The following is a 57,671-nucleotide window of genomic DNA, read 5'->3' on the forward strand; positions in this document are numbered from 1 at the left end:
AAAAAACAATGGGTGGTAAAAGGACTATTATTTTCTACAATTTTAGAAGGAAATCTACTTTTATCAAATATTAAAACCTTTGTTCAAAAAACATAAAAATAACGGATTTCACGCACATCTGAACAAATCAAAGCAGAAATCAAGGGTAACAAATATGTTATCCAATGGGGAAGATATTTTATCTACCATTGAGGTGTATGCCCTACAACTTGTTTGGGATAATCAAAATTAGGAAAGTTAGTTAATTCTTCAAAATCTACCCATAATAGACTTCTAAAAATATACTGTCCTTCACATAAAATACCAATATGATTACTAATCCACACTACATTTTCGTCAGAAATTTTTTTTAAATGCCATGCCTCTAGTTTAGAGTCCTCAGTGTAGCCCGTAAGTTTAGCTTCATTAATTCCTCTCTTATTGTCATGAAATATTTAGGATTTTTCAAAGAGTAAATTTTAGGACTAAAAATCAAATAATCCGAATCATGATTTCCTAACAACATGATTACCTCAATACCATTATTTTCTAGTCTTTTCTTGAAATCTAATAAGTAATTTAATTCATCCATATACAGTTTTATATTTTCTGTTTGATTATATGCATCCATATAATCCCCTAATAAAATTAATTGTTTACAATTGAATTCTTTCAGTTTTTTTCGACCATAAGCAAAATAATTTGTACAGTTAAGTGTAAATCACCCACTAAGATAGTCCTCATATCTATACTCCCATTTTCATACCAACTTATTATAAAAAACGAATAAGCAATTTATATGTAAACATAGATTACTCTAGATTTTTCTATGTCATTAAAAAATATTAATCTCAACATTGTTTTAGTACTACTTTTTTTGATTATGTGATGAGTTTCCTGCATAAGTAAATATTGGATTTTCTAAATCAAACTCAAACGTTTCAAAATTAACTATACCAACTACTTTATTACTATCATATAAATCTAATAAAAAACCTGCCATTTGGTCACTTGTATGATAGTTTCCGAAACTTTCATCATAATCATAATTGTCTATATCATTGGCCTGATTGCCAAATTCTGTTTTCGTTGCAGCTGGTGCTAATACTTTTGCTTGCATTTTTGCTCCAGTTTCTTTTAATTCATGAGCCAAACCTTCAGTAAATGCACTCACATAATATTTTGTGGCACAATAAGTGACAGCATTTGGGACAATCACATACCCTCCACGCGAAGATAAATTGATAATTTGAGTGCCTTCAACATCTTTGTAGTCATGAACAAATAGTGTTGATAAAATGGTTAAAGCTGTAATATTCAAATTCAGCATATCTTCTATTTTTTGTAAATTTTGTTCCGCCACACTACTATAATCTCCAAACCCAGCATTATTAATCCACGTCTCTAACTGATAAGACTTTAAATCGTTATAAAGCGAGTGAGCATTAGAGACAACAGATAAATCACAGCTTTTAACTACCACTTCTACAGATGGAAAAGTTGTTTCTATTTCCCGTTTAATGTCCTCTAATTTTTTAATTCGTCGAGCGACTAATATCAAGTTTTTTCCTCTACTTGCAAAAGCTTTGGATGTAGCATATCCTATTCCTGAACTTGCACCAGTAATGACAATATATTTTTTCATAAAATAGCCTCCTTAGGTTTATGTCTTACTAAGAATACAACCTTGAGTTAACTCCATGTCAAATACTTATAAAAAATATTTATGCTTCTGTTTGTTTATCAGACATCATTTTTTTGTATACATTAATTTTGTGATTCAAAAAATTAATGTGCTCTTCTGTTTCTCTTTTTTTATCTTCAAGAACTTCTTGTTGTTTATATAATAAAGCCATCCTCTCTTCGATTGTTGTATCTCCTTGATTCCTCAAACTAGCATAAACCTTTATATCTTTTATAGACATTCCAGTTTGCTTCAATTTTTTAATAAAATCAATCCAAATAATATCTGATTCAGTATAAATTCGCTGATTTTGTCTATTCCTTTTAGATACAATCAAGTGTTCTTTTTCATAATAGCGTAACGTATCAATTAGTATATTGACCTCTTTAGAAAATTCTCCGATACTAAAAACCATTCTTTTCCTCTTTTCTATCAATTTCTTCAGCCTGTATTTATTAGATTTAATATACCTTATTCTTAGTCGAAATAATAGAAAATAACATATTAAAACGACCTCTTAAGGTTAGATAGAACTCTAACCATTAAAGGTCGTTACATTTATTATTTTATTAACCCAAATCTTCCCCATTTGTCGCAATGACTTGTTTATACCAATCAAATGATTTTTTCTTAGAACGATTTAAGGTTCCATTGCCTTCGTCATCTAAATCAACATAGATAAATCCATAACGTTTACTCATTTCACCTGTTGAAGCGGATACTAAATCTATACATCCCCAAGGAGTGTAGCCCATCACATCAACACCATCTTCAATTGAACGAGCGATAGCTTCAATATGATCTCTTAAATAAGAAATACGATAATCATCTTCTACATAACCATTTTCATCTACTTCATCATATGCACCTAGCCCATTTTCCACAATAAATAATGGCACATTGTAGCGATTATATAACTCATTACATGCAATACGTAAACCTTCAGGGTCAATTTGCCATCCCCAGTCACTTTGTTTTAAGAATGGATTTCTCACGCCACCCATTAAGTTTCCACCAACTGTTTCCACTGTTTCTTGTGTCACATCGACAACTGCTGACATATAGTAACTAAATCCAATATAGTCCACTGTATTTGTGGCAAGTAAAGCTAAATCAGCCTCCGTAATATCCAAATCAGACCATTTTACCCCTTTATTTTTTAAGAATCTTTCAGTATAAGCTGGATATTTCCCTCTTACTTGAACATCTGGACAAAAATAATTAAATTCTTGGTTTTCAATAATTGTTGCCATGACATTAGCTGGATTAGAGTCCATACTATAAGTTGTACCATAAATAATCATACATCCTATTTCTAAATCAGGACTTAGTGAGTGAGCATATTGAACAGCTTTAGCACTGGCAACAAATTGATTGTGCCAAGCCTGTGCGATATTTTTGTAATCATTTGCTCCATTTGATTTTACTAAACCTTGACTTAGAGCTGGAACATGACTTGCTGAATTGATTTCATTAAATGTCATCCAATATTTTACTTTATGATGATATCTTGATAACACCGTTTCAGCATAACGTTCATAGAAATTAATCAACTGGCGGTTCTTCCATCCACCATATTTTTTAGCTAAATTCAGTGGCATTTCATAATGCGAAATCGTAATAACTGGTTCAATACCATGTTTCACACATTCGTCAATTACTTGGTCATAAAATTTTAATCCTGCTTCATTTGGCTCAAGTTCATCTCCTTGAGGGAAGATACGTGCCCAGGCAATTGAAAAACGGTAACATTTGAATCCCATTTCAGCAAATAAAGCAATATCTTCTTTAAAGCGGTCATAATGATCAATCCCTCGATGGTTTGGATAAATATATTTATCATCTAACTCCCAATTAAAATCGTCACTTGTTAAAATATTAAATCGTTCTTTTCCACCTGGCATTGTATCTGCGACAGTTAACCCTTTACCATCTCTGTCATATGCCCCTTCTAATTGATTAGCAGCTGTTGCGCCACCCCATAAAAAATTCTTTGGAAATTTACTCATGTTAACCTCTCCTATCTAGTTATTTTTTAAAATTAATAATAATTCATCACCAAACTTGATGTTTCCATCCGTTTTAGTGTCAATCACATCAGCATAATCATTGGTATTCGTCACTATAACCATTGTCACAGTTTCAAATCCACTTTCTTTAATTTTGTCTATATCAAAAGTCACAAGTTTATCTCCTACTTCAATTTTATCACCTGTTTTAACATGTGACCCAAAATACTTACCATTTAATGATACTGTATCAATCCCAATATGAATCAAAATCTCTTCTCCAGTGTCTGCTTTAATACCAATCGCATGTTTAGAGTCAGGCAAAACCATTACTTCTCCTGACACAGGAGATATCACTTCACCCACAGTTGGATCAATGGCTATTCCTTTTCCCATGACACCAGTAGAAAACACTTGATCATTTACTTTTGATAATTCAACTAAAGCTCCCTCTGCTGGAGATACCACAACGTAGTCTTCTCCATTATCGACTGGTTTAGTTACTTCTTGTGGTGAAGAAACATCTTCTTCCACATCATCAAATCCAATCACTAACGTTAATATAAACGGCACAACGATTGAGCCAACATAACAAAGAGCTGCAATAATGATACTACTTGAAGCATCAGGATTAACAAATAGAGGTAAGGCGAATAATCCCAACATGCCAGCTAGCCCAAAAGATTTCACTGAAAAGAACGTTGCAATACCACCTAAAATAGCACTGGATCCCATAGCGATGTAAAATGGTTTTTTAACCTTCATGTTTATCCCATACATTGCTGGTTCGGTAATACCAAATATTGCTGAAAGTCCAGCTGAAAAAGCAAGCTGTTTTAATGCTTTGTTTTTTGTTCGAATACCTACTGCAAATGCTGCCCCACCTTGAGCGGCATTACTAACAAGCATAGATGTTGAGACCATACTGTCATACCCTAATGTCGAAATATTTTGCATAGCAATAGGAACAAACGCATAATGCATACCTGTCATAATGATTAATGGCATCAATCCAGCGAGCAATGCCCCTGCTAATGGTCCAGCTACACTATAAAGCCACGTAAAGAAGCTAGCAATGACTTCACCAATATTTGTTCCTAATGGTGCTAATATCCACAAAGTAATAGGAATAGTTACTATTAATGTTAATAATGGCGTAAACATAAATGTCAGTGTTTCAGGGACATACTTCCTAAAAAACTTATGAACATATTTTAGTAAAATAACCGCAAATATAATTGGAATAACGCTAGAAGAATAATTAATTGCCGGTATTTTTATCATAAAAAAGTCAAAACTTGTTTTATCTGTCAAACCTCTTGCCGCATCCAATATTGTTGGGTACATCATAGTTCCAGCAACAGCTAACGCCAAATATTCACTTGTTTTTAATTTTCTAGCAGTTGAAACAGCTAGGAAAAATGGTAGGAAGAAAAATACACTATCACCAATAGCATTTAAAATCGCATACGTATCTGTTTTGTCAGACAACCACCCCATAACAACCGCAAGTGAAGTAAAACCTTTCAATAACCCCACTCCAGCTAAAGCCGGAATGATAGGTGTGAAAATCCCAGATAATGTGTCCATCACTAAGGATACAACACCTTCTTTTTCAGTTGATTTTCCTCCACCACTACCTCCACCAACTATTTTTTCAACTTCCTCAAAAGCCTCGCCTACTCTATTTCCAATAACAACTTGAAATTGGTCTCCCGAAAATTGAGCGCCCATCACGCCAGGAATTTTTTTAATTGTCTCAATATTTACGAGATTTTTATCTTTCAGATTAAACCTAAGACGCGTCACACAATTCCAAGCATTAATCACATTGTCTTTTCCACCAATATTTTCTACTACACCTTTTGCCAATTCTTCATAATTTGTTGCCATGTGTTTATCTCCTTTTCTAATATATTTTTATGTAAAAGGTGGCCACCTTTGTAAAAATCAAAATAAAAAGACCAAATAGATAGATACAAGGAATCCATTCTTCCTGTAATCTTCTACTTGGTCATGCCTGATCGAATCAGTAACAGTCCATTTTAATTATTTATATTTTTAATTCGTTCAATGTGTATGGTTAGATATAATTCCTCATCATAACTTAGCTTCCAATGTTTCTCTTCATATAAAAATCGACTAATTTTTTCCACACATTCATACGATTCTGGGTATTTTGATTTCACCATAGAAAACATCTCTATAGGTAGGATATCTTTCGTTTTTTCTCCAGTTATATGCCTTAAGATAAAATACCGAAGATGTGTAATAAAACGAGAGTAACTAATTGTTTTTGGATCAATATCTGATTGAAAGTGATACCGCACAATGGTTAGTACTCGCTGAATCAAATGAGTTACACCTGCGACTTGATCCATTCTTTCTAAACTACTATTTGCATAAAAAAAGTGATAAGTTAAATATATTTCTTCTGATGATGGTAACAATATACCTAATTCATCTTCAATTAACTGAACAGCTTCTTTAGCTACAGCATATTCTTCTGAATAAAATTGCTCAATTTCCAAACTTAAAAAATCATCATACGTGTCATTATTTTTGGCTCGTGTCATCGCATAGTTCAAATGATCTGCTAAACCAATAAAATTATTAGTAGAAAACGTAATAGACAACTTTTCCTCAGCTAATCCTATAATATGATTAGTGACATTGATAATTTTTGGATCGATATCTGTAAATACATCAATTAATCTTGAGTCCTTTTCAATATCTTGAGAGATAAATTTCTTTTCAATAATAGACTCATCGATTTTATCACCTTTTTTGTAGCCAAATCCTATTCCTTTACCGAATATGATGTATTCGATTCCACTGTCATCTTTAGACAAGGCAACATTGTTGTTAATTTTCTTTATATAAGTCATTGTTCATCCTCAAACACATGTTTTCTAACAACACATAAATCATACCTTTATTTGAAAACGATGTCAACTTTTTTATATAAATAACATACTTTAATTTTATTATTTATAGGCTAACTCGTATAACGTAGCTATTAGCGCTTTTACTCCCTGTGTTAAATCACATATGTCTGTTGCTTCGGCTGGACTATGGCTAATTCCTTTGATACTCGGTACAAAAATCATAGCAGTTGGTACAAAAGAAGCAAATATCTGTGAATCATGTCCTGCCCCACTATGCATAACTTGATAATCTAAATCCGATTCATCACACGCTGATTTTATGATGTTTACTAAAGTCTCATTCATAGGCACTGGTTTTTCTGTCATCCAAAGCGATATATTAATGTTTAAGTTATTCTCCTGTGCTATTTTTTTCATCATTGAGGTCATATCGTTTGTAAATAATTCTAACAATTGTTCATCAGTGTGACGGCAGTCTATCGTAAACATGACTTTCCCTGGTACGACATTTACTGTGTTAGATACTAGTTCAACTTCACCAAATGTAACAACTAACGGATCACCAAGTGTTTTAGCATAGTCTATTGTTTGACTGACTATCTGACTATACCCATACATAGCATCTTTTCTATAACCCATGGGTGTTGTACCTGCATGATTTGCTTCACCTTCTAACGTTACCGTATAACGTTTTTGCCCAACAATGCTTGTTACAACCCCTAATGGTTTTTTTAACGTTTCTAAAACATTTCCTTGCTCGATATGTAGCTCAATAAACGATTTAATATCTGTCCGTAGATCTTTAGATTTCTTGAAACCAAATCCGGCTCGCTGCATAGCTTCAAAAAAAGACATACCATCAGCATCTTTTACATCCAATACATCCTTACTATCAGCTAACCCCCATAAATTTTTACTTCCCCAAAAAGCATATGGAAATCGGCTTCCCTCTTCTTCTGCAAGCGATACCACTTCTAAGCTACGTAAAGGCTGTCCATATTTATTTTTTAAGTAATCTATTGCTAAGTACGCAGCAACCACACCAAACTGACCATCTAGTTTACCACCTTCGATAACAGTATCTATGTGTGAACCAGACATAATCGTTTCATTTGGGTACTTACTTCCCTCAAGCCTTCCAAATAAATTTCCTATCTCGTCATAAGAAGTTATAAGTCCCATCTGTTCAAATTGTCCTTTTAGCTCTTTTTGTGCTCTGCACCACTGATTATCATATAAAAGACGAGTAATTCCACCTGAGTTAGTTCCACCGATGTTAGACAACCACAATACATTTTCTTCTACTCGTTGTTGTAGATTATCCATAATTTTACCCCTTATAATTATTAATCTTCATGAACAATCAAGTCCATTGGATGCGGCCCGGCTACTCCTACAAAAATAAATCGGTCATCTCCTGTATTTTCCATGCCATGTTGCTCCCCTGGTCTTGAAATAATCATATCCCCTTGCTCAATAGTTACAGCTTCCCCATATCCTGGATAAAAGGTTCCATGACCTTGCACACAAATCCATAAATCATCTGATGTCGTATGAGAATGTTTAAAAACGGACTGCCCCGGCTCTAAACACCATAATGCCCCTGCTGTTTTTTCTGTTTCATAAAAAAAAGTTTTTTTTCCTTCAAAAGCATCAAAACTTGCTAGTTCGTCTATTTTAAACAATCTTTCTTCAATGTTTGACTTTGACATAAACCGTTCTCCTTACTTATTTTTTATTGCTTGATAAAATCTTCCTAATTGTTCAGCTGTTTGTTCTAAACTAATCAATGTATTTGACTTACTTAATATTGTTTTTTCATCTGCAATTTGTCGAATAATAGGAAAGAACGCATCGATTCCATATTTGTTGCATTCTTCTACATCATCAGAAACGCTTCCACATATAGCAAGCAATATCTTCCCTGTTTCTTGAGTTAATTCAGCTAATGCAGATGGTACTTTCCCCATAACCGATTGGGCATCTAGTCTTCCTTCTCCCGTGATAACAATATCTGCTTTTTTTACTTTATTAATGATATTTTTTTCTTTAACTAATAAATCGAATCCTGAAAATAATGTCGCGTTTAAATAAGCCATAAAAGCAAACCCTAAGCCACCTGCTGCCCCAGCTCCTGGAGTCATAATAAAATCATTATTGAGATAATCGCTACTTTTTAACCCAAACGTATGAATGAATCGATCCATTTTTTCTACATCTTGATTTTTTAATCCTTTTTGTGGACCGAAAATTGCGGTTGCTCCATTTTTCCCGATTAATGGATTTTTAACGTCACTTGCTATAATAAATTCACACTCTTTTAATTTATTTGATACTTTAGAATCATCAATTTTCGACAAGTTGCCTAATTCACAAATGTTTTCGTCTATTAGGAAACCATCTTTAGTAAAAAAACGATACCCTAACGCTCGTAACATGCCTAATCCAGCATCATTCGTTGCACTACCGCCTAAACCTACTATAAACCGTCTATAACCACTATTAATTAAACTTTCTATCAACTCACCTAGTCCAAATGTAGTTGCACGAAAAGGATCCAATTCCTCTTTTTTGACCAGTGTAATACCAGATGTTTCTGCCACTTCGATATAGGCTGTATTTTTATATATGCCGTGTTTAGCATAGACATCACTGCCTAAAGGGCCTGTTACCTTTTTGACCATTGTTTTTCCATCCGTCTGATACAAAAAAGCCTCAACTGTCCCTTCTCCACCATCAGCCACAGGAACTATCTCTATATGAGAAGATAGTCCTGATTTTTTTATTCCTTTGCTGACAGCTTTTCCAGCTTCTAACGAACTCACACTACCTTTGAACGAATCCATGGCTATTAGTATTTTCATTGAATTCCCTCATTTCAATTTTAAGGATTAACTACGTTTTCTGGTGTTCCTTTTTTAAATTGCTTAACATTTTCTACAGCAATATCCATCAATCTCCCACGAGCTTCTTTAGATGCCCATGCAATATGTGGTGTAATTAATATATTATCAGTCTCTAAAAGAGGGTTATCTTTTTTAATTGGCTCTGTAGAAACGACATCTACCGCAGCTCCACCAACTTTCCCTGAATTTAGAGCATCCCTTAAATCACTTTCGTTAATCAATGGCCCACGAGACGTGTTGACTAAGAAAACTCCGTCTTTCATTTTAGAAATTGTTTCTTTATTAATCAAGTTTTCTGTGTCAGGGAATAATGGGCAATGTAGTGAAATAACATCTGCTTCAGCATATAACTCATCTAAAGGTACCATACGTGCACCCGCAACAATATCTACTTTACTACCTCGATCATTGGCTATGACTTTCATGCCTAAAGCTTGGCAAATTTGACCAACTTTTTGACCAATACGCCCAAAACCAATAATTCCAATAGTTTTGTTAGCTAATTCTACTTGTGGGAAGTTCCAGTAACACCAATCGATGCTATTTGTCCAATCACCACGTTTTACAGAATCAGAGTGAGCACCAATATGATGACACAACTCTAATAACATAGCTACAGTATACTGAGCAACCGTATCTGTTCCATATGTTGGAATATTCGTTACGACAATGCCTTTCTCTTTTGCTGCATCAGTGTCAATTACATTGAACCCTGTAGCTAGTACACCAATATATTTTAAATTAGGTATTTTTTCTAGTATTTCTTTACGTATAGGAACTTTATTAACCAATACTATCTCAGCGTCCCCAATACGTTCGACAATATCTTTTTCATCTGTTCTATCATAAACAGTTAACTCTCCTAATTGTGCTAAACTATCCCATGTCAAATCACCAGGATTTTCTGTATAACCGTCTAGTACGACTATTTTAGTCATCTTTATTCACCTATCCTTTTAATTTTATAATTGTGCCCAAGCTCGTTCAATGACACGCTTTGTGTTAGCTACTATAATGTCAGCATCTTCATCTGGACGAGGTAGTACTTCAAATGATAAGACCATTGGATTATTACGATCTAAAAGGTTTTCTTGTTTTAATACTTGGAAAAAGTCTAATAGTTCTGTTGTGTCGTTAGCACTATTTGGGTACCCAAATCTAGGATGTAAATCTCCATAAGCATCGCATCCTTCTTTTACAACAGCATTTCCAATGTGTAAATGTGTAATATAAGGTTTTGTACATTGAATAGCAAATTTACTTGTTTCGTATGTTGTTGGAAAATGTGATAAATCCATAATTAACCCAAAGTTAGCATGTGTTAGTCTTACATCTCCAGCAAATTGGGCCGCTAATGGTGCAGGTCCAATCAACGCACATTTATCCATATCATAATCAAATACTTCTAACTCTACCATCATATCTTTTTTTGCAGCATATGAACAAACATTTCTCGTCGTTTTTAACAATTGTTGATACGCTTTATCTTTTGTTGCTTCTTCCCATTCTCCAGCTAAAAATGCAATGCCTTTTGCCCCAAGATACTCCGCTTCATCTACTGCTTCAATCAATGTTTTTTCAGCTAGTAATCGTTTGTCTTCATCTAAATCATTTGGATTTAACCCTGGGCCAAGTAACCTAGGTTGTGCCCCATAACAAACCTTCATGTGACTTTGAGCTAACAAATCTCTTGCTGCCTCTCTTTCTTTGTCATCATGAATTTGTGTCATTTCAATTGCGTTGAAAAACGGATCTCTTGATACTTTAGTTACCGTATCTAACAAACCATAGCGTTGTGGTGGGTAACTCATCCATTGAATTAAACCTAAATCAAAATAATTGTGAATACTCTCTTGCATCTTTCTTCCTCCTAGTAATAATTATTTTTTATGCAAAGCTTTTAATTTTATCTAATGATGGACCCATATCACAAAGTTGTTCTTGCACACAGATAGCATCAATCACATATGTTTTTCCAGAGTCTTTTGCTCGTTTTAATGCTGCTTCTAATTCGACTGGTGTAAAGGCTCGTTCAGATTGGCAACCAAACCCTTCAGCCACTTTGATGTAATCCATGGTGCCATCTTGGTTATAAGGCATGTCTACACCATACTCAAAGTCGTACGCCCCAATTTGATTTTGACGAATTAATCCTAAATAAGCATTATTGACAATAACCACGATAATAGGTTTATTCAAAGCGGCTGCAACAGCAATTTCTTCTACCATAAAGGTAAACCCAAAATCTCCTAATACAGTAACTGAATGAACAGATGGATCCGCAACTTTTGCCCCAAATGCAGCTGGAATTTCATATCCTAGTGTTCCTGCTCCACCTGAAGGCAAGTAACGACGAGGTTTATTAATCTCTTGTAATTGTCCACTCCAAATTTGAGTTATCCCACATCCAGCTGTAAACATAGTGTTATCATCAAATGCTTTGTTCATTTCATAAAATACTCGGTGTGGCATCATTGGTGTGCTATCATAATCTGTTTTTCTTGCTAGTTCTTTACGTAATGTTGGAAGTTCTGCTGCTCTTTTAGTGTTAACTGGTTGACTATTGCGTTTTTTAGCTTCTTCTGTTAAAGCAATAATTCCTTTTTTAGCGTCAGATACAATGCCCAAATCAGGTTCAAACACTTTTCCAATTTGCCCTTTTTCAATATCCATATGAATAAATTTTCTACCTTCACGATAGACGTCTAAACTTCCTGTATGTCTATCTGTAAATCGATTTCCAATACCAATAACAAGGTCGGACTCTAAAAAGTATTTATTACCAATTGGTTGCCCAACTTGGATACCTGCATGACCTGCGTTTAATGGGTGATCAACAGGAATACCACCTTTAGCCATATAAGTTGTAATAACCGGTATATCTAATAATTCGGCAAACTCAATCAATTCTTTTTCAGCATGGGATAAGATAACTCCACCACCCATGATAATAACTGGGGCACTTGATTCTTCGATTAAATCCATTGCTTCTTTAATTTTTGGCAAATCAGGTGTCACTTCTTCAATTCTTTGAGGTTCATAATCCGCTATATCAAACTCAATTTCTTGTTGTTGAATATCTAATGGTAAATCTATTAAAACTGGTCCTGGTTTCCCAGAACGCATGAGATAAAAAGCTTCTTTCATGACATCAACTATTTCGCTGCCATCTAAAACACAAAAGACTTTTTTACACACAGTTTCTGCAATACTAACCATGTCAACACATTGGAAAGCATCTTGTTCCATTTGCCAACTATTTGCTTGGCCTGTAATCGCTAAAACTGGAATCGAATCAATATTTGCAGTATATAAACCTGTGACAAAATTTGTTGCGCCAGGTCCTGATGTACAAAGGGCTGCTGCCATTTTATGTGACGCTCTGTAATATCCATCTGCTGCATGCATACACGCTTCTTCATGACGCATACAAAAATGTTCGATTGGAGCATTTTCTAAATATTTGTATACAGGATTAATCCCCGCTCCAGGAATTCCAAATGCATCTGTAATACCTTCTTTGACCATAATTTGAACAATTGCTTCAGCGACTTTCATGTTATCAACCTCTTTCCGTTTCTCTTAGTGATATTGTGTTTCACTTGAATTCATGTTAACTTATTCACATAAAGCTATAAATGTAAGCGCTTTGTTTTTGTTTATCGCAATGTTTGTTTTGTCCACTGTAGACAAAATAAATTTAAAAAAAGATTTTTAAAACAGCTAAGAATGAAAACGTTTTATAAAAATCAACTAGAGTAGATAAAAAAGTTCCTTTAATAAACTTTTGTAATTGTGTATTAATGACACTGGAAATATAATATGACAAACATGCTAATAACATGGATAACTTTTTATATTAACAGCATTTTAAGGGAGGGATTTATATGACAACACTAAATGACATATTATCAATGGATTTTTTTTCAGAATTGACGGTATTAAATCAACATGGCGATTTAGATAGACTATTGGATACTGTTGAAATAACAGAAACACCAGATGTTAGTAACTTCATTCCAAAAAACACATTTATTTTAACTACGGCAATGGCTTTTCAACATAATAATAGCGGGCTATGTGACTTCATTCGCTCTCTAGCTAGTACTTCAGCTACTGGTCTTGGTATTAAGGTTGGACGCTTTTTACCACACATTGATCAATGTGTGTTGGATACAGCCAATGAACTACACTTTCCTCTTGTTCAAATACCTACGGAAAGAACTTTAGGGGATGTTGCTCACAAAATTTTGGGCTATCTATGGAATAATCAAAATGAACAGTTTTTCTTTTCTCAAGAAACACAACAAGAATTAGTTAACTTAATGTTGAATGGTGCTTCAGTGGATGAATTGATTACACAACTTGGATTGATGACTAAACAACCTATCTTTTTAGTTAATCCATATGGTGATATTTCTTCATCTTTCTATTTAAAATCAGATAAAACAATGCCTAAAAAGCAAAAAAAGTTATTAGAAAAAATTAGACCTTATCAAAAAGAACAGATGCTTGGTCAATTTTCCTTTAACTTAGAGGATATAGATCAAACGACAATAAATGCCTATCCGATTCAATCGACTGTATATTTTCCATATATACTTGTCATTTTTGATGTTGAAAAAATGCCTTATCCTTTATCTCAATTAGTCATTCAACAAGGCATCACTGTTTTAACGTTAACGTTGTATAATAACCATAAATCTCGGTTGAAACAAAAAAAAGAAAGAAAAGAGTTGCTCAACTACTTGCTTCATAAAGATTCCAGTAAAACTGATTCGGAATGGTTAGATTATAAAAAACATTTTCCCATACTTAATGCTAGTTATTATCAAGTCATTACCATACAAAATAATGTTACCAATAGTCAATTAGCAAACTATTCAGCTATAGATTCATTTATCTATGATTATCTACTCGATTACTCTCAAAATCATCCATATGATATTGCCTTATTTCCAACAGATAATCTTGATGAATTTATTTTTATTTTGTACGAAAGAGTCAGACTCACTGAAATTTTAGTTGAGTTACATAATGACCTGTATTCAAAATTTAAACTATGGTTACGTTTTGGCATTGGTCATTCTGTGACGACTATTGAACTCCTGCCCTACTCATATGACGAAAGCAAGAAATGTCTGGATAACTCAAATGAAACAAAAAAAATTGTACTTGAAAGTACAATCAATTCATTTAAATCCTTATTAAAAGACATACCTAGTAAAAATATCGAATATTTTTGTCTCTCTGTTTTAAAAAGTCTTGCATTTCCAAAAAATCAAGGTGAACAGGACTTACGGCATACACTTGATGTTTATTTATCTAGGCAATGTGAAATTACAAAAACATCCGAAGTACTATTTATTCATAGAAATACAGTAAAATATCGGCTAAAAAAATGTGAAGAATTATTTAACCAATCAATACATGATCCTGATTTTTCACTGCAACTTCGTATTGCATTATATCTATCAGAAGGTATTTAAAATAAAAAAATCGAAGCCCTTAAATATAAGGCTTCGATTTTTTATGTCATCAAAAGGGGTACGTTTATGCATCTTCTCTTAGTTTAATTAGAAATGAATTCAACGGAATATTTTTATAGTTATTTCACCTCATAGAGTTAACTAATTTTTATATAATGGATAAAATAAAGACTTTTTATCTAATTATTTTAAAATAAACTTTCCTATAGGTTCACTAATAGAAACTTCTTCTGACGTGTTTACTGACATTGATTTAATTTTTTCGGCATAATTTGGAAAAACAACAATGATATCAGTCTGTTTATTTTTGGATTTTAGTTGATCTAAATCAATAGTTGCAAGTTGTGTCCCTAAAGAGACTTTATCTCCCTCTTTAACATGAACAGTGAACGGTTCACCGTTTAGTTCAACAGTGTCTACACCCATGTGAATTAAGCACTCAAGCCCCTCACTGGTTTGCAACGTAATAGCATGCTTTGTTGGAAATACAGACATCACAACACCTTCTATAGGTGACGAAATATTACCACTTTTTGGTAAAATAGCAAATCCATCTCCCATCAACTTTTGAGAGAACATCTCATCAGACACTTCAGCTAATTCAATTAATTTACCTGTTGCTACAGCATAAATCGGCATTGTTTTTTCTTTCTTTTGAAACATCTTAAACATTTATATCACCTCAATTATTCTCGCTATTCACTCATTTATTCGGCTAAAAATAAATTTATTCATCTAATCCTAAAATTTGATTAATTTCTTGACTTAACAAATCTGCTTTACCACCATAAACAGCTTGTATTCCACCTTGAACTTCAAATACAGCTGTAGCTCCTAGCGTTTTGAACACATCTACTTGGACTTTTTGGCTATCCTTTACAGAAACTCTCAAGCGTGTCGCACAAGCAGTAACAGATTCGATATTTTCTTCAGTTCCTAAAATTTCAATAATTTTTATTGCTTCTTCATGTAGAGTACTCTTTTTATCGGATGTTTCAACATCATTTAATGCACTCGTTTCATCTTCCATCCCTGGAATAGCCACATGGAATTTTTTGATACATACGGTAAACACAATATAGTAAATCACTGCCCAAACTAGTCCTAATGGGATAACTTTCATCCAATTGGTCTTGTCTTCACCTTGAAGTAAACCAAATAATAAGAAGTCAATGAATCCTCCAGAGAAGGAATTACCAATACGAATATTTAAAATATCTGCAAAGTAAAATGCTAACCCATCTAAAAAGGCGTGAATTACATATAGCCATGGTGCCACAAATAAAAACATGTATTCAACTGGTTCTGTAATACCTGTTAAAAATGATGTTAATGCACCACTAAAATATAATCCACCATTTTTTTCTCTATTTGCTTTTGGAATCGCTCGATACATCGCATAACAAGCAGCTGGTAACCCAAACATCATAGTAATAAAACGACCAGCGAAGAATCGAGTACCATAAGTAAATAATCCTGTATGTTGTGGATCTGCTAATTGGGCAAAGAATATATTTTGAGCACCTGATATAGTTTGACCTGCAACTACTTCACTTCCACCAAGTGATGTATACCAAAACATTGGATAAATTGTATGATGTAGTCCAACAGCTCCAGTTAAACGTAGTAAGAACCCATAGAAGAACGTTCCAATACTTCCCATCTCAGCAATATGATTTCCTGCAACAACTAACGCATCCTGAATTGGTGGCCAAATAATATAAAAGAAACTACCGATTATGATTGCAGCAAATGATGACACGATTGGAATAAACCTTGATCCACCAAAAAATCCTAAAAATTGCGGTAACTGTATTTTGCGGTATTTATTATGTAGAGTAGCAACCGTCACACCAATCACGATTGACCCAACGACACCTGTATCAATGGTCGCTCCTTCTGCAGAAAATAATTGCAATAATCCACTAATCGTTGCTGTATAGACTAAGAAAGCAACGCCGCCAGCTAACCCGGCTGTTCCTTTATCTCCTTTAGCTAACCCAACAGAAATACCAATAGCAAATATCAACGCCAAGTTTGCAAAAACTGCATTTCCGGCTGAACTCATAATACTTAAAATGGTTTGTAACCACCCTTGATCTAAAAACGGATAAGCAGCAACAGCACTTTCGTTAGTCAATGCACCACCTAAACCAAGTAATAAACCTGCTACCGGTAAAATTGAAATTGGTAGCATAAAAGCCCTACCTAACTGAGAGAATTTTTTAAACATCTTATTTTTCCTCCTTAGTTAATTCATTTATAAACCGTGTAGCGATTTCTTTTGGTCGAGTAATCGCCCCACCAACAACCAGTCCGCTAACGCCTAAATCCATAATACGTTTTGCTACTTCTGGCGTATGAATTTGGCCCTCTGCTATTACGTTAGCACCATATTCGATTAATGATCGAATTAAATCATCATTAGGTACAACCATATCTTTACTTTCTTCTGTGTACCCACAAAGTGTTGTACCAATAAAATCAATTCCCATATCATGCGCGTTTTTACCTTCTTCTAAAGTTGCAATATCCGCCATAAATAATTGATTTGGGTATTTTTCTTTCACCTGTTTAATGAATTCGTTAATTGTCAATCCATCATAACGTTTTCGTAAAGTACAATCTAGTGCGATAACTTCAACACCTGTTTCTACTAATTCATCTACTTCTTTCATCGTTGCTGTGATAAAAGGTTTCTCAGGTAAATAATCTCGCTTAATAATACCAATAATAGGTAAGTCTACTTTCTCTTTAATTTGTTGAATATCTCTTACAGAATTTGCTCTTATCCCAACTGCCCCAGCTTCTTTTGCAGCTAAAGCAAGTAGAGGCATAATACCACCCTCGTCAGTATAAAGAGGTTCTCCTGGCAACGCTTGGCAAGAAACGATTAAACCTTTATTAATTTTAGATAAAAAGTCTTCCTTCTTCATTCTCCATTTACGCTCCGTTTTTATTTTATTTTGGATTTATTCTCCAGAAATAAATTTAGCATACGTTTTCATCATTGTAAATACATTAGTCAAATTATTTTTTTTATCGTATACTTATGAAAGTAATTATACATACGGAGGTTTACCATGGGCTTCAAAAAGCTGTTACAAGAACATTATGATACATTAACTAAATCAGAAAAAAAAATTGCTGATTACATCCTCAGTACAAACGAAAAAATTATTCATTCTACCATGAGTGAAGTCAAACAAGAAACAGGTGTAGGAGATGCCACGATTATCCGTTTTTGCCAAAAACTTGGTTTTTCTGGTTTTACTGATTTGAAAATAGATATAGCAAAAGAAGACTTTACTAATAAAAAGAAATATAATCACTCAACCTATTTTTATAGCGACACTGCAAAAAATTTAGCTAATACCTTGAAAATGACTGAAGATAGTCTTGATAATCAAGCATTAAATCATGCGATAAAGTTAATACGTGACTCTAAAAGAATTCATATTTTTGGGATGGGGTCTAGCGGAAATACTGCCAATGATCTTGAAACCATGTTTTTAAGAGTCGGTATACAATCTAACGCCAGTATTGATCCTCATTTACAAGCGCAAATTGCTTCTTTGCTTACCAGCGATGATTTAGTTATTGGCTTGTCATTGTCTGGTAAAACAAAAGATACATATGATTCATTAAACATAGCAAAACAAAACCACGCCAAAATAATTGCTATTACTAACTATCTATTTTCACCTATTGCCCAGTTAGCAGATGCTGTATTACAAACAACTGTCGATGAATTTTTAGATGGAGGATCCATTGCAGGTAAAATGTCTCAATTATATATTTGCGACTTACTCATCAAAGGATATGAAATCAAACACAATGTCTCATCCCTCGACTTACGGGAAAAAGTATTACGCTCAATTATTGATAAACGTTTAGAATAAAAAAGAGGCTGACCCAAAAGTATTAGAATATAAAAGATCCCATGAAATCCGTTAATTACAACGTTGATTTCATGGGATTTCTATTTTGATAGTTAAGTGATTTTGATTGAAAAAGTTACTTTTGGGTCAGCCTCTTCATTTTTTTATTGGACAATCTGTGGAGGAACAATCACATGCTTTTTCTTTTTTTATACCATACTTATATACAACCCTAGCTACTCCTAAAAAAATAATTCCAGCTAAAATAATTGTACCCATACTATCACTCCTATAATATACTGATACCTTCTACGCCAACCAATTTTTCTTTTTTTGGCTTCCTTACCATCAATACTATAACTCCCATGATTAGAAGACTAGCCAATGCTTGACCAATACCAAATGTACCACCTTCAAAAAAGAAATGACCAAATTGGTAAACAATTAAACTAACTATATATGCTAACATACACTGATAACCAATCGCCATCGCTGTCCATCGCCAATCATTCATTTCACGTCGAATAGCCCCAATGGCAGCAAAACAGGGAGCACATAACAAATTAAATAATAAAAATGAATAACCTGCTACAGGGGTTAAACTAGCACCTAGTACTGGCCAATATTCTTGTCCTGTCTCAGAAACTTCTTTCATATGACTATAGAGAATACCAAACGTTCCTACGACGTTTTCTTTTGCGACAAGCCCTGTTACTGTTGCTACTGTCGTTTTCCAATTTCCCCATCCAAGTGGAGCAAAAATAAATGCGACGGATTGACCTAAAAAAGCTAAAATACTTTGATCTGTTTCTACCATTTGTCCTCTAAAATTAAATGAAGATAAAAACCAGATTATAACAGAACTTGCAAAAATAATAGTCCCTGCTTTTTTTACAAAAGATTTTGAGCGTTCAATCATTTGTCTAACACTATTTTTAAATCTTGGCATGTGATAATCAGGCAACTCCATAATAAATGGTGCTGTGTCTCCACTGAATAATGCTGTTTTCTTTAATATAATACCTGATAAAACAATGGATCCTATCCCCACAAAATAAGCTGATGGTGCAACCCAAGAACTGTGTGGGAAAAAAGCTCCCGCAATAAGACCAATAATAGGTAATTTAGCTGAACACGGCATAAACGTTGTTGTCATAATCGTCATACGTCGATCTTTTTCATTCTCTATTGTTCGACAAGCCATCACTCCTGGAACACCACAACCTGTTGAAATCAACATTGGAATGAATGATTTGCCAGATAAACCAAAACGTCTAAAAAATCGGTCCATGACAAACGCAATACGTGACATATACCCACAATCTTCTAATAACGATAAGCATAGAAATAGGACCATTAACTGTGGTAAAAATCCTAGTACTGCGCCGACTCCCGCAATAATCCCATCAAGGACAAGTGCTTGTAACCAAGGTGCGATAGCCATCATATCCATTAGTTTTGTGACATTATCTGGTACAATTTCTCCAAATAACACATCATTTACCCAGTCAGTCCCAATAGTACCGATAGTTTGAATGGATAGGTAATAAACTAACCACATCACAAACGCAAAGATAGGTAAGGCTAACCACCTATTCGTTACTATTTTGTCGATTCGATCGCTCATACTTAATTTATAATTCGTCTCTTTTACACAACACAAACCAACAATTTGGCTGATATAATTATATCGCTCATTAATAATAATACTTTCACTATCATCCCCGATAATTTCTTCTGTCATACTGATAATGTCTTCAATTTCTTTTTTCACTTTATCAGACATGACGTTTCGTGAACAAACTGTTTCATCTCTTTCAAATAATTTGATACTGTACCATCTCTTTTGATTAATAGGTATATTATCTGGTAATAACTCACTTATTTCAAACAAAGCCACTTCTAAGCGATTATCATATAAAGGAAAATTTGGAATTTTTTTGTGTACAAGCAATTTATCTATTTCTACTAAAGTATTAGTTAAGCCTTCTTTTTTCGTCACACTCATTTTTACTACAGGAATCCCTAAAGAATAAGCTAGTTTTTCTTCGTTTAACCGAATGCCTTTTTTCTCAACGACATCCATCATATTTAATGATAAAACCATAGGAACCCCTAATTCTAATAATTGTGTTGTTAAATAAAGGTTTCTTTCTAAATTACTTGCATCAAGGATATTTAAAACAACAGATGGATTATCCTCTAATAAATAATCTCGTGCAACCATTTCTTCAGGGGTATAAGGTGATAAGGAGTAAATTCCTGGTAAATCTTGTAATAAAACATCTGTATACTTTTTTAGCTTCCCTTCTTTTTTTTCTACTGTCACACCTGGCCAGTTACCTACTGATTGATTCGCCCCTGTTAATTCATTAAATAAACTTGTTTTTCCACTATTTGGATTTCCAACTAATGCGACCTGTTTTTTCACTATAATTACACCTCCTTAATCAAAATTAACGATGCTTCTTGTTTCCTTAAGCTGAGTTCATATCCTCTCACTGTAATTTGGATTGGATCCCCTAAAGGAGCATATTGTTTCACTTGAACTAATACACCTTTTGTTAACCCCATATCCATCAATCGACGCTTCAATGCCCCTTTTACAGTAAAATCTATCACCTGTGCGTAATGACCAATTTCAACTTCATCAAGTGTTTTGAGTTCTTCAATTTGTTCCTCACTATGCTCACTAACGTGTATAAATCCTGCAATATCATCATCTATCCCTACCTTTGTTCCCTTAAACAATAAAATAAATGGCTGATTTTTTTGATTAGATAGGACCACCAACTCTGTTCCTGGTAATAAGCCTAAATTTTTTAAATGTCTATCATGAGATTCCTTACCAGTAAATGATACAAACTTATATATTTTATTCATTTGACATTTTTTTAAACTCATCATTTTCTCACCCACTATTGGTTTCATTATTCAATCAATAATGAAAACCATTCTCATTTAATAAACTAATCATACACTTGCCATTTCGTATCGTCAATCGTTATTGTGAAAAAAATAATTTATTTTCTGTAAATAATAATAGACAAAAAAACCTATGAAATCACTGCCTAATAGCAATCATTTCATAGGATAATTTTTATTTAATCAAACAGGCTTGTTCCATTTGTTTCAATCACTTTTTTATACCAATAGTAGCTATCTTTTTTGTATCGGTTTAGACTACCGCCTTTTTCATCACGATCAACATACACAAAACCGTAACGTTTTTGATAGCCATTTAACCAACTCAATAAATCTGTAAATGACCAGGTGCAATAAGCAATAACATCACAACCTTCATCAATTGCTTTCACTACTTCTTTTACATGTTCCTCTAAAAATGATATACGATATGGGTCATGAATGCTTCCATCGCTTTCTAATGTATCAAAAGCACCTAATCCATTTTCCGAAATAATGATTGGTAAATTATATCGACTCGTAATCTCTTTGCATGCATAACGCAACCCTTCTGGATCAATCGTCCAATCCCAGTCAGTAGTTTTTAAATATGGATTGTTAGCTGTTTTATAAACACTAGGAATACCTGTTTGCTCATTTGTTCCTTTTACTCCTGTTGTATTCATTTTCGCATACGGTGTGACACCATCTAACTCATTGTACTCACAAACTGTTGTTTGATAATAATTCACACCCAGAAAGTCTATTAAGGAAGCTGCTTGTTTAAATAAACTCTCATCTTCTTTAGTCACAACTGGTGCAACCTCTTGTTTTTCGAGGTATCTAAAAGCATTTTTAGGGTATCTACCATAAGCGTAAACATCCATCCACCAAAAGTTTTTCAAGTTATCAAAATCAACTTTTGACATGGCGTTATCAGGATTACAATCTAGTGCATAACTTGGACTATACGCAAAACTTGCACCAATTTGTCCATCTGAGATAATCTTTTTAAAAGCAATCACAGTTTTAGCATGTGCTAGAAAAGCATGATGGTTGACCTGATAAAATGTTTTTTGATCATCAAATTTTCCTGGTGGATGCATCGCTGTTAACCATCCTAAAGAAGTAAAGATATTTTGTTCATTCATTGTAATCCAATATTTAACTTTTCCTTTAAATTGTTCAAATAAAAATGTCGAATAATCAACATAATCATCTATAACTTTTGGACTTTCCCATCCGCCATACTCTTCAACTAAAGCTTGTGGAATATCCCAATGATACAGTGTTACCATTGGTTCAATTTTATATTTTAAGCATTCATCTATAATATTTTGATAAAACTCTAATCCTTTTTCATTTACTTCTCCTCGTCCTGTTGGAAAAATTCGTGTCCAAGCAATTGAGAAACGATAGGTTTTCAATCCCATATCAGCCATTAATTTAATATCTTCTTTATAACGATGGTAATGATCAACGGCTGTTTCACCAGTTGATCCTTCAAAAGTTTTCCCTGGAATTTTAACAAATTCATCCCAGTTTGACACACCTTTTCCGTCTTCTAAATGTGCGCCTTCAATTTGGTAAGCTGCTGATGCACTTCCCCATAAAAAATTTTTTGGAACTTGATAGTTTGTCATGTTTTCACCTCATTAGATTATTGTTAATATTTTATCTGATTCATTCACTGAACCAGTTTTATCTACGTTCACTTCTTTAAAGTCATTTGAATTAGTAATCACAATAGGTGTCGTCACATCATAGCCTTTCTCTTTGATCTTCTCTAAATCAAATTTCAGTAATACATCACCTTTTGTCACTTTGTCACCTACAACTGCTTGTGGTGTAAAGTACTCACCATTTAGATTAACTGTTTCAAGACCGACATGAATTAAAATATCTAATCCTGTTATTGATTTTATTCCTATGGCATGTCCTGTTTCAAAAAAGACGTCAACCGTTCCATCACATGGTGCGACTACTTCACCTTTTAAAGGAATGATTGCTAATCCTTGGCCCAATAAATTATCTGCAAATGTTTTGTCGTTTACTTTTGCTAACTCAATTGCTTCACCTTCTAAAGGACTAAATACGTTTTTAATTTGATTCAATGGTTCAATAGTGGCTTCTTCAACTTCTTCTTCATAAGAATCATCTTTAATGTCTTCAAACCCTAATAAATAAGTAGCGATAAATGAAACAGCGATAGTCACACCCATCGTAATCAGAGCATAAATGATTGAAGCGCTATTTCCTTTCTCAATATATTGAGGGAATGTGATAATGGCTGGTGTTGCAATACCATAAGCTTTTAATTGGAATAATCCTCCAATAATCCCACCAGTTGCTGCCCCAATACAGGCTCCCATCATTGGACGTTTTAATCGAACAGTTACTCCATATAATGCTGGTTCAGTAATCCCTGCTAATAGTGCTGAAAAAGCGGATGAACCGGCAACTTGTTTTAAATCTTTATTTTTAGATTTAATCGCAACGGCTAGTGATGCCCCACCTTGTGCTAAATTTGAACATAGCTCTGCAATACACATAAATGCTTCATAACCTGTTGTGGCAATCATACTTAATTTTATTGGTGTAAACACATGGTGCATGCCCACCATAACAATAAATGGGTATACCCCTGCAACTAAACCTATTGCAATAAACCCTAATTTATCATGAATAAAGTATATCACGTCTGATAACGCATTCCCTATAATAGATCCAATAGGACCTACTATGACTAAAGCAATCGGTGCTGCAATCAGTAATACTAGCATTGGTTTTAAGAAATTTTTTGTAATAGCTGGTGTAATTTTATCAACAAGTGGTTCGATATAAGATAAAATCCATACGCTTAGAATAATGGGAATAACAGAGTATGCATAGTTTGCATAAGTCACTGGAATAATATTAAAAAACTTAACTGTTTCGCCCGCGTCTTTTGCAGTATTCATCAATGTTATAAAGTTAGGATGAAGCATAATGGCTGCTAACGTCGCAGCGTAATAAGGATTGGTTTTAAATTTAGACGCTGCTGAAATCCCAATTAAAATTGGCATGAAAAAGAATGCTCCATCACCAATCACTGATAGCAATTGATACGTTTGACTACCTTCACTTAACCAACCAAGCATTGGTAATACAGTTAAGAGTACTTTGATCATTGCAGCACCAATCAATGCAGGAATAACGGGAGCCATACACCCAGAGATGACGTCTAATATTTTAGAAAAAATTCCTTCATCATTATCTTTTTTAGGGGTGTCATCATTGTTGTCTGTTTTAAAGTTACCTAATTTCACGACCTCTTTGTAGACAGCACCGACTTCATTTCCAATAATGATTTGGTATTGTCCCCCTTTTTTCATGACACCTAGAACACCTTTTATGCGTTCGACTTTGGTATCATCCACAATCGACTCATCTTTTAACACAAATCGTAAACGTGTCATACAATGTACCACACTGATTACATTTTTTTCTCCACCAACTTCTTTTAAAATGTCTGATGCTACTTTTTGATAATCCATTTTCTCAACCTTCCTCTTTTGTTATGTTTGCATTTTTTGTAATTTTTTCTATATGTAACAACAAATACAATTGTTCATCTAAATTTAAATGGTATTGATAATTTTTGGATAAATAATTATCAATTTTAACCACACACTCATAACTAGCCACGTATTTTTCTTTAAATAACTCAAACATATCATCATTTTCACTAGTATAAACTTGCTTATCAATCACACGTTGAGCAAAAAACTTTAGATGGGTCACAAATCGATAATAATAAATTGATTCTTCATTGAACTCCATCCGAAATGTAAATTTGATAATATTAATAATTTCTTGCATAAGTTTTGACATATCATTAATATCGACCAAGTTATCTAGTTGTCCATTGATTAAATGCTGTGCAATATAGGCAGCTTCATCTTCTGAAAACTTTACATCAAATCGCTGGTTAGTCTCTTTAACTCCGAGCATCCCCACTTCAAATTCATCTTGAAATAATCGTTTAATATCCATTAACAATGGGTTAGCCACTTCAATTCCTTTATTAAATCGCTCTACTGCACCATGAATATGTTCCGTTAAAGACACATAAATAATATCGTCAATTTTTTTACCATACTCTTTTTCCATAACAAATATAAGTCGCTCAGTTATCTCTAAATAATCTTCTTGTATATCTGAAAAAACATTTTTAAAGCGGTCAATAATCTTTGAATTAATATTTGAAAATATTTTATATCGATTGCTAGGTTCAACTACCTGACCGTTCTTTTTACCAAATGCAATGCCTACACCCATCACAACTACTTCATTTCCTTTATCATCTTGTGAAATGAAAGCATTATTATTCAATATTTTAATAATTTTAATGATTATCACTTCCTTTCTTTAAAAACAAAAAAGCAAAACCCCAAACAAGCCGTCATCTCTCCATAGAGAAATCACGTCTTCATCTGAGGTTTTGCCTGCTTAACCAGTTACAATCCTTATTTTATTTCATAATACCACGTGTTTTTAATTGCTTCAATACATTTTTTACTTTCATATAATGTTTAACACATCTTAACAAAAACGTCCCTGATACGATTTGAACGTACGACACCCGTCTTAGGAGGACGGTGCTCTATCCAGCTGAGCTACAGGGACATAAAAGATAGTATGATTTTCTCACTTTTATAGTAAAAAGTCTAGTCATTCTTCTCTTTTATCAAAGTTAATAAGGTGTTCGGCTAATTCGAAGACTTTTTCTCCATCCATCAATCCATAATCTGTCATATCTATGTTTTTAACTGGGATATCCGGATTATTTAGTGATTTTCTCAGATCATTTTTTATATATCTTACCTGTGGACCTAACAGATATAAATCAGTTTGACTCGCTTCAATTTCTTTTTCAACTTCTGAAGCTGATATCGCCACAATATCAACCTCTCTATTCTTCATAGCTGCTGCTCGTCTCATACGATTGACTAATAAATTCGTACTCATTCCTGCTAAGCAAACTAACACAATTCTTTTTTTCATGCCTTCCCCCTCATAAAAAAATTATTTCCATTTAGCACCCTTATTCTTTTGCTTTTTCATTCGGTTTTTCTTTTTCTTCTTCTTCGGTATCTCTTGTTTAACCGGTTTAACAACCTTATCAACTACCAATTTTTTATTTTTCTCTTCTTTCGTTGGTAAGATTTTATCAGCTTCTTCTTCATTTACAGTTACCTTAGGCTTTTCTGTTAGTAGCTGACCATGAGTAGTAAAATATTCTACTCCCTGTTTACCTATCTCTTTGTAAAGTCTATTTAACTCTCTTTTATCTCCATCGTTTACTAAACTAATGACCGTTCCTTTTTTCCCCATTCTTCCTACTCTGCCGGAACGGTGGATATAATCTGGCACACTTTGTGCTAGATCATACTGAATAACATAATCTAAATCAGAAAAATCTAGCCCTCTAGCCCCTAAATCTGTGGTTAATAATAATTTGACTTGTCCTGTTTCAAAATCATGTATTGCTCGTTTTCTTTCGACTTGATGTTGGTCAGAAGCTAGTGTTCTATGATCAATCCCTAAATAATCTAGCCTTTCTGATACGGCACCTAACTCACTTACTTGATTAAAGAAAACAAGACCCTTGAATCCATCCACATGTGCTAGACGGCGTAACACGTCAGAACGTTTTCTTACTGGCGTCATAATAAAACCATGCGTGATGGTTCCTTTAGTATTATCTTCTTCTGTCACGTCAATCACTCGTAATTCTGTTCTAAATAACGTATCTACCCTAGGTAGTATCTGTTCACCGGTGGCTGAGGTTGCTACTATTTGTGTATCTGCCTGAACACTCTTAATAATCCCTTTTGTTGAATTAAATTCTGCATCACTCAACAAATCATCCACTTCATCTAACACAAGTGTTTGAATGAGATGTGCTTTGATTTTTTTTAATTTAATCAATTCAAGTACACGCCCTGGTGTCCCTACCAATACTTCCGGTCTTTTTTTTAGACGTTCAACTTGACGCTTAACATTTGCTCCACCAATAATCGCTTGGACACCTAAATCTAATCCTTTTGCCCATAGTCGTGTGACGTCTGCTACTTGGCTCGCTAATTCTTGGGATGGCAAAATAATTAATAATTGATTGCCATTGCCTTTAATAACTTTTTGCAATAAGGGCAACAAATAAGCGACTGTTTTTCCTGACCCCGTTGGAGAAATACCTAATACACTCTCATCTTCTAGTAACAATGGATACATTGTACTTTGAATTAATGTTGGCGTTTGATATTCTTGCTTTTCCCATTCTTTTTGCCACGTTTCAGGCAATAATTCTACTATACTCATTTTTTAACCTCTTATTTCTTTTGCGTCTGCCGCAAATATAATATCTGACTCTTTTCTCATTGTTTCCATCAATCCATGAACATCCCTTGCTAGCTGTACCCAGTCTTGATAGACTTTTTGCTGTTTAATTCCCATTGGATTAACCATAATATTAGCAAAAGCTCTTGCTTCTTCTAACATGACTATCTCCGTTTTTTCTGCGCCAAAATCAATCTCTGTTAGTTGACTATTTTCACGTTTTTTTTGAATAATACTTCCAATACTATTCACTGCATCTAAACACAACGTGCTATCACTTAAATAAATTTCAGACGGTAAAAAACTATCGGCGTTTTTACCAACTGTCATTGTTACATCAAATGTCTCATAACGAAAAATCATCGTACCTAGTCCATCCACATCAGTAGGTAGCTTTTGATTAAAATAAAAAACAGAGGCTGGTCTACCAAACCATGCAACAGCAGTATAAACTAAGTACACACCCAAATCCATTAAAGCCCCACCTGAATACTTACTAGAGAAAATGTTGGGTTCCTCTCCTCTCAGTAGAGCATCATAACGTGATGAGTACTTCATAAATGTAAGATTTGCGCCTAAAATATCATCTCTATTTTTTAAAAACGATGCCACTCGTTGAAAGTTTTCTTCATGTATATGTCTTGCAGCTTCAAAGAAAAAGACCTCTTTTTCTTCAGCTAACTCAATTAACTCTTCCAATTCTTCTAACGTTGAAACAGCTGGTTTCTCAACAATCACATGTTTATTGTGAGACATCAACAACCGTGCTTGCTCATAATGCAAGCTATTAGGAGATGCAATATAAACAACATCCACCTCATCTAACTCACACAACTCAGATAGCTCTGTTATAATATGAATGTTTTCTGCATCATCATATTTACTAGCAAATTTTTCAGCTTTCCCTTTAGTTCGAGAGTATACAGCACTTAACTGGTACTCTTGACTTTGTAGCGCTGCATTAACAAATGCATGGGTAATCCAATTCGTTCCTATGACACCTAGTTTCAACATGACGTATTCCCCTTTACTCTATTTTAATCACGCGAAAGCCCTTATCCCTTTACTTCGTAGTAAAAAGTATATCATTTTTAACCGCTCAATGGGTTACTAAATTAAAAATAAAAAAAGACCTATAAGATAATCAGGGACTGAACCCCTAAAATGAGACAGTAATAAAAACACCTATGCGATTACTTTTTTCCGATAGTCAACTGGAGATAAGTAGTCGTATTTTTGTTGAATTCTTTCTTTATTATAATAGTTGATGAAATTTTGTACAGTTTCAATTACACTAATTGTAGAGCTTCCAAGCTCTGGGTGTAATGAGAACGTTTCAGACTTTAGGATGGAATGAAACGATTCTATTGGAGCATTATCTGCAGGAGTCCCTTTTCGGGACATACTTCTGGTAATGCTCTTTTCTTTTGTTGCGTGATAATAAGCATATGAAGTATACACAGAACCTTGATCCGAATGAAGTATACATTTATCTGGAAGTTTAGGTAATTTATTTAGTGTGTCTAAAACACAAGATATGTCCTGTTTTTCACTTATTGTATAAGAAAGTATTTCTCCATTAAACAAATCCATAATGCTAGAAAGATAGAGTCTTTTAGGACCATAATCAAGATAAGTGATGTCTGTTGTTAGTTTTTCTAGTGGCTTACTTGAACTAAAGTCTCTATCAATTACATTAGTAGTTTTAAAATAAATAGAACCAGGACGTTTTTCTTTCTTTATTTTCACCTGACAACTCCATCCATATTTTTGCATAATACGCTGAACAACTTTATGATTCACTTTTATCTTTTTACGAAGTAAAAAAGTGATTTTTCGATAACCATAAGTGAACTTGTTTTCTTTACACAGCTGCTCAATCATTTTAATTCGATTATCGGCAACATATTCTTTCTTAGACCAACGATAGTAAGTACTTCTAGCTATCCCAAAATAGTGACATAACCATGTTATAGATAGTTTTCCTTTATAAGAATCAACTAAATTTATGAATACTTCTTTTTCCACATCCTTTCCAACTCCTTGTATTTTTTTAAAACATCAATTTCCTGTTTCAAGTACTTGTTTTCTCTTTCTAGAACTTCTAAAGGTGAAAAGTGTTCATTACCTTTTCCATAAGTATATTGTTTTCCCACACCTTGAGAGAATCGATAAGATTCTCCATTTCTATACCATTTCCACCATGTTTTCACCTGAGTTTTATTCCGAATGTTGAGTTTATTCATAATTTCTGATGTTGTTTTACCTTCAAGTTTCATTTTTATAGCTTCTTCTTTTACTTCTACTGGATAAGCAATCCTTTTAACCATAAAAAATACACCTCCGTTAAATTCATTTTACATGAATTCAACAGGGGTGTTTTTATATTTGTCTCATCTTTTGGGGTCAGTTCCATCATACTGACTAATAGTTTTTACGTCTACTAGTAAGTAACGATTATCTCACAGGTTTCTTTTAATCTTCTAAATTTTCAGCGAATTGACTATTATATAATTTTTCATAAAAGCCTTTTTTAGCTAATAAACTCTCATGTGTGCCTTGCTCAATAATTTGTCCTTGGTCCATCACCAAGATTAAGTCAGCTCCACGAATCGTTGATAATCTATGAGCAATCACAAAACTTGTACGTCCTTCCATCACTTTTTCCATGGCTTTTTGAATAAGTCCTTCTAGACGTGTATCAACTGAGCTGGTTGCTTCATCTAAAATCAAAATTTTAGGATTAGAAACCACCGCTCTAGCAATAGTTAAAAGTTGTTTTTGCCCTAGTGAGATGTTATCTCCTTCTTCATTAATCGCCATTTCATAACCACCGGGCATAGTTCGAATAAAATGATCCACGTTGGCTGTGTTCGCTGCATCAACCACTTCATAATCTGTGGCATCAAGTTTTCCAAAGCGTATATTTTCAGCAATCGTGTCATTATATAACCAAGCATCTTGTAATACCATACCAAATAACGAGCGAACATCACTACGATTCATTTGTTTGGTATCAATCCCATCGATTTTAATGGCTCCATCTGTCACATCATAGAAACGCATCAATAGATTGATTAACGTCGTTTTTCCTGCACCAGTTGGGCCAACAATTGCTACTGTCTGTCCACTTTTTACTGAGACACTAAAATTTTGAATAAGAGGTCTATCTGGTTGATAACTAAATGAGACATTATCAAATTCTACATCCCCACGAATCTCCTCAGGTAACGCAATATCTGTGTCATTTTCAAATGATTCAGGTTCATCCAATATCGTAAACACACGTTTTGTCGCAGCAGATGCACTTTGTAACATGGAAGATAACTGGGTAATTTGTCCCATTGGCTGACTCACTTGCCATACATATTGAATAAACGCTTGTAAATTTCCTAAAAGTAACGCACCAGAAATTACATAAAAAGAGCCTAACACTGCTACACCAATATATGCACTATATGCTGTTAAGTTAACTAATGGCATCATCAGTCCTGAGATAGCTGCTGCTTTAAATCCATTTGTTGTTAAACGTTGATTGACTTCTTTAAAATCAGTAATTGTTTCTTCTTCACGTCCGTATAATTTTAACACATTAAATCCCGTCAAATTTTCTTGTACAAACCCATTTAATTCTCCTAGTGAATCTTGTTGACGTTTGAAATATGGTTGCGACCACCTCACCACTAAACGTGTAATAACCAATGATAAGGGGATAATTAGCATCACCAAAAGAGCTAATTTAATATTTATTGTTAGCATCGCAACAACAGCCATTGTGATTCCTAAAAAAGCATTGACTATAGCAATTAACCCTTGTTGTAGTGCATTACTAACGGCATCAACATCATTTGTAACACGCGATAGAACATCGCCAAATTGATGGGTATCAAAATAAGACACTGGTAGTCTATTTATTTTTTGTGAGATATCTGTTCTTAAATCTTTCATTGATTTTTGAACGACTTGTGTCATAAACCACTGAGCTAAAAAACTAGCCGAACTATACACTAGGCCGATAATAAACAAAATAATCAATACCTTAAATATATAATTAAAATCCAATGATTCGCCATTTTTTATATTTTGCGCAATTCGTGTCGTCGATAATCCTGTCACAAATGGCATCAAGGCATTCATTACTACAGCAATAATGGCTAAAAATAATGCACCAATAAATCCGACTTTATACGGAGAAATATAGTGATACAGTCGCTTTAATTGTCCAAGTGATTGTTTCATTTTAATTCCTCCTCTGTCAGTTGTGATGAGGCAATGTCATAATATACTTGGCAAGATGTTAATAACTCTTTATGAGTCCCCATACCAACCACATTTCCCTCATTTAATACCACAATCTTGTCTGCATGCATAATCGTACTCACCCGTTGAGCAACGATTAATACAGTTGATTCTGTTGTTTCTTTTTTTAGACGTTGACGTAACATAGCATCTGTTCGGTAATCAAGCGCTGAAAAACTATCATCAAACACGTAAATCGCTGGTTTTCTAATAATCGCACGAGCAATAGCTAAACGTTGTTTTTGCCCGCCAGAAAAGTTTGACCCACCTTCTGTAATGGGCTCAAGCAATCCTTTTGGTTTTTGGGAAACAAATTCAGTAGCTTGTGCGATATCTAGAGCTTCTCGCATCTCTTCTTCAGTAGCATCTTGTTTACCAAAACGCAAGTTATCCGCTATTGTTCCAGAAAAAAGAATGGCTTTTTGAGGAATATAACCAATTTTTTCTCGTAAACTTTTTAGCTTGTAATCTTTAACATCTACGCCGTCGATTTTAATAGAGCCTCGACTGACATCATAAAATCTTGGTATCAGCTGAATTAATGTTGATTTACCACTACCAGTACTTCCAATAAACGCAACAGTTTCGCCAGGTTTAGCCGTAAAACTAACATCTCTGATAACGGGGCTTTCACTATGTCCTGGATAAGCAAATGACACATTGTCAAATTCAATAATTCCTTGTGTTGTTGTCTGACTAACACCTTGATCATTATCTTGAATCACAGGTTCTACATCCAATACTTCTTGTACACGAGCAGCAGAAATCGCCGCACGTGGATACATCATAAACACAGAAGCAAATAACATAAAAGAAAATAGCGCGTGGAAAATATATTCAATAAAGGCAATTAAATTTCCGACCTCTAAACTTCCCGTATTGATTTGTACACTACCAAACCAAATAACAAATACCATAATAATATTAAATAAAAGGAAAAATGCCGGTTGTGCTGAAGCCATTAATTTAAATAGTTTCATCGAACTAGTAGCATAAGCATTATTGACTTTATCAAAACGTTTTTCTTCAAATTTTTCATTTACAAACGCTCTGATAACTCTTAAGCCTGATAAATTTTCACGTAAAATAAGGTTCATATTATCTAAATTCTTTTGTTGTTTTTTAGATAAAGGTTCTGAAAATTTAGCTATAACAACCATTCCTAAAATTAAAAATGGTAACCCTACAAAAACAAATAACGTTAATGAAGGACTCGTTCTAACAATCATATATAAACTCGCAATAAACATAATGGGCGTAATAAATCCCATTCTTAAAATCATCCCCATGAAGTTCATCACTTGAAAGGCATCATTAGTCGTTCTAGTAATCAATGATGACATCCCAAAATCTTCGTATTCCTTATGAGAAAAACGTTGGATGTTTTCCATCATATCTTCACGCATATGTTTGATAATACCAGTATTAAGTTTGGCTCCTACTACTGCTAAACTTAAATTTAATATGATGCCAATAACAGTTACCAAAACCATTTGCCAACCAACTTGTTTGACAATTTCCATATCATTGTTTGCCACACCTTGATCTAGCATTTTTGCTAGTAGAGTTGGTAGCCCTAACTCAATCAGAATAAAACCAAAAACACAGAAAAAGTTCAACAACAATAATTTTTTCTGCTTCATGGCATAATTCCACATTGTTTTCATTTATCCACCCTCTTTTTCATTTAATATGTATTTAATGCACTCCTATTATCATAACTGATTTTCCAGTAAAATGTCAGTGATTTATTATGAATTATCCTATTTTTTTAATGAAATCGTTATACTTTTTTTCTGCTGATGAATGTTTCTATACAATTATTTGCAATTATGATAAAATAAACCTAATTGTTGGAGTCTTGTACTTCAAAATACGACGGTGAAAAAGATAGTAAACATTCGTGGAATAAGACAAGATTCCATGTTATTTTAAATGGATTATTTAAGATAACTATTACTTTTAAAAGGTGTTCATTACACCTAATTTTGTCGTGTTTTAACAAATTAATTAAAGATTAAATTTCATTTATTATAAAGGAGAAATGTCAAATGATTTACAAAGTATATTATCAAGAGGATAAAAAATTTAGTCCACAAAGAGAAAAAACGCAGTCTCTTTACATCGAGTCAGAATCACCTATTACGGCTCGTCGCTTAATTACTGAGCGCACAAACTACAATATCGAGTTTATCCAACCCCTAGAAGGAAACCACTTAGAATATGAAAAAGAGCATACGAACTTCGAGCTTGTGGAGTTTAATTAGTCATGAAACCCCAAATAAAAAACAATGAAACTGGTGTTTTTGGAATAGGTGGACTAGGGGAAATCGGTAAAAACACTTATGGTGTCCAATTTCAAGATGAAATTATTATTATTGATGCTGGAATTAAGTTTCCAGAAGATGACCTATTAGGAATCGATTATGTCATACCAAATTACCAATACATTGTTAAAAACATAAAAAAAGTCAAAGCATTAGTTATTACTCACGGCCATGAAGATCATATTGGAGGTATTCCTTTTCTATTACGTCAAGCGAATATCCCAATCTATGCTGGTCCTCTTGCTCTGGCACTTATTCGTAACAAATTAGAAGAACATGGCTTACTTCGTGACGCGGTACTACATGAGGTCAACGAAGACTCTGTGATCAAATTTAGAAAAACCCAAATTAGCTTTTTTAGAACCACTCATAGTATTCCTGAAGCAAATGGTGTGGTTGTTAAAACACCTTCTGGAAATATCGTCTACTCTGGTGACTTTAAGTTTGATTTTACGCCTGTTGGAGAGCCTGCTAACTTACACAAAATGGCTCGCTTAGGAGAAGAAGGCGTTCTTTGTTTACTATCTGATAGTACTAATGCTGAAGTGCCTGAATTCACAAAATCTGAAAAAGTAATTGGTGAATCCATCACAAAAATTGTAGAAAAAGTCGAAGGTCGTGTTATATTTGCTACGTTCGCTTCAAATATTTTCCGTCTTCAACAGACTGCTCAAGCCGCAGTAAAAACTGGAAGAAAAATCGCTGTTTTTGGTCGTAGTATGGAGAATGCCATCGTTAATGGCCGAGAATTAGGTCATATCACTGTTCCTGAAGATACATTTATTGATGCTCGTGATATCAATAAATACCCTGCTGATGAAATTATGATTTTATGTACAGGGTCTCAAGGGGAACCTATGGCTGCTCTAAGTCGTATTGCTAATGGCACTCATCGACAAATTTCAATTCAACCTGATGACACGGTTATTTTCTCAAGTTCGCCAATTCCTGGAAACACAACGAGCGTGAATCGTTTAATTAATTTATTATCTGAAGCTGGTGCCAATGTTATTCACGGCAAAGTAAATAATATTCATACATCTGGTCATGGTGGGCAACAAGAGCAAATGTTATTCTTGAGATTACTTAAACCAAAGTACTTTGTGCCAGTTCATGGGGAATATCGTATGTTAAACATCCATGCCAAATTAGCTCAAGCAACAGGTGTTCCAAAAGAGAATTGTTTCATTTTAGAGAATGGGGATGTCCTAGCTTTAACGAGTGATAGCGCAAGACGTGCTGGGCACTTTAACGCTGAAGATGTGTATGTAGATGGTAGCGGAATTGGGGATATTGGAAACATTGTTCTTAAAGATCGTCGTATTCTTTCTGAAGATGGGTTAGTTTTAGCAGTAGCAACCGTTGACTACAAATCACAAATGATTGTTGCTGGTCCAGACATTTTATCTCGAGGATTTATTTACATGAGAGAATCTGGTGAGCTTATTCAAGAAACACAACGCTTGTTATTCAACGCTATCAGAAAAGCTTTAAAACATCCAGACTGTGATGAAGTGATGTTAAATGAAGTCATTGTTAACACTGTTCAACCTTTCTTAATTGAAAAAACAGAACGTCATCCAATGATTTTACCAATGGTACTTGAAACAACAAATTAATAGTAAGAATAAGGCTGAATCAAAAGTCTTAAAATAGAAAAATCCCATGAAATCAGTTTATTAAAACACTGACTTCATGGGATTTCTGTTTTGTTAGTTTAGTGATTTTCATTTAGACAGTTACTTTTTGGTTAGCTTCATCTTTTATAATTTGATAAATGTCATATCAATATGTGGAATATTATCTTCTAAATAGACTTCTGAAATTGGCTTAAAACCAAATGATTGATAGAACTCTTGTAAATAGGCCTGTGCTTGAGCTTTGATAAGACTACCTGTTGGAATTTGTGATAAACCATATGATACCAATTTTTTTCCATAATTTAGTGTTCTATGGGCTTTCTTGACAATAACTCTACCTATATACCAATGAGTATTCTTTTGATAAATCCGCATATAAGCAACTAGTTTTCCCTCTGAATTTTTTCCTAAAATATGTTTGGCTGATAAATCAATATCATCAACCTCTTGATAAGGACAATTTTGTTCAACCACAAATACTTCGACTCTAAATTTATATATAAAAAATAATTCAAGATGAGATAATTCATCAAATGTTTTACATTCAAACTGAATCATTACTAGCGATTCCTTTCTCGTACTTTTTTTGTCCAAAAGCCACCTGAAATGTATTTTGGCTCATAAGAAATAATAAAGGCTTTGTCATTAAATTCCTTGATAATCTTATACAACGATCTTTCTGATTTTCGAGCAGATAAAATCTCTAATACTAAACGCTCTCCCTCTCTTCCGTGGGCAATAGTTTGCGTGACTCCATATCCTTCATTTCTTAGTACATCTGGTAACTCAGCATTTTTTTCATTTAACGGTAAAATAACTGTTACCATGATATATCCTAGTGCTAAATAATCCTCTATTTTTATACCTACAAGGATACCACACGCATAACCAAGTGCATAGACAAAGAGATTAAGTGGCTTGTCAATTTGATTTAATACTAGAGACAACCCCACAACATAAATAGAAATCTCAACCATACTTAATAGTGGTGCAATAACTCGTGATCCTTTCATTGTTAACATAAAACGAATCGTATTAAGTGCTACGTAACAAAAATTAATAAAAAAGATCATTAATAATGTTTTTACTTCCATTGAATATACTCCTCCTTGATTAACTTAGACTTCGTTCATTCATAGTATCTAATAAATCATTAGGATGCAATATATTGATACAATAAAAAAGTGTAAGCAGAAAATTCCACTTACACTAAACATTTTAATTAAAATTAATTACGCTTTAACAACGTTTGCTGCTTGAGGTCCACGATCTGTTTCTTCGATATCGAATGTTACAGCTTGACCTTCTTCTAATGTTTTAAATCCGTCACCATCGATTGCTGAGAAATGTACAAATACGTCATTTCCTTCTTCTTGTTGGATAAATCCAAAACCTTTTTCTGCGTTAAACCATTTTACTGTTCCTTGAGCCATGTTACTTCCTCCTCGTGCCGTAGCACATGTTAATTTTTGTAATACTTGCTTTCGGTCGATAGAGGGTGTTTCATACAACATCTATTGAAATCCAAAATCATATTACATATTTATGATAACTCATGTCTGTTTTAATTGCAAGTAAAGTCCCGTTTTTACAAAGATAATCTATCAGTTTCTCTAAAACTCACATAATCGGTTTCTCCAACCACAATATGATCTAACACATCAATTCCCATCATTTCTCCACAGGAAACCAAACGTTTGGTAAATAGTTCATCCTGATCTGACGGTTCTGGATTACCTGATGGATGGTTGTGAACCAAGATGAGTCGCGAGGCAGAATACCTTACTGCCAAATGGAAAATTTCACGAGGATGTGCAATGGATTGATTGAGAGTGCCTATAAAAATAGTCTCTTTTTTGATGACATCATTTTTAGCATTTAAATAAAAAACAATAAAGTGCTCCTGTGATAAGTCTTTCATTTCTTCAATCAGTTGTTCGCCTATTTGTTGACTGGAACATATCTTTCCATACTTTTCTTTCATGGAATTAGATAATCTTTTACCTAATTCAACGACTGCTCTAATTTGCGATGCTTTTACTTCACCTATCCCATTAATAGTGATCAGCTCTTCTATTTTTATATTTCTCAAACCATATAGTCCTTGACATTCATCCAAGATATTTTTTGAAAGTTCCATAACAGTAGCTGTTTTACTACCTGATTGTAAAATAATCGCTAATAATTCTTCATTGGAAAGTACTTCTGCCCCGTAGGATAACATCCGCTCTCTGGGTAATAATTTATCTGGATACTTATTATTCGTTAACGTTATTTTCAAATAAAAAACTCCTCTCTTCACCTAATATATACGTGAAAAAAGGAGTCTTTGTCTTACATTGATTTAACATAATCTAAAACGTCGTACAAACTATCTTTAATAGTTAATGTTTTTTCTATCGCTTCGTCATTTGGTAATATCAAATCCGGTACCATAATAACTGGCACACCTGCTGTATAAGATGCTCTAATACCATTTAGAGAATCTTCTAACATTACTGTTTCTTCTTTTGATGTTCCAAGTATGTCAACCGCCTTTTCTACAATCTCTGGATTGGGCTTAGCATGAATCACATCATTTCCACTCACAATACCACTGAACTTATCTAAAAGCCCAGCTTTTTCAAGTAATAAATCAATTGCTTCTCTATTATTACTTGAAGCCACGACACACTTAATTCCATGATTATTGAGATAAGTTAATAACTCTTCCATGCCTGGTTTTATTGGTGCTCCAACTGTAGAAAAATCATCCCATGTACTCGCACGACTTTCTTTAAAAAATTGATCAATTTCATCTTGTGTCAACATAGGAAAATCTTTAATATATTTTTCGTAAACTGCCTTTTCACCTAAGCCAACCTCAGTTTTATAATACTCAGCGTTGTAACCTGGCATCTTAAATTTTTGTGCAATTTCGATATTATTTTTTGAATAAACAGACTCTGTATCGAAAATAAGCCCATCCATATCAAATATTACGCCACTTATTTTTTTCACACGTCACTCTCCTAATAAAGTTTGTCTGACTTGAGAGATAAAATACAATGACCCTGTAATTAAAATCAAGTCATCACCTGAGACTTCTTTGAGTGTATCTGATAAAGCCTCTTGCCAATGTTCATAGGCTGTTAAGCCCATTTTTTCATATAATTCTTTTGTACAAGCTTTTGGGTAATCAAACGTTGTTACTTTTAAATTCAAATTATTTACTGACTGTAGTAAGTTAATCATACCCTGAATATCTTTTGTCGTTAATGCGCCAAAAATTGTATGGATTGTTCTGTCAGAAAATTCACGTTGCAAATTATCCACTAAAACTTCCATAGCATGGTCATTGTGAGCCCCATCCAATACAATAAATGGCTCATCAGAAATTTTTTCCATACGCCCTGGCCAAAATGCATGTTGTAGCCCTTTTTGATAATCACGATTTGACACAGGTAAATGAAGCATATCCGATACTTTGTTAAAGGTTTCAATGGCAACACTGGCATTGTCTACTTGGTGTTTACCAACCATATTGATGGTTAATTGTTTTAAATCAATCGCTTCAGATTTAAAATCAAAGCTTTCTCCCCAATTATCAGTTGGCTGTAAATAACGACTAGTGAAGTCGACACCGTAACGCTCGATGGGAGCATGTAACTCTTTGGCTTCTTTACTAATCACATCAAAAGCCTCATCAGATAATTTTCCCACAATTACAGGCCGATTTTCTTTTATAATGCCTGCTTTTTGGCTAGCAATTTGCTCAATCGTATCACCCAAAATATCGACATGGTCCAAACCAATTGTTGTTATTACTGACACAAGTGGAGTCATCACATTCGTACAGTCATAACGTCCGCCCAAACCAACTTCCACTAAAACAATATCAACTTTTTTATCGACAAAATAATCAAACATCATAGCTGTTAACACTTCGAACTCAACAGTATGAGCTAATCCAGGTACGTCATCCATCTTATCCACGATAGGAATTATTTTCTCACATAACTCTACCAAGTCTTCATTGGGAATCGGTTGCCCATTAATGGCAATACGTTCGTTAAACGACTCAATATAAGGAGACGTAAACGTGCCCACGCTCAAACCTTGTTGCTCCAACAGACAACGTAAAAACGTTGTCGTTGAGCCTTTTCCATTTGTTCCACCGATATGAACAATTTTTAACTTATCTTGCGGATTGTCTAATTGTTCTAATAAATAATTGATTCGTGTTAACCCCGGACGAATACCAAACTTTGTGCGTTCATGTATCCATGAAACAATTTCCCCATACTCCATCTTGTACAGCCACCTTTATTTATTTTTTCAAAGAAGCCAGTCTTTCTTTTACAGAGGCTTGTTTTTCTAAGTAATCTTTTTGTTTGTCTCTTTCTGCTGCTACAACTGCCTCTGGGGCATTAGAAACAAAACGTTCGTTGCTTAATTTTTTCTCAACAAGCGCCACTTCAGATGTCCACTTGTCCAATTCTTTTTCCAAACGAGCAATCTCTTCATCGATATTAATCAAGTCTTCAAGTGGTAAATAAATCTCCGCACCAGTAATCACCGCACTCATCGCTAAATCTGGTACATCAAATTCTTCTTTAATTTCTAACACTTCTGGGTGACAGAAACGTTCGATATAGTTAGTATTTGCTTCAAAGAAATCTTTAACCGAATCCTTTGATGTTTTGATTAACAGCGTGATAGGTTTAGACATCGGTGCATTCACTTCGGAACGAATATTACGAACTGAGCGAATCAATTCTTTTAAAACTTCCATTCCTTCTGCAGCTTGTTCATCTGTCCAATCTTCATTTACTGTTGGGTAGTCTGCAACAACAATAGACTCTCCTTGATGTGGAATTTTTTCCCAAATTTCTTCTGTCACAAATGGCATAATTGGGTGTAGTAAACGTAAAATGTTATCTAACACATGTACTAAAATACTACGCGTCATTTGTTTTTGCTCTTCATTTTCCCCATAAAGAACTTCCTTACTCATCTCAATGTACCAATCACAGAAATCATCCCAAATAAAGTTGTATAAGTGACGGCCTGCCTCACCAAACTCAAAACGGTCAAAGAAGTTCGTTACTTTTTCAATCGTTTCATTTAAGCGAGTTAAAATCCATTTATCTGCAACTGTTTTGTCACCAACAAGTGAGATATCATCATATGTCATGCCTTCAACATTCATTAAAACAAAGCGAGACGCATTCCAAATTTTATTGATGAAATTCCAAGCAGCATCCATTTTTTCATAACTAAAACGCATGTCTTGACCTGGTGTTGAACCATTTGATAAGAACCAACGCAAAGCGTCTGCCCCGTATTGATCAATCACATCCATTGGATCAATCCCATTACCAAGAGATTTACTCATCTTACGTCCATCTTCCGCACGAATCAACCCGTGAATCAACACATTATTAAATGGTCTTTCACCAGTAAATTCTAAACTTTGGAAAATCATGCGACTTACCCAGAAGAAGATAATGTCATAACCTGTTACTAAAGTATTGGTTGGGAAATAGCGTTTAAAGTCATGTGATTCTGTATCAGGCCAACCCATTGTTGAAAATGGCCATAAAGCTGAGCTGAACCATGTGTCTAATACATCTTCATCTTGATGCCAGTTTTCAATATCTTTAGGCGCTTCTTCTCCAACATATACTTCACCTGTTTCGTTATGATACCAAGCTGGGATACGATGTCCCCACCAAAGTTGGCGAGAGATAACCCAATCATGCACGTTTTCCATCCAAGTTAAAAATGTTTGATTAAAACGTGGTGGGTAAAAGTCTACTGCATCATCAGTTGCTTGATTTTCAACTGCTTCTTTCGCAAGTGGCGCCATTTTTACAAACCATTGAGTTGATAATCTTGGTTCAACAACCACACCTGTTCTCTCAGAATGTCCCACACTGTGAGTCATTTTTTCAATGCCTTTAAGTAATCCCAACTCATCTAAGTCTTTAATCACTTCTTTACGAGCAGTAAAACGATCCATACCGGCATATTTTCCAGCTAAATCATTCATTGTGGCATCATCATTCATCACGTTGATACGTGGTAAGTCATGACGATTACCAACCTCAAAGTCATTCGGATCATGAGCTGGCGTAATTTTTACCACACCTGTTCCAAATTCCATATCAACATATTCATCAGCAACAATTGGAATTTCTTTATCTACCAGTGGTAATATCACTGTTTTGCCAATTAAATGTTGGTAACGTTCATCTTTCGGATGGACTGCAACGGCTGTATCACCAAGCATTGTTTCTGGACGAGTTGTCGCAATTTCCAATTTTCCACTGCCATCAGCAAGTGGATAATACATATGGTAAAATGCTCCTTCGATATCTTTATGAATGACTTCAATATCAGATAACGCTGTTTTTGCTTGTGGATCCCAGTTAATAATATACTCACCACGATAGATAAGTCCTTTGTTGTAAAGTGTTACAAAGACTTTTTTCACCGCATCAGATAATCCATCATCTAGAGTGAATCTTTCTCTAGAATAATCTAGAGATAGCCCTAATTTTGCCCATTGCTCACGGATATGTCCAGCGTACTCTTCTTTCCATTCCTTTGTTGTTTCAATAAATTTTTCACGACCTAAATCATATCGTGACACACCTTCACCACGTAATTTTTCTTCTACTTTTGCTTGAGTGGCAATCCCCGCATGGTCCATACCTGGTAACCACAATGTATCAAACCCTTGCATTCTCTTTTGACGAATAATCATGTCTTGAAGGGTTGTATCCCATGCATGACCTAAGTGAAGTTTTCCTGTCACGTTTGGCGGTGGAATTACGATAGAATATGCTGGAGCACTTTCATCCCCACTTGGTTTAAATAAATCTTTTTCTAACCATTCTTTATAACGCCCTTTTTCAACAGCTTTTGGATCGAACTTTGGTGCTAAGTTATGTTGTTCATCTGTCATATACATCTCTCCTTATATTCATTTTTCAAAACAAAAAAGTCCTAAAGTTATTTCTAACTTTAGGACGATTATCTCGCGGTACCACCTATCTTATAAGCATACTAAGACGCTTATCTCTCTAGGTCATATAACGTTGACAATACGGTTCCCACTCCTAGGCTACCTTCATACTCTGCACATGGAAAACCTTTCAGCCAATGGATTTTCTTTCTTCACAGATTCAAGTACTACTCTTCCTACTCAATGTGGTTGTTTATGCCATTCATTCTACATGGGTAAATTCATTTCGTCAAACTTAGATTAACGCTTTGGCTGCTTCTAACGCTTTTTCATAGTTAGGTTCAGTCGATACTTCTGGTACAATTTCTTCATAAGTGATCACACCATCTTTGTCTAACACAAAAATTGAGCGAGCTAAGCGGTTAATTGATGGAATTAGAATGCCATATTCTTGACCAACTACACCCTCATCATCTCTTAACATCGTCATATCAACAGATTCTGCTGCACACCAATTAGCTAATTGCTCTTTGGTGTTGTTTGAAATAGTTAAAAAATATATGTCTTTGATTGTTGCTGCTTCTTTATTGAAATGTTTTGTTTGAAGCGCACAAGTTCCTGTGTCAATATCAGGGACAACACTAATAATCACTGGTTTCCCTTTTAACTCATCTAAAGAAATGACGTTATCTGATAGATCTTTTAAACTAAATAACGGTGCTTTTTCCCCAACTTTTGGTGGTGTTCCTACTAATTCTACTGGATTACCTTTTAACAATACTTCCATTACGACACATCCTTTTTTTGTATTTATTTAATTATAGTTAAATAAAGTAAAATATACAAAATAGATGCCTAGATATGCTAGATTAAATCGACATTGGCATGATTATAATTTTCATCATAATAAATTAGCGTTTGTAACTCTGTCGTTAAATCAATGTATTGAACTTGTACATGTGATGGAACTTTTAATCGTTTAGGAGCAAAATTTAAAATCGCAGTTACTCCAGCATCGACAACCTCATCTATGACTTTTTGAGCTTTACTGCTTGGAACCGTCATAATTACCGTTGTAATGCCTTCTTTTTTTACAATTTTTTTTAATTCACTCATGTCTTTAATGATTATACCATTCACTTTTTCACCTATAAGTTCTGGATTTGTATCAAATGCTGCAACGATATTTAAGTTTGTGTCACGTCTAAAGTTATTTTTTATTAACGCCTTACCTAAATTGCCAGACCCAACAAGTGCGATTCTTTTTTCAATGTCTGTTTTCAAAATATCACTAAATACTTCAATTAAATAAGGGACATCATACCCATAACCACTTCTCCCTAATTCTCCAAAATGTGAAAAGTCACGTCTGATTGTAGCTGAAGGTATTTGTATCATCTTACTAAATTCATTTGATTTAATGCGTTTCACACCAGTTTCATTTAATGTTTTTAAATATCTAAAATAGAGTGGAATTCTTTTTGTTGTTGCTTTTGGGACCATTCTCGTATTGTTGTCTTCTTCCACAGTCTATCCCTCCTAAATTGTGACAATTTTCACATTTAGTGTATCATTTTTCACAATCTTTTTCAATAACAGTTATTATTATTCTATTGACTTTTGTCGAGTATGTTTCATCAAGAGTGAATTGATGGTTTGCTTAATTCCTTCTAACCTATATGTTTCAATCACATCATCTACTATAATATTATTATCTAACTGACGATAAAACATATGATTAGTAATAACTATTTCAATCCCTTCTAACTCTTTCTTATTGTTTTCGCTATTAAATAGTGTCTTGTCATATTCCTTAAAGACAATATCTACTTTAGATTGGAATGTTTGTTTTAACATATAAGCCAAAACATCTGCATGATTTTCCTCTAATGTCGTAGAAATTGCGATAGATACTGGCTTGATTTTTGAAAGTTGTTCAAACGAGCGATAATCCCAATATCGAAATACGCGACTAATTAACAAATGTTTATAATAAATAAGCCACGATACATCTTTTGATAACACCTCAATACTATCAGAAACACTATCATAAAAAACGGGATAACGCGCTTGAATTGAACTGGCATTTAACTCACTTCTTAAACTAACTAAACTCATAGGATGTGGATATTCCTCATTCATAAAGGTGACATAAGCTAGTTCCTTTTTTATCCCTTCAAAATCCAGTACGCTATCTTCAACTTGCATTTTTGTCGTAATTAATTGAATAAAAGTTTTCGTCAGACTATGAACAGTCTCTGAATGATAGTGTTCGGCTAAATGACTAAAAATGTCATAAATAAATTGTAGGCTATCCATATATTGAGCGTTAGTGGTCAAAAAAACATCTAAACTATCCTCTTTCCTTAGTAGTTGCAATGGTTCTTTTAGTTGCTTATAAAAGCTCTCAGGAACAGTCATCGGTGATTGAATAAAATTATCCTGACTTGAACGTGTAACAGATATATAGATAAAAAATGAAAAGATATTTTTTTGTACAATATTTAAAGATAAATCAAAATAGCTTTCGCATCGCTCAATGATAGAAAACAATACCTCCTGATCCATATTAATATCTGTCCATTCATAGATTGAACGTTTCTCAAGACTAAATAATGAATAAAAAAATCGTAATAATTTTTCATCTTTCACTTTCATTTTCCCAGTAGATACACTGATAGAAATACCAATTTTTTTTAGCGTTCGATTGATTAATGACAACTGTCGTTTTAATGTCGTTTCACTGATAAAATAAGTGTTATAAAAATAGTCGATGCAATCATTTTTTTCAAAAAAACAATCAGATAATATAGAAAAAAATAGTGATTCTTGAATCCATTTTAAGTAAATTTCTAAAATATTACGACCATCAATCGTATGAAATCGATAACCTTGTTGCTTGGAATACTCAATCGATAAGATATCAGAATATTCTTCTTCTAAATCTATAATATCTTGTCTCACAGTTTTGATATTACATTCTAAATAGTCAGCTAATTCTTGTGCGGTCACCCATTTGTAATTTCTAGCAATGTACAAAATAAGTTTTTTCTGTCGTTCAGTACTTTTATTTAAAATTGATTCCATCATTACACCTCTTTTTTTATATCTTTTTTGAACATTTTATAAATAAAAACAACTGATAATTAAAACAGTTGTTCTAAGTCTTTAATAAATCGTTGATAGATTTTGATTGTTCCAATAGCATCTAAATCATCATAAGGAAAATTCATTTGATCTTGCAATAAATAATGAATTTCTTTCTCATAATAACTAATTAATTCTCTGACTGTCATCTTGTCCCTCCATTCCTCGTACCTTGCTATTGTATAGTGTATCGGAACTATCAGGACTATCTCAAGTCAATAATTGGTTTTTATAATGAAACATCAGGTCTTAAAGCGTTTTTTTCGGATACTGTCTATGGTTTTATTAATGTTATATAATTTTGCATCATTAATAATATCATCTACCACAATGACATTGGTAAAATCGGAATAAAACTGATGATTGCATATGATGACATCTGCTTGATTCAACAACTTATTTGTTTTGTCTACTGTAAAACTTGTTTGGTTATACTCATAACCGATAATGTTTATTTTTTGTTGAAACATTTTTTCAAAAAGATATTGATTTAACTTTGCTTGATTTTCATTTAATGTTGTTGATAGATAAATACTAACTTGATTGACTTTTGTAATAAAGTCATAGTCACTAGCTTTCCAATAACGAAAAAAGCTATTAATTAATTCTGAACTATAACTACTAATCCATGCATATTCTTTTGGTAATTCAGAAAAACTATCCATCACTGCTTGAAAAAAAATGGGGTATTTTAATTGAATAGCTACATAATTAAAGTACCCTCTATGATTGATGTAACTCATTCTATAAGGATAATACTCTTTTATAAATAAAACATAGGCTACATCTTTTGTTACAAGATCTTTATGAAATACTGTGGTGTTCGTTTTCATTTTGCTTGATAGAGTTTCCATTAAAGTGTCACTAATATCTTTAGCGACATTGGAATCATAACATTGTTTCAAGCGTGTAAAAAGCATCTCTAAAAACAGTAACGTATCATTCACTTGATTCTGTGAATCAAGACATGAGCGACCTAAGGCAGGATGCTTAAATTGATATAGTAATTCCTGACAATTTTCAATTGACATCAATTGACTTTCTCTGCTTTCCTCCAAAAAATAATTACCAGAGGATCTGATCACCGAGCATAATACAAAATAGGCAACCATATTTTTCTGCAAAGTCGTTAATGATACGTCATAAACTATTTCAAGCAACTCAATCAAATCAAATGCTAGACGCTGATTATCAACTTGTTCGGTATCCCAGTCGTATATTGAACGCTTTTCCATTTCACGATTTCCAAAAAATAATCTTGCTACAAATTCATCTGATACTTTAAATATCATTTTGCTTAGACTAAGAGACATACCAAACTCTTTTAAATGGTAGTTAATCAACGCAACCTGCCTCTTGAGTGTTGTTTCACTGATGAAGTATGTATTAAAAAAATAATCGTCATCTTCTTTGTTTTTTTCATAAAAAACATCAGTTAAAATTGAAAAAAATAAAGAATGATTAATCCAATCTAAAAATATTTCCTGTACACTATGTCCCGTATTCAAATGAAACTTATATCCTAGATTTTTTGAATATTCGCATGTTATTACTTCTTCATAAGTTGATGTTAAATAATCTATGTCTTGCCTTAACGTTTTAATATTACATCCAAGAGTATCTGAAATATATTTAGCCGATTTCCATGAATCATCTCTAAACATCAGCATAATTAAACGTTGTTGCCTTTCAACATCTTTATTTAATATATGTTTCACTCCACTACCCCTTTTTTTAATGAACGTTTATTTTAAATACATACTATCATATTTTATATAATATAGGTATATTTAAATTATAAAAAAACACGGTATCCTTTAGAATACCGTGCCAAACATTATTGAGCTGAAGCAAAAATGATTAAATTTATGTCGTCATTCACACATGACTGTAATGTGATTCTTTCGCCACCACCAGCTCCAGTAATACTATCAAATAAGTCTTCTCCAGAGTTAATGTCTGTCCCATCATCGTATACTTGGTGAATACTATTTACAACATATGTCTTTGCAGTACCAAGCCCATCTGTAACAATAATTTGATTACCGATTGATAAACTAAATATAATGCTAAATGCTCCAGGATTATGTCCAATAAAATGTGTATTCATACCATCACTACCTGAAAAAACAGAAGCTCCACCCCACGTAGATGCTGTAGAATTTGAGTTAGTATCAATCACACTTTGTCCAGCAGACTGTCCGCCATTTTGATAATTAATCAACTGACCTAAAATATTTAAAGTCATCGCTGATTGTGCTTGCGAAATTTGTTCTTCTTGATAGTTTGATTCTTGTACCTGTTCATCTGCCACACTTGATTCTTCTTGCTCTTGATAAACAGTTTCGGTTGAATTAGCTGTTGCTTCTTCAGGTTCTTGTTGGATTGAACTATCTATGTTTTCTTGACTATCAACCTCAGCTTTTATCGGTTCCTCTTCCTTTGTTGAAATTTCTTCTGTCGTTTGTGAATCAAAATAAGTAGAAGATGGTGTATTTTCCTTTGATATAATTTGTTGAGTTGGTTTAGAAATATTGTCTTTGTTAGTATTTTGACTTAAAGCGATAGCTGTTGTGCTTATCCCTAATGTCCCAATCAAAATAGCGGCTGCACTCAATCGTTTCCTCATTTTTTTATTTGCTTGTTCTCTGATTTCTTTGTGTGTTATTTTTTTTGCTGTTGATTTTTTGTGTGACTTTGTAGTTGAACCTTTAATTGTATGTTGATGAGAAGAATGTCTTTTTCTTTTCTTTATCATCACTTTTCCATCTTTAATTACTTTTACTGATATTTCATTGGTGCTTTTTTTCTTATTATTTTTTTTCTTTACACCAGAGTTAGTTGCATCATGTTGTGTATTTTTAGTAGTCATTTTAATTACTCCTTTTTTAAATGTGTTGTTAATTACAAAAAGAAGTATATGACTTAAAAAACTTATTTTTAATGCTCAAAACTAACCCTGATTTGACCAAATATTGACTCAAAAAACTATCTTTAAGTATAAAACCTTTTAAAATCAGTCATTTCCATATACTAATCAGAACATGTCTCAATTTTTACCTTTTCAAGTGCACTTTATGACCTTTTTATCGTTTAATCTGTTTGTATACTATATTATTTTTACTTTTAAATTAATGAAATCATACAAAAAAGAGGCTAACCCAAAAGTCTTAAAATAGAAAAATCCCATGAAATCAGTTTATTAAAATACTGACTTCATGGGATTTCTGTTTTGTTAGTTTAATGATTTTCATTTAAAAAGTTACTTTTTGGTCAGTATCTTCTCTGTATTAATCCCTGTAATAAGCTTGTAATTCAAAACCAGATTGTCCTCCGCCGGAAATCGGTCTATCTCTGGTACTGTCAGAATCGTCTGCATCTGTCATTTTGATATTTTTGAAGTTATACTGATAATCTTATAACAATACAACTGAACAAGTTATGTACCTTTTCAAATCAAATATAACCAAACAAAAAGCAACAAGCTATCTATGAAAGATAACACGTTGCTTCTATATTATTTTCTATTAAACTGTTAATTTCAAAACTTTGGTCTAAAATGATGCTTAGCACTTAAGTGTTGCACTGTGTATTTTGTCACTTGAACATACTCTAAATCGTGTGAATCGTACTTTTCATCACTAAACGTTTCATCTGTTTCCCTATTGATTAATAACGTTAAGCCATGTGCTTTGTCTTTAGGATCGGTCAATATTTCTGCAATAGCTGTACCGATAACAGATTTATAATTTGTTGTAAAATTATAATCACGCTCTTCTTTTGGTTCCCATAAGCTAGTATCAACTTCAATATTGAATCCAACATGTGGGTTTTCTTTAATCAACTCTAGTTTTCTTCCGGCCGGAGCACCATGTGTATAAATAGTTAAAACGCCATCAATATACTCATAACCATAATCAGTGGTCACAACATAAGGATATAAACTATTTTTATCATGAAGTCCCAAATGAATATAATGAGCTGAGTCGACAATCTTTAAAATCTCTGTCTCGTCAGATACTTGATCTTTCGTTCTTCTCATAGGAAATTCTTCTCTAAATACCATTAGCTAACCTCCCCTAAACTAAATTTAATCTTTTGCGACACTAAATGCTAGTTGATGATTCAATAAGTATGGTCTGTAATAAGCTACCACATCATTGAGTGGCAAAACATCATCAGAAATAGCAATATTTAATTCATTTTTTAAATACTCTCTACGTCTAACCATTCTATCCCAAACATCTGGATAATCTCTTGATAAGTCATCACGCAATGCTTGATTGGCAACTGCAATACCATCTTCACAACTCGCTCCCCCATAACCTTCAACTTTTGGGATAATATCTAACTGGAATAACTGTCCACTCCTTATGGTACTGATAGATTCAGGATAAAATGGAGAAGACATCCACTCCTCATCTCCCACATAATGACCAGGATTTAACTCCCAATGATATTTATGTTTTGGCAATACTTTTTCTATAGTATTAAAAATATGTTTAGCCTCTGCCCCCACATGAATAGTCTCAAGCCAAGTCGCTGCAGCTTGATAATAAGGTTTAGCTAAAACATCCACATAGTCACGTTCGTCTAATGGTAAGTCTTCCTTGTTGTTAGCCACGTAAGCTGCACGACTGGATAGACCACCTTTATATCCTACTGATGTTGAAAACCGATCACCTAAACACACTTGTTTGTTACGAGGGTAGATGACCGCATCAGTAAATCGATCGCCTGTTGCACAAATCGTTGTAATACTATTTGGTTGCCCATCGATTAATAAGTTATTAGCTAATTCTAGCTCAGTTTTTCCTGGTTCGACACTGTTAATTGTATTAAGCACGCCAATACCTGCAAGTGTTGCACCATACTCGTAATGAGCAATTTCATTAGCATTATTTACTGTTCGAATTCCATATACTGGAGAAATTAATAACTCACTACCATTGACTAAATTTTTATCATTGTTAATGATTGTTTTTAAAGCATCAATAATAAAATAAGGGACATCATATAAATACAAGTTATTTTCAAATTGAGACGTAAAGTTTTTCCAGCCAATCACAGCGACTTTACTATTTTCTTTAATATCAGCTTTTCTAAAGATTGATTCTAGACTCGCATCGTTTTCCATAGGTTGGTTAGGCAAAGAGAAAAAAGGCACATGAATTAACGTTGCTGGAATACGTGAATAGTTAACCATTTTCGTATTTTCATTACCGAGTAGTAAAAAGGCATTGCCATCTTTATGAATAACTAATAACGCTTCCTCAAAACGTGGAATGAATCCAGTAAAGTATTCGAAGTTAGCGCCATGTTCTCTATCAGCATAAATAATCACTGTATCAATTTCTTCTTTTCTCATTAAATCTAATAACGCTTGTTTTCTTTTTTCCATCGTCTCTTTTGTTAAATTTACTGGAACTACTTGCTTTGTTAATGTTGGCATTTTCGTTTGGTTTAATTGTATGGTCATAATAAATTCTCCTCACTATATTAAATTATATTGTTGTAGTCCTAATTTTATTCCGTCACCATTGTTATTATCTGTCACAAAATTGGCTATTTTCTTTAATTCTTCTGTTGCATTTCCCATAGCTATTCCTATATCACATGCTTGAAACAACGATAAATCATTTTCGCCATCTCCAAAAGCATAGGATGTCGCCTCATCAAAACTTTGCAATAATTTTTTGACACCATTTCCCTTATTAACATTTTTTAACACGATATCGTATGAATAAGGACTAACTTTAAAAAAGTCTAATTCAGGACAGCACGCTTCTAACTCTTTTTTTTCTTTAGTCGTACAAAGCATCATCGATAGTATATCGTGACGAGTTGGTGCTTCACTATCTATGATAGGTAGCTCTAAATTTAATTTTGAATAAACAAGTTTACTCAGCTCAGTATGATTGCTACTCCAAGCATCATCTTTTGAAAAAAATGACAAAGAATCTTCTTCGTCAAGTATATGACTTAGTTTTTGACACATATTAGTTGGTATAACACTAGAATCAATGACTTTATTATTCTTAATAATTAATCCGCCATTCATAGCAACGATGGTATCTATATCACACTGTTGCAAAAATTCTTCTGATTCACTCAATCCTCTTCCTGTTGCAATCACTGGTATAACATTTTTTTCTTGTAATTTATGGATACAATCCACAACATCTGATTTTATGTTATTTTGACTTGTCAACAATGTCCCGTCTAAGTCAAAAAAGATAATCTGTTGGCTCATTAAAGTAACACCTCCTGTTTATTTTAACGTAAATTAACATTTTCATAATTACAATGTAACACAAATTAACAAAAAATAAAACTCATAATTCTCTTTTTAAGAAAATTACAAGTTTTATTTTGATATGATAATGTGTGGTATTGAGATATCTTTATCTGTTATAAATTGTTCCATCTCATCGTAATCAGTCACAATTTTGTTAAAATCTGCAATATCTCCTACTTTATATAATAATTTTTTTCCGATTTTACTTCGATCAAACACAAGAATTTTTTGCTTTGATTGTGCTAAAATCGCTCTTTTTGTCAGTGCATCTTCAGATGAATGCACACTAACCCATCCATCCTGTGAGACTCCTTCTGTTCCTAAAAAACAATAATCAAAATATAAATTCTCTACATAAGCGATTGTTTCTAGCCCCATAAATCCATCTGACATTTTTCGATATTTTCCTGGAGCCATGTGAATAGTCAAATCATCGATTTTACTTAAATGGTTGACGACAGATAATGAGTTTGTATAAAACAAACAACTTTTTTTATTCAATAATTCTAATGCTACATGTAATGTCGTTGTCCCTGTTTCGATAAAGATTGAACTTCCATCAGCTATATGTTCCACAGCTTTTTTGGCTATTTTTTGCTTTTCATTCACAAATAAATCCTGTTTTACTGTGATAGGATATTCTAAAATATTAGCCCCTTGATACATCGCACCACCATGAAATAACTCGGCTATTCCTACCGATTCTAGCTCTTTTAAATCTCTACCAATTGTCATTTTTGATACAGACAATTCTTCAACTAGCTCATTCGTTGTGATACTCCCTTTTATTTTTAACATTTCAGCTATATATTCTTGTCGTTGTTTTTGATTCATTGTGTATCTCCTTAAATTCTTTTAAATCAATTGATACAATTAGAGCCATTATTTTATAGTGTAACATGATAACCGTGAAAAACGACAAAATTCTAAAGGATTTTAATACAAAACACTTTTGGTAAGATGCCTTAGACAATAGCACTTACCAAAAGTTTTTATATTTTTAATTTATCTATTAACAGATCTTGCAAAACGTGACACCGTATGTCGCTCTCCTCTAATACTATCAGATAATTCTTTGATATTTTTTATGCCGACTAATCCCATATTAGCATCACCAATATGCTGGATATCAACACCTAAAATTTTATTTTGTAAACCAATTTCTCTGATTGTTTGAGGATTAGCACTTTCTTGAGATGTACCAATTGCACTCATCACTAAACGATTATGTGCATGTGTGATATCAACAATTTCTTTAATCATTTCTGGTGTTACCCCCCAAACAGTTCCAACTGCTGGGACTAAAATGATATCTGCTCCTGCTTTGATAAACGCTTCTGTAGAACTCACACTAACAACAGGCTCATCAACACCCGAGCTGTGCATTTTACCCGCAATAATCACGCCATCAAAATATTGTTTGGCTAACTCAATATTTTTTATAATCAGCTCATTCGTGACACCTGTTCCAGGATTTCCTGTAAGCAATATAAAATCAAACCCTAATTGATTTGCCAACTCAAACGTTTCCTTAGATGCTTGTCTTCCCACTGAAATATCTAGTTTATTTGAAAACATCTCTGCCGTAATATCTACAGGTTCTAGATTGACACCAATAGGTAACCCAATCAAATGTTTCAAATCTCTGATAATATTGATAGAGTTTTTTTCTTTACTGTTTTGATATAGCCCTTTAATTTCTGGTGAGACAACATCAAAACAATTAAGTAGAATCATATCAGCTCCATAAGAACGAGCAATTTCACTAGCAGTTATATCTTTAATGATAGGTTCTTCTACTACGACATTTTCACTTAAAATAACTCTACCCTCGCTAGATTTTATACTCTGTAGTAAGTCTTCTTTCGTAAATATCGCAATCTCGCTGGCATTAGCACTAATTAATCGCTTGACCATTGTATTCCTCCTAATTACTTCGATTCTTTATAGCACACGTCATACAATTCAATAATTTCTTTAGCTAAATCGATAAATGACATACTCGTCATCAAATGATCTTGTGCATGAACAAGAAGCAATGTAACCTCGACATTATTGCCTGAAGCTTCTTGTGTTAATAATGTTGTTTGAGCTCCGTGAGCCTCTATAATATGCTCATCTGCTGATTTTATTTTTTCTTTGGCTTTATCAAAATTCTTTTGTTTTGCTTCTTGTATTGCTTCCATTGCATCACTTTTTGCATTGCCTGATTTAACGATTAAACTCATAATAGTTGTTAGTAATTCTTGATTATTTTCTTCCATATCGTGCCCTCTTTTCTAGAATATACTACAGTGCGTCAAAATCAAAATCTTCAAAATTGATATCGTCTTCGATTTCTTCTGCACGTTGATTTTCTTCTTCTAAATATTGCCGATCCATCATTTTAACAAATGGGTAATAAATAACCATCCCTAAAAACAATAGCAATACTTGTAATACAGCTCCTTGCCAACCACTAACTAAAAATCCAGAGAAAACGATTGGTGTAGTCCAAGGTAGCTGAATTCCATTAGTAAATGGTACTAAGCCCCAATTCATCGCAAAATACGCAATAATAATATTAATCGTTGGTACCAATACAAATGGCACTAAAATAATCGGATTTAAAACGATTGGCAAGCCAAAAATAATGGGTTCATTAATGCCAAAGAAACTTGGGACAAGAGATAATTGTGACAATTTTTTAATACGTTGACTTTTACAAAATAACACCATGACAATAACTAGTGACAATGTAGATCCAGCTCCACCAAATGTCGCGAACATATCTTGAAACTGCCCTGTAATAATATTAGGAAGTTCAGTATGGGCTTTATAAGCTTCTAAATTTTCCATTGACAAAGCTCTTAACACTGGGTTAAACACAGCTCCAACCACACTACTTCCATTGATTCCAAAGAACCAAAAGAAATGTAAGAAAATATACGCAACAATCATTGCACCTAGTGTATTTCCTAAAGATAATAATGGTATTTGAAGTAAATTGAAGATAATATCTTGCAAACTACCATAAGACGTCAAGGTAGTTATCCAATTGATAACGAAGAAAATAAAAATAATAACAAAACTTGGAATTAATGCCTCAAATGATTTTGAAACAGTTGGTGGGACACTATCTGGCATTTTAATCTTCCAACCCTTTTTAACTACCCAGATAAATAGTCTAGTTGCAATAAGTGCTGTGATCATCCCTAAAAATAGACCACTTGATCCCATCCATTTTAGTGGTAAACTTGTCACTTCATAGACCGTTTCAGAATTTTCCGGCGTGAAAAATGTTGTATATGGTGTGACGATAAAAAACGCTACTAAAGATATTATGGCTGCCTGCATCGCATCTTCATCAAATTGTCGTGCTAAACTATAAGCAATCCCTGCTACAGCTAGAATAGTCATTACATCAAAACTAGCGTTAGCTGGGACCATCATATGACTCGCCCATTCATTACCAAGTATGGCACTCATCCATGTATCCCATTGACTCAATGGAAAATTAGCAATCAATAAGAAAAACGATCCAACAATTAACACAGGTGTAGATAATAAAAAACCGTCACGTATAGCGATTAAGTATTTATTTTCACCAATTCTTTTGGCCATCGGTGATAATATATTTTCTAAACTATCCAGAAATTTTTTCATATTTCCCACCTACTTATTTTTGTTATTTTTTGCTAATTTTAATGCTTCTTTTAAAGCTTTTTCGCCATCCATTGCACCATATATTTCTGGATCAATAGCCATCACAGGGATTCCTTGTGGCTCAAATTCTTCTTTGGTTTTACTTAATAAAAACCTCACTTGTGGCCCTAATAATACAGCTATTGGACGTTCTTTATCAACAATTTCTTTAATACGAGCAACTGGATAAGCTGTAATATCAAGCGGTAGATTATGTGAACTTACAACTTCCATCATTTTATTTACCATAATACTTGTAGACATTCCTGCATCGCAAAATAGATATATTTTTTTTGTACTCATTTTTTAATATCTCCCATCATATTTTTAGTCGATTGGTGCTTTAATTCTTTTTTCATAAGCATCAAGCCATTCTTGTGAAATAGGTTCGATTATAGTTGAATAATCGTCTCCCATATTAGCAATGTAGATTGCTGCTTCTTCTTGGTCATTACCAACTGAAAAAGTAAACTCTACATTAGTCGCAACGCCCCATTCGCCTTTGTTATTCATTGCTACTAAAGACATCGCACCACATTTTCCATATTTTTTAGTCAGTTTGTCGTGAAAAGAATAAACGGTTTGATCACATGCTTCTTGCGGTGACATTCCCTCTTCCATTTTTCTAACGATTTCGTAAGATAATATCCCCTTCATCAAGTCTTCCCCAAGACCAGTTGCAGCAGCACCACCAGTATCACTATCAACGTAAAACCCAGAACCAGATAAAGGTGAATCTCCTACTCTGCCAGGCTTTTTCATAAACAAACCAGAACTTGATGTTCCTGCACTCATGCTACCTTCTTTATCTAAACTAACGGCACCAATTGTGTCATGACCGTCATAGGGACTAAGTTGATGTTTTGCCATTTCCTCAAGACGTTTTTCCCATAATTTTTTTGCCCGTTCAGTTAACATATTTTTTCGCTCAAAGCCATTTAACATAGCATATTTTGTTGCTCCTTGTCCCACTAAGAAACTATTAAATTTTTCTTGGCTCAATTTTCTAGCAACTGATATTGGATGACACACATCAGTCACTCCAGCCACTGCACCAATTTGCAACGTATCACCATTCATAAAAGCTGCATCCATTTCTAGTATGCCTTCAATATTAGGCAGTCCACCATACCCCACTGACTTATAATAAGGATATTCCTCTACTTTTTTTATAATCATTTCAATGGCATCATTGGCTTTTCC

The 57,671-nt window shown here is 33.7% G+C and carries 54 protein-coding genes, 1 tRNA gene and 1 other annotated feature (2 of these 56 running past the window's edge); of the genes, 5 read left to right on the plus strand and 50 right to left on the minus strand.

What is annotated here, in order from left to right; translation table 11 throughout:
* Positions 1–96, plus strand: partial view of a hypothetical protein gene (locus JNUCC83_RS08400; RefSeq protein ID WP_454459594.1) — the 3' portion only. The gene continues 69 nt to the left of window position 1, outside the view; only the last 96 of its 165 coding nucleotides appear in the window; its start codon lies beyond the left edge, outside the window; it ends in the stop codon at positions 94–96.
* Positions 97–364: 268 nt separating this feature from the next.
* On the opposite strand, the gene JNUCC83_RS08405 is transcribed toward JNUCC83_RS08400, so the two are convergent.
* The 12 genes from JNUCC83_RS08405 to JNUCC83_RS08460 form a co-directional block, all read right to left on the minus strand.
* Positions 365–610, minus strand: coding sequence for a hypothetical protein (locus JNUCC83_RS08405; protein WP_454459595.1), 246 nt, complete (start codon positions 608–610; stop codon positions 365–367).
* A gap of 237 nt (positions 611–847) precedes the next feature.
* Entirely contained in the window at positions 848–1,624 is a 777-nt protein-coding gene (locus JNUCC83_RS08410; protein WP_454459596.1) for an SDR family NAD(P)-dependent oxidoreductase, read from the minus strand.
* 79 nt (positions 1,625–1,703) lie between these two features.
* Complete coding sequence (locus JNUCC83_RS08415) at positions 1,704–2,078, minus strand: MerR family transcriptional regulator (protein WP_454459597.1); 375 nt, start codon at positions 2,076–2,078, stop codon at positions 1,704–1,706.
* 154 nt (positions 2,079–2,232) lie between these two features.
* Positions 2,233–3,672, minus strand: coding sequence for a glycoside hydrolase family 1 protein (locus JNUCC83_RS08420; RefSeq protein ID WP_454459598.1), 1,440 nt, complete (start codon positions 3,670–3,672; stop codon positions 2,233–2,235).
* A 15-nt stretch (positions 3,673–3,687) separates the two neighbouring features.
* Entirely contained in the window at positions 3,688–5,565 is a 1,878-nt protein-coding gene (locus JNUCC83_RS08425) for a beta-glucoside-specific PTS transporter subunit IIABC (RefSeq protein WP_454459599.1), read from the minus strand.
* Positions 5,566–5,717: 152 nt separating this feature from the next.
* A complete protein-coding gene (locus JNUCC83_RS08430) occupies positions 5,718–6,560 on the minus strand; it encodes a PRD domain-containing protein (RefSeq protein ID WP_454459600.1) in 843 nt (280 codons plus the stop codon).
* A gap of 99 nt (positions 6,561–6,659) precedes the next feature.
* Positions 6,660–7,886 (minus strand): allantoate deiminase, encoded by a 1,227-nt coding sequence (gene allC / locus JNUCC83_RS08435; RefSeq protein WP_454459601.1) that lies wholly within the window; start codon positions 7,884–7,886, stop codon positions 6,660–6,662.
* A gap of 20 nt (positions 7,887–7,906) precedes the next feature.
* The gene (locus tag JNUCC83_RS08440) at positions 7,907–8,272 is read right to left on the minus strand and encodes a cupin domain-containing protein (RefSeq protein WP_454459602.1); all 366 of its coding nucleotides are present in this window, start codon (positions 8,270–8,272) and stop codon (positions 7,907–7,909) included.
* Positions 8,273–8,284: 12 nt separating this feature from the next.
* Positions 8,285–9,424 carry a glycerate kinase family protein gene (locus tag JNUCC83_RS08445; protein WP_454459603.1) on the minus strand — a complete coding sequence of 380 codons (1,140 nt, stop codon included), beginning with the start codon at positions 9,422–9,424 and terminating at the stop codon, positions 8,285–8,287.
* A 20-nt stretch (positions 9,425–9,444) separates the two neighbouring features.
* A complete protein-coding gene (locus JNUCC83_RS08450) occupies positions 9,445–10,404 on the minus strand; it encodes a D-2-hydroxyacid dehydrogenase (RefSeq protein WP_454459604.1) in 960 nt (319 codons plus the stop codon).
* 24 nt (positions 10,405–10,428) lie between these two features.
* Entirely contained in the window at positions 10,429–11,325 is an 897-nt protein-coding gene (locus tag JNUCC83_RS08455) for a sugar phosphate isomerase/epimerase family protein (protein ID WP_454459605.1), read from the minus strand.
* Positions 11,326–11,353: 28 nt separating this feature from the next.
* Positions 11,354–13,024, minus strand: coding sequence for a thiamine pyrophosphate-dependent enzyme (locus JNUCC83_RS08460; RefSeq protein ID WP_454459606.1), 1,671 nt, complete (start codon positions 13,022–13,024; stop codon positions 11,354–11,356).
* A gap of 329 nt (positions 13,025–13,353) precedes the next feature.
* Between JNUCC83_RS08460 and JNUCC83_RS08465 the strand changes: the two genes are divergently transcribed.
* Complete coding sequence (locus JNUCC83_RS08465) at positions 13,354–14,955, plus strand: PucR family transcriptional regulator (protein WP_454459607.1); 1,602 nt, start codon at positions 13,354–13,356, stop codon at positions 14,953–14,955.
* 183 nt (positions 14,956–15,138) lie between these two features.
* Here the strand turns inward: JNUCC83_RS08465 and JNUCC83_RS08470 are convergent, their stop codons facing one another.
* Genes JNUCC83_RS08470 through JNUCC83_RS08480 form a run of 3 tightly spaced genes read right to left on the minus strand, consistent with a single transcriptional unit; the run spans position 15,139 to position 17,891 of the window.
* The gene (locus JNUCC83_RS08470) at positions 15,139–15,627 is read right to left on the minus strand and encodes a PTS sugar transporter subunit IIA (RefSeq protein WP_454459608.1); all 489 of its coding nucleotides are present in this window, start codon (positions 15,625–15,627) and stop codon (positions 15,139–15,141) included.
* A 55-nt stretch (positions 15,628–15,682) separates the two neighbouring features.
* Positions 15,683–17,188 carry a PTS transporter subunit EIIC gene (locus tag JNUCC83_RS08475; RefSeq protein WP_454459609.1) on the minus strand — a complete coding sequence of 502 codons (1,506 nt, stop codon included), beginning with the start codon at positions 17,186–17,188 and terminating at the stop codon, positions 15,683–15,685.
* Between the two features lies 1 nt (position 17,189).
* Positions 17,190–17,891 carry an N-acetylmannosamine-6-phosphate 2-epimerase gene (locus JNUCC83_RS08480; RefSeq protein WP_454459610.1) on the minus strand — a complete coding sequence of 234 codons (702 nt, stop codon included), beginning with the start codon at positions 17,889–17,891 and terminating at the stop codon, positions 17,190–17,192.
* 147 nt (positions 17,892–18,038) lie between these two features.
* Between JNUCC83_RS08480 and JNUCC83_RS08485 the strand changes: the two genes are divergently transcribed.
* Positions 18,039–18,857, plus strand: coding sequence for a MurR/RpiR family transcriptional regulator (locus JNUCC83_RS08485; RefSeq protein WP_454459611.1), 819 nt, complete (start codon positions 18,039–18,041; stop codon positions 18,855–18,857).
* A 135-nt stretch (positions 18,858–18,992) separates the two neighbouring features.
* Here JNUCC83_RS08485 and JNUCC83_RS08490 read toward each other — a convergent pair whose 3' ends face one another.
* From JNUCC83_RS08490 to JNUCC83_RS08550, 13 genes are all read right to left on the minus strand, one after another.
* A complete protein-coding gene (locus JNUCC83_RS08490; protein ID WP_454459612.1) occupies positions 18,993–19,115 on the minus strand; it encodes a hypothetical protein in 123 nt (40 codons plus the stop codon).
* A gap of 10 nt (positions 19,116–19,125) precedes the next feature.
* The gene (gene feoB / locus JNUCC83_RS08495) at positions 19,126–21,270 is read right to left on the minus strand and encodes a ferrous iron transport protein B (protein WP_454461351.1); all 2,145 of its coding nucleotides are present in this window, start codon (positions 21,268–21,270) and stop codon (positions 19,126–19,128) included.
* Between the two features lie 2 nt (positions 21,271–21,272).
* Entirely contained in the window at positions 21,273–21,740 is a 468-nt protein-coding gene (locus JNUCC83_RS08500; RefSeq protein WP_454459613.1) for a FeoA family protein, read from the minus strand.
* 200 nt (positions 21,741–21,940) lie between these two features.
* Complete coding sequence (locus tag JNUCC83_RS08505) at positions 21,941–23,383, minus strand: glycoside hydrolase family 1 protein (RefSeq protein WP_454459614.1); 1,443 nt, start codon at positions 23,381–23,383, stop codon at positions 21,941–21,943.
* Between the two features lie 12 nt (positions 23,384–23,395).
* On the minus strand, positions 23,396–25,276 hold the full coding sequence (locus tag JNUCC83_RS08510) for a beta-glucoside-specific PTS transporter subunit IIABC (protein ID WP_454459615.1): 1,881 nt from the start codon (positions 25,274–25,276) through the stop codon (positions 23,396–23,398).
* Positions 25,277–25,280: 4 nt separating this feature from the next.
* Positions 25,281–26,141: a PRD domain-containing protein gene (locus JNUCC83_RS08515; protein ID WP_454459616.1), complete on the minus strand. Its 861-nt coding sequence runs from the start codon at positions 26,139–26,141 to the stop codon at positions 25,281–25,283.
* A 193-nt stretch (positions 26,142–26,334) separates the two neighbouring features.
* Positions 26,335–26,408 (minus strand) — tRNA-Arg (locus JNUCC83_RS08520).
* Between the two features lie 45 nt (positions 26,409–26,453).
* Positions 26,454–26,786, minus strand: coding sequence for a PTS sugar transporter subunit IIB (locus JNUCC83_RS08525; RefSeq protein WP_454459617.1), 333 nt, complete (start codon positions 26,784–26,786; stop codon positions 26,454–26,456).
* A 21-nt stretch (positions 26,787–26,807) separates the two neighbouring features.
* Positions 26,808–28,103 carry a DEAD/DEAH box helicase gene (locus JNUCC83_RS08530; RefSeq protein ID WP_454459618.1) on the minus strand — a complete coding sequence of 432 codons (1,296 nt, stop codon included), beginning with the start codon at positions 28,101–28,103 and terminating at the stop codon, positions 26,808–26,810.
* A gap of 3 nt (positions 28,104–28,106) precedes the next feature.
* On the minus strand, positions 28,107–29,135 hold the full coding sequence (locus JNUCC83_RS08535) for a Gfo/Idh/MocA family protein (RefSeq protein ID WP_454459619.1): 1,029 nt from the start codon (positions 29,133–29,135) through the stop codon (positions 28,107–28,109).
* A 171-nt stretch (positions 29,136–29,306) separates the two neighbouring features.
* Positions 29,307–30,451, minus strand: a protein-coding gene (locus JNUCC83_RS08540) for an IS3 family transposase (RefSeq protein WP_454459279.1) whose coding sequence is annotated in 2 segments (ribosomal slippage) — positions 29,307–30,169 and positions 30,169–30,451 — 1,146 coding nt in all. Because the reading frame shifts where the segments join, the coding sequence is not laid out codon by codon here.
* A 145-nt stretch (positions 30,452–30,596) separates the two neighbouring features.
* Positions 30,597–32,360 carry an ABC transporter ATP-binding protein gene (locus JNUCC83_RS08545; protein WP_454459620.1) on the minus strand — a complete coding sequence of 588 codons (1,764 nt, stop codon included), beginning with the start codon at positions 32,358–32,360 and terminating at the stop codon, positions 30,597–30,599.
* Complete coding sequence (locus JNUCC83_RS08550) at positions 32,357–34,087, minus strand: ABC transporter ATP-binding protein (RefSeq protein WP_454459621.1); 1,731 nt, start codon at positions 34,085–34,087, stop codon at positions 32,357–32,359. The genes JNUCC83_RS08545 and JNUCC83_RS08550 overlap by 4 nt, the downstream gene beginning before the upstream one ends.
* Positions 34,088–34,471: 384 nt before the next feature.
* Here JNUCC83_RS08550 and JNUCC83_RS08555 point away from each other — a divergent pair, with 384 nt between their 5' ends.
* The gene (locus JNUCC83_RS08555; protein ID WP_454459622.1) at positions 34,472–34,687 is read left to right on the plus strand and encodes a DNA-directed RNA polymerase subunit epsilon; all 216 of its coding nucleotides are present in this window, start codon (positions 34,472–34,474) and stop codon (positions 34,685–34,687) included.
* A 2-nt stretch (positions 34,688–34,689) separates the two neighbouring features.
* The gene (rnjA, locus tag JNUCC83_RS08560; protein ID WP_454459623.1) at positions 34,690–36,366 is read left to right on the plus strand and encodes a ribonuclease J1; all 1,677 of its coding nucleotides are present in this window, start codon (positions 34,690–34,692) and stop codon (positions 36,364–36,366) included.
* A 144-nt stretch (positions 36,367–36,510) separates the two neighbouring features.
* Here the strand turns inward: rnjA and JNUCC83_RS08565 are convergent, their stop codons facing one another.
* The 22 genes from JNUCC83_RS08565 to JNUCC83_RS08670 form a co-directional block, all read right to left on the minus strand.
* Positions 36,511–36,945 carry a GNAT family N-acetyltransferase gene (locus tag JNUCC83_RS08565; RefSeq protein ID WP_454459624.1) on the minus strand — a complete coding sequence of 145 codons (435 nt, stop codon included), beginning with the start codon at positions 36,943–36,945 and terminating at the stop codon, positions 36,511–36,513.
* A 2-nt stretch (positions 36,946–36,947) separates the two neighbouring features.
* Positions 36,948–37,481, minus strand: a complete 534-nt coding sequence (locus tag JNUCC83_RS08570) for a DUF2179 domain-containing protein (protein WP_454459625.1) — start codon at positions 37,479–37,481, stop codon at positions 36,948–36,950.
* A gap of 138 nt (positions 37,482–37,619) precedes the next feature.
* Complete coding sequence (locus JNUCC83_RS08575) at positions 37,620–37,820, minus strand: cold-shock protein (RefSeq protein ID WP_454459626.1); 201 nt, start codon at positions 37,818–37,820, stop codon at positions 37,620–37,622.
* Between the two features lie 155 nt (positions 37,821–37,975).
* Positions 37,976–38,668, minus strand: a complete 693-nt coding sequence (radC, locus tag JNUCC83_RS08580; RefSeq protein WP_454459627.1) for a RadC family protein — start codon at positions 38,666–38,668, stop codon at positions 37,976–37,978.
* A gap of 53 nt (positions 38,669–38,721) precedes the next feature.
* Positions 38,722–39,387 carry an HAD family hydrolase gene (locus tag JNUCC83_RS08585; RefSeq protein ID WP_454459628.1) on the minus strand — a complete coding sequence of 222 codons (666 nt, stop codon included), beginning with the start codon at positions 39,385–39,387 and terminating at the stop codon, positions 38,722–38,724.
* Between the two features lie 3 nt (positions 39,388–39,390).
* Positions 39,391–40,677: a bifunctional folylpolyglutamate synthase/dihydrofolate synthase gene (locus JNUCC83_RS08590; protein ID WP_454459629.1), complete on the minus strand. Its 1,287-nt coding sequence runs from the start codon at positions 40,675–40,677 to the stop codon at positions 39,391–39,393.
* 19 nt (positions 40,678–40,696) lie between these two features.
* Complete coding sequence (locus JNUCC83_RS08595) at positions 40,697–43,339, minus strand: valine--tRNA ligase (protein WP_454459630.1); 2,643 nt, start codon at positions 43,337–43,339, stop codon at positions 40,697–40,699.
* 57 nt (positions 43,340–43,396) lie between these two features.
* Positions 43,397–43,592: a binding site (T-box leader), on the minus strand.
* Positions 43,593–43,634: 42 nt separating this feature from the next.
* Entirely contained in the window at positions 43,635–44,126 is a 492-nt protein-coding gene (gene tpx, locus JNUCC83_RS08600; protein ID WP_454459631.1) for a thiol peroxidase, read from the minus strand.
* A gap of 77 nt (positions 44,127–44,203) precedes the next feature.
* On the minus strand, positions 44,204–44,842 hold the full coding sequence (locus tag JNUCC83_RS08605; protein WP_454461352.1) for a redox-sensing transcriptional repressor Rex: 639 nt from the start codon (positions 44,840–44,842) through the stop codon (positions 44,204–44,206).
* Between the two features lie 102 nt (positions 44,843–44,944).
* The gene (locus JNUCC83_RS08610) at positions 44,945–46,426 is read right to left on the minus strand and encodes an AcpB/EbpR/MafR family transcriptional regulator (RefSeq protein ID WP_454459632.1); all 1,482 of its coding nucleotides are present in this window, start codon (positions 46,424–46,426) and stop codon (positions 44,945–44,947) included.
* A 59-nt stretch (positions 46,427–46,485) separates the two neighbouring features.
* Positions 46,486–46,635, minus strand: a complete 150-nt coding sequence (locus JNUCC83_RS08615) for a hypothetical protein (RefSeq protein WP_454459633.1) — start codon at positions 46,633–46,635, stop codon at positions 46,486–46,488.
* Between the two features lie 93 nt (positions 46,636–46,728).
* Positions 46,729–48,204: a helix-turn-helix domain-containing protein gene (locus JNUCC83_RS08620; protein ID WP_454459634.1), complete on the minus strand. Its 1,476-nt coding sequence runs from the start codon at positions 48,202–48,204 to the stop codon at positions 46,729–46,731.
* A gap of 119 nt (positions 48,205–48,323) precedes the next feature.
* The gene (locus JNUCC83_RS08625) at positions 48,324–49,358 is read right to left on the minus strand and encodes a sortase domain-containing protein (RefSeq protein WP_454459635.1); all 1,035 of its coding nucleotides are present in this window, start codon (positions 49,356–49,358) and stop codon (positions 48,324–48,326) included.
* A gap of 669 nt (positions 49,359–50,027) precedes the next feature.
* On the minus strand, positions 50,028–50,552 hold the full coding sequence (locus tag JNUCC83_RS08630) for a pyridoxamine 5'-phosphate oxidase family protein (RefSeq protein WP_454459636.1): 525 nt from the start codon (positions 50,550–50,552) through the stop codon (positions 50,028–50,030).
* 24 nt (positions 50,553–50,576) lie between these two features.
* Positions 50,577–51,965 (minus strand): M24 family metallopeptidase, encoded by a 1,389-nt coding sequence (locus JNUCC83_RS08635; protein ID WP_454459637.1) that lies wholly within the window; start codon positions 51,963–51,965, stop codon positions 50,577–50,579.
* Between the two features lie 15 nt (positions 51,966–51,980).
* On the minus strand, positions 51,981–52,739 hold the full coding sequence (locus JNUCC83_RS08640; protein ID WP_454459638.1) for a Cof-type HAD-IIB family hydrolase: 759 nt from the start codon (positions 52,737–52,739) through the stop codon (positions 51,981–51,983).
* Positions 52,740–52,853: 114 nt separating this feature from the next.
* On the minus strand, positions 52,854–53,618 hold the full coding sequence (locus JNUCC83_RS08645) for a DeoR/GlpR family DNA-binding transcription regulator (protein ID WP_454459639.1): 765 nt from the start codon (positions 53,616–53,618) through the stop codon (positions 52,854–52,856).
* A 171-nt stretch (positions 53,619–53,789) separates the two neighbouring features.
* The gene (locus tag JNUCC83_RS08650; RefSeq protein WP_454459640.1) at positions 53,790–54,701 is read right to left on the minus strand and encodes a DUF7916 family protein; all 912 of its coding nucleotides are present in this window, start codon (positions 54,699–54,701) and stop codon (positions 53,790–53,792) included.
* A gap of 14 nt (positions 54,702–54,715) precedes the next feature.
* Positions 54,716–55,048: a PTS sugar transporter subunit IIA gene (locus JNUCC83_RS08655; protein WP_454459641.1), complete on the minus strand. Its 333-nt coding sequence runs from the start codon at positions 55,046–55,048 to the stop codon at positions 54,716–54,718.
* Positions 55,049–55,073: 25 nt separating this feature from the next.
* Positions 55,074–56,429, minus strand: a complete 1,356-nt coding sequence (gene celB, locus JNUCC83_RS08660) for a PTS cellobiose transporter subunit IIC (RefSeq protein ID WP_454459642.1) — start codon at positions 56,427–56,429, stop codon at positions 55,074–55,076.
* Between the two features lie 9 nt (positions 56,430–56,438).
* Entirely contained in the window at positions 56,439–56,771 is a 333-nt protein-coding gene (locus tag JNUCC83_RS08665; RefSeq protein WP_454459643.1) for a PTS sugar transporter subunit IIB, read from the minus strand.
* A gap of 24 nt (positions 56,772–56,795) precedes the next feature.
* A protein-coding gene (locus tag JNUCC83_RS08670) for a glycosylasparaginase (RefSeq protein WP_454459644.1) crosses the window boundary here: on the minus strand, positions 56,796–57,671 show its 3' portion. The gene runs 78 nt beyond the window's last position; only the last 876 of its 954 coding nucleotides appear in the window; its start codon lies off the right edge, out of view; the stop codon is at positions 56,796–56,798.

The organism is Vagococcus sp. JNUCC 83, from assembly GCF_053667615.1.

Excerpts from the sequence above, each read along its gene's own strand:
- JNUCC83_RS08470 (WP_454459608.1), bottom strand. The coding sequence starts at position 15,627 with ATGTTTAAGATGTTTCAAAAGAAAGAAAAAACAATGCCGATTTATGCT.
- JNUCC83_RS08640 (WP_454459638.1), bottom strand. The coding sequence starts at position 52,739 with ATGAGCCAACAGATTATCTTTTTTGACTTAGACGGGACATTGTTGACA.
- JNUCC83_RS08650 (WP_454459640.1), bottom strand. The coding sequence starts at position 54,701 with ATGGTCAAGCGATTAATTAGTGCTAATGCCAGCGAGATTGCGATATTT.
- JNUCC83_RS08405 (WP_454459595.1), bottom strand. The coding sequence starts at position 610 with ATGGATGCATATAATCAAACAGAAAATATAAAACTGTATATGGATGAA.
- JNUCC83_RS08595 (WP_454459630.1), bottom strand. The coding sequence starts at position 43,339 with ATGACAGATGAACAACATAACTTAGCACCAAAGTTCGATCCAAAAGCT.
- allC (WP_454459601.1), bottom strand. The coding sequence starts at position 7,886 with ATGGATAATCTACAACAACGAGTAGAAGAAAATGTATTGTGGTTGTCT.
- JNUCC83_RS08615 (WP_454459633.1), bottom strand. The coding sequence starts at position 46,635 with ATGACAGTCAGAGAATTAATTAGTTATTATGAGAAAGAAATTCATTAT.
- JNUCC83_RS08440 (WP_454459602.1), bottom strand. The coding sequence starts at position 8,272 with ATGTCAAAGTCAAACATTGAAGAAAGATTGTTTAAAATAGACGAACTA.
- JNUCC83_RS08505 (WP_454459614.1), bottom strand. The coding sequence starts at position 23,383 with ATGACAAACTATCAAGTTCCAAAAAATTTTTTATGGGGAAGTGCATCA.
- JNUCC83_RS08645 (WP_454459639.1), bottom strand. The coding sequence starts at position 53,618 with ATGAATCAAAAACAACGACAAGAATATATAGCTGAAATGTTAAAAATA.
- JNUCC83_RS08525 (WP_454459617.1), bottom strand. The coding sequence starts at position 26,786 with ATGAAAAAAAGAATTGTGTTAGTTTGCTTAGCAGGAATGAGTACGAAT.
- JNUCC83_RS08625 (WP_454459635.1), bottom strand. The coding sequence starts at position 49,358 with ATGACTACTAAAAATACACAACATGATGCAACTAACTCTGGTGTAAAG.
- tpx (WP_454459631.1), bottom strand. The coding sequence starts at position 44,126 with ATGGAAGTATTGTTAAAAGGTAATCCAGTAGAATTAGTAGGAACACCA.
- rnjA (WP_454459623.1), top strand. The coding sequence starts at position 34,690 with ATGAAACCCCAAATAAAAAACAATGAAACTGGTGTTTTTGGAATAGGT.
- JNUCC83_RS08455 (WP_454459605.1), bottom strand. The coding sequence starts at position 11,325 with ATGCAAGAGAGTATTCACAATTATTTTGATTTAGGTTTAATTCAATGG.
- JNUCC83_RS08570 (WP_454459625.1), bottom strand. The coding sequence starts at position 37,481 with ATGGAAGTAAAAACATTATTAATGATCTTTTTTATTAATTTTTGTTAC.
- celB (WP_454459642.1), bottom strand. The coding sequence starts at position 56,429 with ATGAAAAAATTTCTGGATAGTTTAGAAAATATATTATCACCGATGGCC.
- JNUCC83_RS08475 (WP_454459609.1), bottom strand. The coding sequence starts at position 17,188 with ATGTTTAAAAAATTCTCTCAGTTAGGTAGGGCTTTTATGCTACCAATT.
- JNUCC83_RS08415 (WP_454459597.1), bottom strand. The coding sequence starts at position 2,078 with ATGGTTTTTAGTATCGGAGAATTTTCTAAAGAGGTCAATATACTAATT.
- JNUCC83_RS08485 (WP_454459611.1), top strand. The coding sequence starts at position 18,039 with ATGGGCTTCAAAAAGCTGTTACAAGAACATTATGATACATTAACTAAA.
- JNUCC83_RS08545 (WP_454459620.1), bottom strand. The coding sequence starts at position 32,360 with ATGAAACAATCACTTGGACAATTAAAGCGACTGTATCACTATATTTCT.
- JNUCC83_RS08610 (WP_454459632.1), bottom strand. The coding sequence starts at position 46,426 with ATGGAATCAATTTTAAATAAAAGTACTGAACGACAGAAAAAACTTATT.
- JNUCC83_RS08655 (WP_454459641.1), bottom strand. The coding sequence starts at position 55,048 with ATGGAAGAAAATAATCAAGAATTACTAACAACTATTATGAGTTTAATC.
- JNUCC83_RS08460 (WP_454459606.1), bottom strand. The coding sequence starts at position 13,024 with ATGAAAGTCGCTGAAGCAATTGTTCAAATTATGGTCAAAGAAGGTATT.
- JNUCC83_RS08575 (WP_454459626.1), bottom strand. The coding sequence starts at position 37,820 with ATGGCTCAAGGAACAGTAAAATGGTTTAACGCAGAAAAAGGTTTTGGA.
- JNUCC83_RS08535 (WP_454459619.1), bottom strand. The coding sequence starts at position 29,135 with ATGTTGAAACTAGGTGTCATAGGAACGAATTGGATTACCCATGCATTT.
- JNUCC83_RS08555 (WP_454459622.1), top strand. The coding sequence starts at position 34,472 with ATGATTTACAAAGTATATTATCAAGAGGATAAAAAATTTAGTCCACAA.
- JNUCC83_RS08425 (WP_454459599.1), bottom strand. The coding sequence starts at position 5,565 with ATGGCAACAAATTATGAAGAATTGGCAAAAGGTGTAGTAGAAAATATT.
- JNUCC83_RS08590 (WP_454459629.1), bottom strand. The coding sequence starts at position 40,677 with ATGGAGTATGGGGAAATTGTTTCATGGATACATGAACGCACAAAGTTT.
- JNUCC83_RS08480 (WP_454459610.1), bottom strand. The coding sequence starts at position 17,891 with ATGAAGAAGGAAGACTTTTTATCTAAAATTAATAAAGGTTTAATCGTT.
- JNUCC83_RS08450 (WP_454459604.1), bottom strand. The coding sequence starts at position 10,404 with ATGACTAAAATAGTCGTACTAGACGGTTATACAGAAAATCCTGGTGAT.
- JNUCC83_RS08635 (WP_454459637.1), bottom strand. The coding sequence starts at position 51,965 with ATGACCATACAATTAAACCAAACGAAAATGCCAACATTAACAAAGCAA.
- JNUCC83_RS08410 (WP_454459596.1), bottom strand. The coding sequence starts at position 1,624 with ATGAAAAAATATATTGTCATTACTGGTGCAAGTTCAGGAATAGGATAT.
- JNUCC83_RS08430 (WP_454459600.1), bottom strand. The coding sequence starts at position 6,560 with ATGACTTATATAAAGAAAATTAACAACAATGTTGCCTTGTCTAAAGAT.
- JNUCC83_RS08490 (WP_454459612.1), bottom strand. The coding sequence starts at position 19,115 with ATGGGTACAATTATTTTAGCTGGAATTATTTTTTTAGGAGTAGCTAGG.
- JNUCC83_RS08500 (WP_454459613.1), bottom strand. The coding sequence starts at position 21,740 with ATGAGTTTAAAAAAATGTCAAATGAATAAAATATATAAGTTTGTATCA.
- JNUCC83_RS08605 (WP_454461352.1), bottom strand. The coding sequence starts at position 44,842 with ATGGTCCCAAAAGCAACAACAAAAAGAATTCCACTCTATTTTAGATAT.
- JNUCC83_RS08665 (WP_454459643.1), bottom strand. The coding sequence starts at position 56,771 with ATGAGTACAAAAAAAATATATCTATTTTGCGATGCAGGAATGTCTACA.
- JNUCC83_RS08510 (WP_454459615.1), bottom strand. The coding sequence starts at position 25,276 with ATGGATTATCAAAAAGTAGCATCAGACATTTTAAAAGAAGTTGGTGGA.
- JNUCC83_RS08465 (WP_454459607.1), top strand. The coding sequence starts at position 13,354 with ATGACAACACTAAATGACATATTATCAATGGATTTTTTTTCAGAATTG.
- JNUCC83_RS08530 (WP_454459618.1), bottom strand. The coding sequence starts at position 28,103 with ATGAGTATAGTAGAATTATTGCCTGAAACGTGGCAAAAAGAATGGGAA.
- JNUCC83_RS08550 (WP_454459621.1), bottom strand. The coding sequence starts at position 34,087 with ATGAAAACAATGTGGAATTATGCCATGAAGCAGAAAAAATTATTGTTG.
- JNUCC83_RS08565 (WP_454459624.1), bottom strand. The coding sequence starts at position 36,945 with ATGATTCAGTTTGAATGTAAAACATTTGATGAATTATCTCATCTTGAA.
- JNUCC83_RS08445 (WP_454459603.1), bottom strand. The coding sequence starts at position 9,424 with ATGAAAATACTAATAGCCATGGATTCGTTCAAAGGTAGTGTGAGTTCG.
- JNUCC83_RS08420 (WP_454459598.1), bottom strand. The coding sequence starts at position 3,672 with ATGAGTAAATTTCCAAAGAATTTTTTATGGGGTGGCGCAACAGCTGCT.
- JNUCC83_RS08630 (WP_454459636.1), bottom strand. The coding sequence starts at position 50,552 with ATGGTATTTAGAGAAGAATTTCCTATGAGAAGAACGAAAGATCAAGTA.